Source organism: Vibrio sp. 970 (assembly GCF_033339075.1).
This window is the reverse complement of sequence record NZ_JAWOTW010000012.1, coordinates 1-57,671: the sequence shown is the minus strand read 5'-3', so window position 1 is coordinate 57,671 and position 57,671 is coordinate 1. Positions and strand designations below refer to the sequence as shown.

The following is a 57,671-nucleotide window of genomic DNA, read 5'->3' as shown; positions in this document are numbered from 1 at the left end:
GCCATTTCGGTGTAGCAGGTCGTTGAGCCGTAAAAGAGTCCGATTTTCATTATATTCGTCGTTATTTGTGTTGCTGTTGTGGAAGATTCTAACCATAAATTGAGGAAGATTGCAGCGAATATCCTATGTGGGATGATTTTTTATGGTATTGGATTGGCAGGTGCTTTAATCTAAATACTGTAAATATAAACAGATAAGGAAGCATTCATGACGGCACAACAGCCTGTCAATCAACAAGATTTTTCGCTTGTTGAGCAATTCTTAGATGCGATGTGGATGGAGCGTGGCCTATCAGAGAACACGTTGGCTTCCTACCGAAACGATTTAATGAAGTTGCTCGTGTGGATGGAAAAACATCGATACCGTCTTGATTTTATCAGTTTGTCTGGCTTGCAAGAATATCAAAGCCACCTTGTAGATTTAGATTACAAACAGACGTCTCGTGCGCGTATGTTGTCGGCGATTCGCCGTTTATTCCAATACCTGCATCGTGAGAAGGTGCGCGCTGATGACCCGAGTGCGCTCTTGGTTAGTCCTAAACTGCCACAACGTTTACCCAAAGATATTAGTGAAGAGCAAGTGGACGCGTTGCTCGAGGCGCCAGACCCGAACGACCCTATAGAATTGCGCGATAAAGCGATGCTAGAGCTACTCTACGCGACAGGGTTGCGTGTGACAGAGCTCGTCAGTTTGACCATGGAAAATGTTAGCTTGCGCCAAGGGGTGGTGCGCGTGACTGGTAAAGGTGGTAAAGAACGCCTAGTTCCTATGGGGGAAAACGCGGTCGATTGGATCGAGACGTTCATTCAACAAGGGCGTCCTGCGTTACTTGGTGATACATCATCTGATATTGTTTTTCCTAGTAAACGCGCAAGACAAATGACTCGTCAGACGTTTTGGCACCGTATTAAGTACTATGCTTTGATAGCAGGGATTGATACTGATCAGCTGTCGCCGCACGTACTGCGTCATGCCTTTGCCACGCATTTATTGAACTATGGCGCAGATCTCAGGGTCGTACAGATGCTTTTAGGACATAGTGACTTATCGACCACGCAAATTTATACTCACGTGGCGACTGAACGATTGAAGCAGATCCACAGTCAACACCACCCAAGAGCATAACAATGGTTAGATTCATCCATGTCCTCTTGGAAAAACGATTTTACATTAAGGTGAATTTCATGAGCGTATTACGCCGACTAACTCTGCTGACTTTACCATTTTTTGTTACCGCTTGTGGTGCAGAAGAAAGTCAGGCTCAAACGGAGACTCCTGCGCAACAAGTGGCGCCAGCTGCACAAAGCGGCTTTGATGAAGCAGCATTAAAAACTAAGTTCTCAAAGCTTGGTTTATCTATCGTTGATATTCAACCATCAGACGTCGCTGGCTTATTGGAAATTCAAACCAATGGCGGGATCCTGTTTGCTTCAAATGATGGTAGCCATTTTATCGCCGGTACGCTTTATGCCATTAATGATGATGGCAGTTACAAAGATGTCATAGCAGAGCGTCAAGCGCCGCTTAACGCCGAGAAAATTGCGCAGTTCTCCGATAGCATGATCGAATACAAAGCCGACGATGAAAAGTACGTTGTGACCGTATTCACCGATATCACATGTGGTTACTGTGTGCGTCTGCATAGCCAAATGCAAGGCTATAATGATCTAGGTATTACAGTGCGTTACATGGCTTACCCTCGCCAAGGTGCAACTGGCCCTGTGGCAGAACAAATGGCAACGATTTGGTGTGCTGAAGATCCGGCGTCGGCAATGCACAACGCGAAAGTGAATCGTACATTTGATAACCCTGCGAAAGACCTGAAACAGTGTAAAGAAACCATCCAGGCGCATTACAATCTAGGTCGCCAATTGGGTATTTCTGGTACGCCAGCAATCTTCTTACCGAATGGCGAAATGGTTGGTGGCTACCTACCACCTGCAGAGCTATTGAAACGTTTAAAGCAACTATAATCCATTAGGAGCAGAGTCGGCAAAGTTGTCGGCTCTTTTAAGCATGATAGAAATTCAACGACGTCCTGAACCTGATCTTTCCCTTCTTCCTGATTCCATTCCTCCGATTCTTAAACGTATCTACATCAACCGTGGGATAACGGATCTTTCACAATTAGAAACGTCGGCCCGTGGGTTGCATTCATATCAAAAACTCGGGGGGATTGAGCAAGCTGTCGATCTTTTGTTTCAGGGGATAAAAGAACAAAAACGCATCATCGTTGTCGGTGATTTTGACGCTGATGGCGCGACAAGCTCAGCATTATCAGTACTCGCGCTGCGCATGCTTGGTAGTCACAATGTGGATTACCTAGTGCCAAATCGTTTTGAAGACGGTTATGGGTTAAGCCCAGAAGTCGTTGACCAAGCCTTAGAGCTTGGCGCTGAGATGATCATGACGGTGGATAACGGCGTCTCATCAATCGAAGGCGTGCGTTACGCAAAAGAAAATGGCATTACCGTGCTTGTTACCGATCACCACTTGCCAGGACAAGTGTTGCCTGATGTGGATGCAATGGTGAACCCAAACCTTGAGAGCTGTAGCTTTCCATCTAAAGCGCTTGCGGGTGTAGGGGTCGCGTTTTATCTCATGATGGCACTATGCGTTCATATGCGAAAACACAATTGGTTTGCAGAACAGGGGATGCAAGAGCCCAAGTTGATGGAACTGATTGACCTTGTTGCACTGGGTACCGTCGCCGACGTCGTTCCATTGGATGAAAACAACCGCATTCTTGTACACCAAGGCTTGCAACGTATTCGTGCGGGCAAAGCGCGTCCCGGCATCCAGGCATTAATTGAGGTCGCGAAGCGCGATGCGCGTCGTTTAGTTGCGTCCGATTTTGGCTTTGCTTTAGGTCCACGTATTAACGCTGCAGGTCGTCTTGATGACATGTCTTTCGGTGTTGAACTATTGATGTGTAACAACATCCACGCTGCTCGTCGCATGGCAAGTGAATTGGATGGCTTGAACCAAACTCGTAAAGAGATTGAAGAAGGCATGAAGCAAGAAGCGATGGCTTTCTGTGAGCGCCTTCAGTTTGGTGAAGGCAATGAGCTTCCTTATGGCCTAGCCTTGTTCCAACGTGATTGGCATCAAGGTGTGATTGGTATTTTGGCTTCGCGTATTAAAGAGAAGTTTCACCGTCCAGTCATTGCATTTGCTGATGGCGGAGAAGGGACGATTAAAGGCTCGTGTCGTTCTATTCCGGGGCTACACATGCGCGATGCGTTGGATTTCATCGACACGCAAAACCCGGGTTTGATCATCAAGTTTGGTGGACACGCCATGGCAGCAGGCTTAACGATTAAAGAGCAGGATTTTGAGCGTTTCAGTCGTTTGTTTGATGAAGTGGTAAAAAAGGAACTCGATGAAGCGGCGCTAAAAGGCGTGATCATGTCCGATGGCGAACTTAAGCCGGAAGAGTTCTCTATGCATGTTGCTGAACAGCTGCGATCGGGTGGCCCTTTTGGACAAGCTTTCCCAGAGCCAATCTTTGATGGTGAGTTTAAAGTACTGCATCAAAAGCTGGTGGGTGAGAAGCATCTTAAATTGATGTTAGAGCCGCTTTATAAAGGTCACCCTACCAATGTGATGATCGACGGTATCGCATTCAATGTTGATCTACGTCGATGGCCAGATGCATCGGTTAAAACAGTACGTCTCGCGTATAAGCTGGATGTGAATGAATTTCGTGGTAATCAATCATTGCAATTGATGATCGACCATATCGAAGCTAAGTAATACCTAGATTAACCTTTCTTATAGAGTACGGTTATCCCTAAGTGGGTGTAAAATTTTATGACCGTGCTCTCTCTCACCGCAATCTGATTTCTCATCCGAAATTTTCCTGTATCTCGGTCACATTTTTCAGTAGAATTTCTCGGTTAAATTCTATTCTAAAATGTTGAGTAAACATGTTTGAAATCAATCCAATTAAAAACCGTCTGCAGGACGTGTCTCAGCGCACAAATGTCCTGAGGGGGTATCTTTGACTATGACGCGAAGAAAGAGCGTCTAGAAGAAGTCAACGCAGAACTTGAACAACCAGATGTATGGAACGAACCTGAGCGTGCGCAAGCACTGGGTAAAGAGCGTGCATCACTAGAAGCGGTTGTTGAAACCATTGATCAACTAGAGCAAGGTGTGGAAGATGTAGAAGGTCTTCTTGAGCTGGCTGTAGAAGAAGAAGATCAAGAAACATTTGACGAAATTGAACCAGAACTCGCTGAGTTGGAAGAGAAGCTAGAAAAGCTTGAATTCCGTCGTATGTTCTCTGGCGACCACGATAGCTCTGATTGTTACATCGATTTGCAAGCTGGCTCTGGTGGTACAGAAGCACAAGACTGGACTAACATGCTGCTGCGTATGTACCTACGTTGGGCAGAAGCGAAGGGCTTCAAAGCTGAAGTGATTGAAGTCTCTGAAGGTGAAGTCGCGGGTCTTAAGTCGGCAACAGTTCGCATCTCTGGTGAATATGCGTACGGTTGGTTACGCACTGAAACGGGCGTTCATCGTCTTGTTCGTAAATCTCCGTTCGATTCAGGCGGTCGTCGCCATACGTCATTTGCTTCTGCGTTCATCTATCCAGAGATTGATGAAAACATCGACATCGACATTAATCCTTCCGACCTACGCATTGACGTTTACCGTGCGTCAGGCGCAGGTGGTCAGCACGTAAACACCACAGAATCTGCGGTACGTATTACGCACGTACCTACGAACACAGTGGTTCAGTGTCAGAATGACCGTTCTCAACATAAGAACAAAGATCAGGCAATGAAACAGCTTCGAGCGAAGCTATTTGAGCTTGAATTGCAAAAGCAAAATGCGGAAAAACAAGCTAATGAAGACGCTAAGTCTGACATTGGCTGGGGTAGCCAGATCCGTTCTTACGTATTGGATGACTCACGTATTAAGGACCTCCGTACGGGCATTGAAAACCGTAATACTCAAGCGGTTCTTGATGGCGATCTGGACAAATTTATTGAAGCTAGCCTGAAATCAGGTCTATAAAGCTTTTCACCGACAAAAACAGGATACATCGAAAATGACTGATGCTGTTCAAAACGAAACTGTACTAGAAGAAAATAAGCTGATTGCTGAACGCCGCGCTAAACTGGATGCAATCCGAAAGAGCTGCAAAGCGAACGGCCATCCAAACGACTTCCGTCGTGACGCACTAGCGGGCGACCTTCAGAAAGAGTTCGGTGAAAAGACGAAGGAAGAGCTAGAAGAGCTTAACCACGTAGTAGCAATCGCTGGCCGTATCATGGCTAAACGTGGTCCATTCTTGGTAATTCAAGAAACTTCTGGCCGTATCCAAGCTTATGCTGACAAAGCGGTTCAAAAAGTACTTAAAGAAAAATACCAAGGTCTAGATATCGGTGACATCATCGGTGTTAAAGGTGCACTTCATAAGTCTGGTAAGGGTGACCTATACGTGAACATGGAAGAGTACGAGTTGCTAACCAAAGCACTACGTCCACTTCCAGAAAAGTTCCACGGTCTAACTGACCAAGAGATGCGTTACCGCCAACGTTACGTTGACCTGATCGTTAACGAAGACTCTCGTCAAGCGTTCGTAGTACGTTCTAAAGTAATGTCTGCAATCCGCAACTTCATGATCTCTAAGCAGTTCATGGAAGTTGAAACGCCAATGATGCACGTTATCCCTGGCGGTGCGAGTGCGCGTCCATTCATCACGCACCACAACGCACTAGACATGCCAATGTACCTACGTATCGCGCCAGAGCTATACCTGAAGCGTCTAGTTGTTGGTGGTTTTGATCGCGTATTCGAAATCAACCGTAACTTCCGTAACGAAGGCCTTTCTCCACGCCACAACCCAGAATTCACAATGATGGAATTCTACATGGCGTACGCAGACTACAAAGATCTGATGGACCTAACTGAAGAACTACTAAGCTCAGTGGCGCAAGAAGTTCTAGGTTCAACGTCAATGCCTTACGGTGATGAAACGGTTGAGTTTGGTGGTACTTACACTCGTATGAGCATGTTCGAAGCAATCAAGCACTACAACCCAGACCACGCGCAAATCCAAGCGCTAACAGAAGAAGACCTACAAAACCGTGATCTAATGGTTTCTATCGCGAAATCTGTTCATGTTGAAGTAGAACCTTTCTGGACATGTGGTCAGCTTCTTGAAGAGATCTTTGGTGAAACAGCAGAACCTAAGCTAATGCAGCCTACGTTCATCACTGGTTACCCAGCAGATATTTCTCCGTTGGCTCGTCGTAGCGATGATAACCCGTTCTTTACAGACCGCTTTGAGTTCTTTATCGGTGGCCGTGAAGTAGCGAACGGTTTCTCAGAGCTTAACGATGCTGAAGACCAAGATGCACGCTTTAAAGCACAGGTTGAAGCGAAAGAGTCTGGTGACGACGAAGCAATGTTCTACGATGCAGACTACATCACTGCTCTAGAGCACGGCCTACCGCCAACAGCAGGCCAAGGTATCGGTATCGACCGTTTGGTTATGCTACTGACTAACACGCACACTATCCGTGACGTGATCCTATTCCCTGCAATGCGCCCGCAAGCGTAATTCGATAGGATGAGTAAAAAACCACCTTCGGGTGGTTTTTTTTTGCCTTTTAGTTAAGTTAATTCAAGTTGTTGCATTTGCTTTTTAATGGGATATGCAAATAAACATTCGCCAAATCTCAATCTATTGCATAGTCTTAATACTGAGACAGACGTGAGGGGGCGGAGTCTCGATAATGTTACCCGCTCGCAAAGATAAGTTTGTGGCACAAAATTTCTATTAACAATGAAAAAGGGTTAGAGAATGGCTGGGCAGTTTAAGATGGATTCCATCCCGGGATCGCTTGTGGTAGTTGGCGGTACTTATGAGCCTTGGTTATCGGTACTGGAGCAAGTGGGCTGGAAGTGTCACCAAGTAGGTGATTTACGCAAAGCTAATACGCTGTTAGAAGATATTGGTCCATGTATCGGTATTGTTGATCTCAGCCATGACGAGTTCAGCTTGAATGGCTTGGCGAACTTAGTCAGCTCTCACAAACACGTACGTTGGTTAGCGTTTATTCGTGAATCTCAGCTTGGCACTGACACCATATGCCAGTTCATTGTTAACTTTTGTATCGATTTTTTCACAGCGCCGATCCCAGATGCACAGTTATTAAGCACAATAGGTCACCAGCTTGGCATGCTTAAGTTGGAGAAAAAAGTTTGGCCTAGTTTTGGTAGCAGTTTAGATATGGGTTTGATCGGTGAATCTATCCCGATGAAACGTTTACGCGATCAAGTGAAGCGCATTGGTCCAACGGACGTCAGCATTCTGATTTCTGGGGAAAGTGGGACTGGTAAAGAGGCGGTTGCTAGGGCCATCCATAAAGTCTCTTCACGCTCTCATAAACCGTTTATGGCAATTAACTGTCGCGCACTCAATGAACAACGTTTCCAAGCTGAAGTATTTGGTATTAACGCCGATGAAGATATGGAAGCATGCCTGCTTGAACAAGCAGATGGCGGCACCGTGTTGTTTAACGACATTCTTACCATTTCAAAAGAGCAGCAAATGAATCTGCTGAGATTCTTGCAAGAAGGCACCATTGATACTAAAGATGGCGTAAAAGCGGTTAACGTGCGTATTCTTGCTGCTAACTCGTCGGATGTTGAAAAAGCTTTGATTGACGGTGACTTCAATGAAGAGCTTTACCATTACATCAACGTTCTGCGCATCAATGTCCCTAGCTTGAAAGAACGTGCGAGTGACATCGCATTGCTGGCTCGTTTCTACTTACAAGAGTTCTCAAAAGAGTACAACTCGCAAGCAAAAAGCTTTTCTGAGGATGCATTCAAGGCACTGACACGTTATTTCTGGCCTGGAAATGTGCGTGAGCTGATGAACCAAGTGAAGCGAGCGGTATTAATGTCCGACAGCGTAATGATTGAAGAGCATCACTTAGATTTACCTCAACGTAATGACTCAAAGCGCAGCTTGAAATCAATCCGAGAGAAGAGTGAACGTGATGCGTTGCTGGTTGTTTTGGAATCTCATTCTGGTCAAGTTTCAAATGCGGCGAAAGAGCTCGGAGTTTCGCGTGCAACCATGTATCGACTACTTAATAAACATAACTTGATTTCCGAACAAGCCATGTAGTTGGCCTTTCCCTGTGTTAAATAGGCGAATAAATACAATAAAAGAGAGTGGCCACAGAGCCGCTCTTTTTATTTTTGTTTGGTTTGATTTATAAAATCCGCAAATTTATATATTCCTCAGGTGAATATGTTATACATAAAAGTATATGAAACTAAATTGCGGTGTATTGATTTGTTTTTAATCAAAAAGGCAAAAAATGTTTGATATATATTCATCAAAGCTTACAATTTAACCGTAACTCAATGAGTTATACCTTTCATAAACGGATTAATTTTTAGCTAGGAGGCGCAAGATGAAACATTACGTTGTTAACACCACTGCTTGCGCTGATCGTATGCCTATCGCTCCGATAACCCTTAAATCGGATGATACCAATACCACTGGCTCACAAGATAAAAATTAATCCGTAACCTATCATATTTATTACTAGGCTGCGGGAAAGTAGCGGCTTAGTATCAACAGAATATTTCTGTTCATTTTACGCACTATTTTTCCCAGTCGAATACATCGATAATCGGAGAAAATATTATGCGTCACTCTATTTACTTACAATTGGCCACTTTGCTATTGAAAGCAGACCTTAAACGCGAAGAAAAGCAATGGCAGCGTACCATACGCCGAACTGCTCATGATATTCCATGGACGAATGTTCATCTATTGAGGGATATTGGTTTAGATCGCGATGGTCGTTCTACACGTGCCAATGTTCCGGATGCAGTAAAAGTTGAACGTCGAGTTCGTCACCTTCGTCGAGTCTTAACGTCGCGAATAATGACGTAATCGTTAGCGTGTTGGGCTGACTGAGTTGCTAACGAGTCATTCAACACGCTTAACTTTTTATATGAAGTATGACTTCATTGGATAAACAGCTGATCTTGAAGATCAGCTGTTTTCGTTTGAAGGTGGTACTGTTAAGGGCAAGGATTCGAGTAAGTTGTACCTATTGCTTGAATTTCAGTAAGTAGTTCGTCGCTAAGTTGCAAATCAATACTGTCGATATTGGCTTTTAATTGGTCTAGGTTTGTTGCTCCGATAATGTTAGAAGCAACAAATGGACGCTGATTGACAAACGCGAGCGCCATTTGTGCAGGGTTTAGACCATGCTCTTGAGCTAAATTGACGTAAGCTTCGGTCGCTTTAACACCTTGCGGAGTGAAGTAGCGCGCAAAACGCTCCCACTTAGTGCATCGAGCGCCTTCAGGTTTTGCCCCGTTTAGGTATTTACCACTCAGGCAGCCAAATGCCAAAGGAGAGTAGGCAAGTAACTGAACGCCTTCGTAATGGCTGATTTCAGACAAGCCAACTTCGAAGCTGCGGTTCAATAAGTTATATGGGTTTTGAATGGAGACAATTCTTGGCAAATCGTGTTTTTCTGCCAAACGCAATAGCGACATCACACCCCACGGCGTCTCGTTGGATACGCCGATATAGCGCACTTTACCTGCATTCACTAATTCAGTAAGCGCTTCCAACGTTTCAATTAACGTGACTTCTTCTTGTTTGTCAGGGTATGGGTAGTTGAGTTGACCAAAGCAGTTGGTTTGACGCTGCGGCCAATGTAGTTGGTACAAATCGACATAATCGGTTTGTAGACGATTAAGGCTGTCATCAATTGCTGTATGGATGTGGCGACGATTAAGGCTCATGTTGTCTCTGATGTGAGGAACATTGCGAGGGCCTGCCACTTTTGTTGCCAGTACTACTTTCTCTCTTTTGCCGCTTTTTGCTAACCAATTACCGATGTATTGCTCGGTGAGCCCTTGTGTTTCCGAGTTTGGCGGTACAGGGTACATCTCTGCGGTATCGATGAAGTTCACCCCATGATCGAGGGCAAAGTCGAGCTGTTCAAAGGCGTCCTTTTCTGTGTTTTGCTCGCCAAACGTCATAGTGCCGAGGCAGATTTTACTGATCTCAAGTGATGAGTGCGGTAGTTTTGTGTATTGCATATCACGTCCTTGAAGAGTTACCGACTAAATAAGTGACTCCAATATAGGGGATTTGTAGCCGCAATCGCAAATGATTTACGTATAAAGGAAGAGCAAACTCGAAAGCTACAGTTAGCCTAACTACACTTAAATGATCGTGTGAAGGAGGTATGTTATGCAGAAGCATCAATTGGACATGTGGCTACATGGTCCACATAAAGATACTTATAAAACTCCCAAAGTATTTGTGATTGGGTGTTCTGATGTCTCTGACTATCTTTTAGCTGTGGAGTACAAGCATCAACTTGAGCCGATTAAAGACGGTGAAGACCCGATACATTTTGGCTCTCTAGACTTAGTAAAAGAAGAACTATTGAGGCTAGGGGTCGATAAAGCGTATTTAAGGCTGCGCAATGCGTATGACGAATGTGGCACTGAAGAGGCAGCCTCATACTGCGATATTGAGTTATCGCTCGTGACGCACTAAATAGCTGATATAGTTTTATTCTGGTTGAGTGTTAATGTAGTGCTTGAGTAAGATCTGTTCAGTAAACTGTGTTCTAAGGTAAAAGCCTCGGGGCAGAGTTTTCATCGGCTTACCATTTGAGTTATATGCTTCGGTGAGCGCTTTTGCATTTGCGGCTTTAGGGCGAAGATGCAGCGCTTCTCCGTGTCTGGCGGAAATTTGATCAAATCTTCCCAAGACGATCATCTCCATTAACTCTTCCCAGTCATTTCGCAAAATCCGTTCTTCTTCTTCATCTGGTGACCAAATGAGTGGACTGCCCACACGTCTTTCAGGGAGTGGGATTTCTCGTTCTCCTTCTACGGGTACCCAAAGGACACGAGATAGCTTGTTTCGAACATGACTTGTTTCCCATGTAAGACCATGAACACCAGTGAGGGGCGCCACAGAAACAAAGGTTGTTTCTAAAGGTTTGCCAGAGTAACTGATCGGAATACTTTTCAACTCGATCCCTAGTTTTGCGAAATCTTGTTGAGGTTTACTGCCAGCTGGAGCGCCCAAGTGCCATTCGAGTAATTGACCCACCCAACCTTTATCACGTTTTAAGTTTTCAGGAACAATCATATTCGCCTCGGCGGCCAACTCAGCAAAACAGAGTCCTGCCATATCATGCGCTCGTTCCAATAGCTCTGCTTCTGTTTGTGGTTCTGGTTTCATAGTTACAAGGTGGTATTACAAAAAATATAGTTTATCAAACTCCGACCAAATCTACTGTTTAAGATTTCACCGAGGCGGTGTAAGAACGATCAATTCATAACTTATCCACAGGTGGAGGAGGTATTGATAAGATCCTGGCGGGGTCTGTATGAATAAACAGGGGTTAAAATGCATTTTTGGGGTTGATTTTGTTGTAATCATCTAAACGAATAGCAGGTGAGTGTGGATAAATAGCCTGTTGGTGGATCTTTGACCGATCTGAGTTTGGTGAAAAGATCATCAAGAAACTGAAGATCGAATTATCGTTGTTTTTAAAAATAAATACTTTTTTATCAATGTTTTATGTTTATTTTTTTGTTTCTTCATCTGTTTTGCTTTTGATGGGATTGAACTGAATTACTCATTTGAATTGAATTCTTCACAAAGTTATTCACAGAAAAGGTGAATAAATGTGGGCAATGTCTCACTCTTGTGTTGATAAGGTATGGTTTGATTAAAAGATATCCAAAAATGGTGAAAAGGTAATAAATCTTGCTCATATCACATCAGTAAGTTTGCTAGTAATGGGGATATGTGGAAAAATCACGGTAATAAAAAATTTATTCATAGAGGTTAGCCAGTGATAGATGGCGATGGTTACCGACTTAATGTTGGTATTGTGATATGTAATAACCATGGTCAGGTCTTCTGGGCTAAACGATACGGGCAACACTCATGGCAATTTCCACAAGGTGGGATTGACGAAGGTGAAACCCCTGAACAAGCCATGTTCAGGGAGTTATACGAAGAAGTCGGTTTAACGAAAAAAGACGTTAAGATCATTGCAACAAGTCGTCATTGGTTAAGATATAAGCTACCAAAGCGATTGGTGCGTTGGGACTCCAAGCCTGTTTGTATCGGCCAAAAACAGAAATGGTTTCTGCTGAGATTAGAATGCGATGAGTCTCGCATTAATATGCAACGCGGAAAATCCCCTGAATTTGATGGTTGGCGCTGGGTAAGTTACTGGTATCCAGTTAGGCAAGTTGTTTCTTTCAAGCGAGATGTTTATCGACGAGCGATGAAAGAATTTGCATCCTTAGCCATGCCTTTTCGAGAGAGAAAAGCGAAAGGGAAAAGAAAAAAGCAACGTAGAGGATAATCATGCTCAGTCAGCTAAGGGAAATAGTTGAGAAAGTCTCCAGGGTCGATGATGTGCATCTGGCACTCGATATATTGGTGAAAGAGACTTGTGCTGCCCTTAGTACTGAGTGCTGTACTATCTATCTTGCTAATGAAGAAATGCAGCGCCTTGAGTTAATGGCAACTCAAGGCCTTATTTTTGAAGGTGATAGTATTCATATCAACTTCAATGAAGGCTTGGTTGGGTTGGTAAAACGAAGCGCTGAACCCCTTAACCTTGCCGAAGCCTCAAAACACCCCGAGTTCAAATTCTTTCCTCAACTCGGCGAACAGATTTACCACTCTTTTTTAGCTACTCCAATCATTCATCGTAAACAAGTTTTAGGTGTGTTGGTGATCCAACAAAAAACACCGCGCTTGTTTAGTGAAATGGAAGAATCGTTTCTTGTTACCTTATCCGCTCAGTTAGCGGTGCTCATTGCACATGCGCAGAATCTTGGGCACTGGCAGTTAGCATCTAAACCCACGGTATTAAAAGGTTTGCCTGCGTCTACTGGTGTAGCGATTGGAGAGTTTTGGTTCGACAATACCCAGCCGAGTTTATCGGATGTTTTCCCTTCGTCCACGTTAGATAAGGAACGCGAGCACGAGACATTACTGGTGGCCATAGAGCGAGCGTTAAATGACTTTCGCCGTATGCGGAAAAAGCTGGACAGTGAAATCAACAAAGATGCGCTGGCGATCTTCGATCTGTTTACTCACTTACTGAATGATCCGATGCTTCGCGGTGATTTGAAGAAGCAGATTGAAAAAGGAGATAGGGCAGACTGGGCGTTACGCCAAGTTGTAGAGTCATACTCGAATCGATTTGCCAGAATGTCGGATGTATACATGCGTGAAAGAGCGCAAGATATCCGAGAGTTAGGGCAAAGGCTGCTCTATTTTCTGCACAACAGCGAGCAAGAAAATTCTGCAATTGATCGTCCCATTATTTTGGTGGCGAATGAACTCACTGCCACCTTGCTCGCTTCTGTACCTAAAGAGTTCTTGTTAGCCGTCGTATCATTAGAGGGAGGCGCAAACTCTCACGCTGCCATTTTATCTCGAGCTCTTGGGGTCCCTGCAGTCATGGGCGCCAACATTAATCCGGATGTGGTGAATGGCAAACTCGGGATAGTCGACGGCTATACGGGTGAGATCTTCTTAGAGCCAAACCGCCAGTTGTTGCGAGAGTATCGCAGCTTAGTAAGCGAAGAGTCTGAATTGTTTGCCATGGTAAACAAGGACCTCGCACTCCCTGCGGTTACGCAAGATAATCACCATATCGAAATTATGCTGAATGCGGGACTCAGTGCAGACAGTAATATTGCCATCAACACAGGTGTTGATGGTGTTGGGTTGTACCGAACTGAGATTGCATTTTTACTTCAGCATCACTTTCCTTCGGAAGATGAGCAGTATCATCAATACCAAGCAATACTTAACAGCTATCCGAATCAACGAGTAGTGATGCGTACTTTGGATATTGGTGGTGACAAACCTTTGCCGTATTTGCCCATCGAAGAAGATAATCCGTTTCTAGGCTGGCGTGGCATTCGTTTTACATTGGATCATCCAGACATTTTCTTGATCCAGCTGCGTGCAATGTTAAGAGCGAGTGCAGAAAGCGGAAACTTAAGTATCTTATTGCCAATGGTGTCAGGGGTAAAAGAGCTAGACGATGCCATTAGCTTGATTAATCAAGCTCACAGCGAAGCCGTTTTGCTTGATGATAGAATTCAATTCCCACAAATTGGGGTCATGATTGAAGTACCATCGATGGTGTATCTGTTGCCAACGATTGCTCACCGTGTTGATTTTGTTTCTGTCGGGACAAACGATTTAACTCAGTATTTATTAGCGGTAGATAGGAACAATTCGCGCGTAGCGGATGTCTATGAATCTATGCATCCTGCGGTACTGTTAGCGCTTAAGCAAATCCATGAGGTGTGTGATAAATATCAGGTGCCCGTGTGTATTTGTGGTGAGCTAGCGGGTGATCCATTTGGCGCTCTTCTCTTACTTGGGTTAGGGTATACCAGTTTGAGTATGAACACCTCCAACGTGGCTAAGGTGAAATATTTGATTCGTCATAGTCAACAAGAAGAATTAGAAAAATTAGCGGAGCAAGCAATGACAAAGTCCTATGGGGAGGACATTCATCAAATGATGCATGACTTCTTCATTCAACAGGGCTTTGCGGGCTTTATCCGTGCAGGTAAAAAGTAGGAAATCGTGACCGTCTCTTTATTTTTGTTATTGTTGGCGCTAGGCGCTTTTGTGGGTGTGATGGCGGGGTTACTCGGTATCGGTGGTGGTTTGATTGTTGTTCCTGCCTTGTTGTATTTGCTTCCTCTTGCTGGGATCTCTCCAGAAATGAGTATGCACATGGCCTTAGCCACTTCGTTAGCGAGTATTATTGTCACGTCTGGCTCATCGGCGATGAATCACCTTAAGCTCGGCAATGTCGATATGTTTGTCGTAAAATGGTTGATGCCTGGTGTGGTCATTGGTGGCTTTGTTGGTGCCAATATTGCTGAGTGGATCCCTACACACTATTTGCCGAAAGTGTTTGGTGTCATTGTTCTTTGCCTGTCAGTACAAATGTTTCGTTCCATTAAAGTTACGAGCAGTAAACCTATGCCGAGCAGCCCTGTGACTGTAGTTTACGGCACGGGAATTGGTGTCGTATCAAGCCTTGCTGGTATTGGTGGTGGCTCACTGTCGGTACCATTTTTAAATAAACATGGGATAGAGATGCGTAAAGCGGTGGGCTCATCCTCCGTTTGTGGTTGCGTGATTGCTATTTCTGGTATGATCGGCTTCATCTTACATGGCTATAAAGTGGAAGGCTTACCTTCATACAGTATTGGCTATGTTTATCTTCCCGCTTTATTAGCGATTGCTATGGCCTCGATGCTCACAACAAAAGTGGGTGCGAAGCTCGCAACTAGCCTTCCAACTGCGGTATTAAAAAAGATATTCGCGGTGTTCTTAATGTTTGTTGCAGCGACCATGCTGCTCTAAGTTTGTACCCAAGTCATTCTCGCTGAACCAAGCATCTAGAGGTTACTTGGGTATATTTATTTTGTTGTGATAAGAAGAGAATGATTTATGTCTCAGGGATATATTGAATTTCCCAATATTGATCCGGTTTTAATCTCTATTGGTCCTGTTTCGGTTCGTTGGTACGGTTTGATGTACCTTGTGGGCTTTATGTTTGCTCTATGGTTAGCGAACCGACGTGCAGATAAGCCTGGAAGTGGTTGGACACGAGAGCAGGTTTCTGATTTGTTGTTCGCAGGCTTCCTTGGCGTGGTGATTGGTGGCCGTGTAGGCTACGTGCTTTTCTACAATTTTGAGCTCTTCCTGGCTGACCCTTTGTATCTATTTAAAGTGTGGACCGGTGGTATGTCTTTCCACGGGGGCTTACTGGGTGTGATTACCGCGATGTTCTGGTATGCACACAAAAACGGGCGAACTTTCTTCGGTGTTGCTGACTTTATCGCGCCGCTTGTGCCATTTGGTTTGGGTATGGGGCGTTTAGGTAACTTCATGAACAGCGAGTTGTGGGGCCGAGTAACGGATGTGCCTTGGGCGATCGTTTTCCCAAATGGCGGTCCACTGCCACGTCATCCATCGCAACTTTATGAAATGGCGCTTGAAGGTATCGTCCTTTTCTTCATTTTGAATTGGTTCATCAAGAAACCTCGTCCTCTAGGTTCTGTTTCAGGACTCTTTCTTGCGGGTTACGGAACCTTCCGTTTCCTAGTAGAATACGTGCGCGAACCAGACGCTCATTTGGGTTTATTCGGTGGCTTTATTTCCATGGGACAGATTTTATCCCTGCCAATGGTGGTTATCGGTGTCCTCATGATGGTTTGGGCATACAAACGTGGTCATTACAAAGACGAATTACCACAAAAGACGAAGTAAGGTATTGGTGTGAAACAGTATTTAGATTTGTGTCAACGCATCGTTGACCAAGGTGTTTGGGTTGAAAATGAGCGTACAGGCAAGCGCTGCCTGACCGTAATCAACGCGGATTTAACCTACGATGTTGCGAACAATCAATTTCCGTTGGTCACCACACGTAAAAGTTTTTGGAAAGCGGCCGTTGCAGAACTATTAGGGTATATTCGTGGTTACGATAATGCGGAAGATTTTCGTAAGCTGGGCACGAAAACCTGGGATGCCAATGCCAACCTAAATGATGCCTGGTTGAATAACCCATACCGTAAAGGTGAAGACGACATGGGCCGTGTCTATGGGGTTCAAGGGCGCGCCTGGGCGAAACCTGATGGTGGTCATGTTGACCAGCTACGTAAGATAGTGGATGACTTAACGCGTGGTGTTGATGACCGCGGTGAAATCTTGAACTTCTACAATCCGGGTGAGTTCCACATGGGGTGCTTGCGTCCTTGTATGTACAGTCACCATTTTTCATTGCTGGATGATACGCTTTACCTGAATAGTACTCAGCGTTCGTGTGATGTACCGCTTGGCTTAAACTTCAATATGGTTCAAGTTTACGTGTTCTTGGTGATTATGGCGCAAATTACGGGCAAGAAACCTGGTCAGGCATTTCATAAGATTGTGAATGCTCACATTTATGAAGATCAGCTTGAACTGATGCGCGATGTTCAGTTGAAACGTGAGCCATTAAAAGCGCCGACGTTCCATATCAACCCAGAGATTAAATCTCTAGAAGATTTGGAAACATGGGTCACACTGGATGACTTTTGGGTTGAAGGGTACGAGCATCACGATCCTATTCGTTACCCATTCTCAGTGTAACGAGTATCGTTCTTCAAGATATAGAAAAAGCTCCGAATGGAGCTTTTTTCTTTTTTGTACTTAGAAGGTATTATTTTAGTGCACTGACAATATAACGGTGAATTGGGTTGGTCTGCATCGGTGTGGACAGTGCCGGGCTAATAAACTTAGGTTGAGTGAATATTTCTTTACTCACTAATGAACGGATAAGCTCAAAGTACTTCAGCTCTGTTTTCCCGCACAACAATAGTGAAAAGTCATCGCCCAATCTATCATAGGCATTGAGCACCTCTCGGAATCCTCTAAGATACAAGTAATCCTTCGTTAAACCTCCACCTCGATAGACTCGGGCAGTCGTTGTAAATGCTTGAAGATCAGAAGCTTTATACTGTTCTTTTAATAGCATGAACGTATGGCGGAAATCGCGATCCTTGATCATCGACTCTACTGCCAGAACTCGTAAGGCTAAGGTTCTTAGGCGCTTGATACTGAAATGTCCTGACAGATACTCACATAATATAGCCAGCCCTTCTTGAGTGTTGGTATTGGCAGGACAACCTAAGCTCAGGACTTTTAGCGGTTGTTGACGACCGTTAAGCGTAGTTAGGAGATGTACTCCCATTTCATGATGTGCAAGAGCCTCCAGCTCATCAGTGGTGATGTACGCCGCGTGGTTAATTTTGACTCTAGATCCTGAAACTAGTGCGTTTGCTAACATCCCGTCCAACACCTGTATTTCACATTCATACCCATTGCGTTGAGCAAAATTTTGCATGAAACGTGCTATTGCACGGCTATCGTGCTGAGGTTCTTTTTCTTCTTCTGTAGGAAGGTGCAATATGAAATGGGCGTTGGCAATATCTTTGGCGCTCGGTTCCCCATAATAGCGTAAGGAGTTATAAAGAAACTCTTGCGTACCTATGGTATTCACTTGATCCAGTTTATCTGCATAAGACTGAATTACATCCGCGTACAGCCTCTGCAGTTGGGTGTCTTGAATGTTTTCTAGAGGTAGCTCATATAGACGTCGCTTTGCGCTGTGGGTATCTACGTTAGTAATTGAATATTGAAAATTAGGCTCTTGAGAATATTTGTTTTTAATGAAACGTTCTCTTTCTTGAGCATAATTAAGAGGATTCACGCTACTGAGGATATCAATATCAGCAACCAGTTGGGTTAGGTTTTCGTCTATTGCGAGTAGCTGATCAGAAATAGCGTCATTAAGCTGCGTCATGTTGTCGACTCCAAATGAGATAGCTCAGCATAAGCATGCTGATGTGGCTCAAATTATCACCGGACAATCGATTTGAACAGTTTAATTATCATAAAAAAGGCTCCACGATGTGGAGCCTAAACAATAAGCGATGGTATGTCGTTGTTGTTACGTTGTTAGGGCTAGAATTGCACCTGGTAGAATAACGAATACTGACATTAGGTAACCACCAACAACTGCTTTATTCTTAATAGCCATTTCAGAAATCATCTCAGCGCCTTTAACCGGAATCTCACGTAGGAATGGAATTCCAAAGATAAACAGCGTCGCCATGATGTTAAATACTAAGTGGACTAGAGCGATTTGTAGTGCGAATACTGCGAACTCTCCAGATACCGCTGTCGCTGCTAGTAGTGCCGTAATACAAGTACCAATGTTAGCACCCAGAGTGAAAGGGTAGATATCTCGTACTTTCAACACGCCAGTACCAACCAACGGAACCATTAAACTTGTCGTGGTTGAGGAAGATTGTACTAGAACGGTCACGATTGAGCCTGATACGATGCCGTGAATAGGACCACGACCGATGGCGTTTTTCAAAATTTCACGTGCGCGACCAACCATTAGGCTCTTCATCAATTTACCCATCACTGTGATTGCAACGAAGATAGTCGCAATACCCAAAGCAATAAGCATGACGCCGCCAACAGTATCACCGAAGGTAGAAAGTGGCTCTTTAATTGCGCCTACGACTGGCTTTGTAATTGGTTTAATAAAGTTGAAGCCTTTAATGCTCATATCACCAGTAGCAAGCAGTGGAGAAACAAGCCAGTGAGAAACTTTCTCTAAAATGCCGAACATCATTTCCAACGGAAGGAAAATAGCGACAGCAAGCAAGTTGAAGAAGTCGTGAATGGTTGCACTTGCAAATGCACGTTTGAACTCTTCTTTACAGCGCACGTGGCCAAGAGATACAAGCGTATTGGTCACTGTGGTACCAATGTTAGCACCCATCACCATAGGGATAGCGGTTTCTACAGGTAAGCCACCTGCAACCAAGCCTACAATAATAGACGTTACAGTACTTGAAGACTGAATTAAGGCTGTTGCCACCAAGCCGATCATTAGACCTGCAACTGGGTGTGCGGCAAATTCAAATAGCACCTTAGCTTGATCGCCAGTTGCCCATTTAAAGCCACTACCAACCATAGATACTGCTAGAAGAAGCAGATATAACATGAATGCCAAGTTAGCCCAGCGTAACCAACGAGCTGTGCTCGAAATTGGTGCCACTGTTGAAGTAGCTTGGTTCATCATAATTTTCTCCGTTGACCTTTCAGTTCATCTTTCGGTCTGTAGTTGAATCTGCGGGCGATGTTAGAGAATAAATATTTCAGTAATATTACAGATTTCTTGCTGTGAGAGATTTTTATTGTTCTTTTTGATAATGGCGTAAAAGAAGAAGAAAATTAATTTTTAACTTGTTGATTTTAGTGGTTAAATTTTGGTTTCGTTTTGTTTGGTTTTTGCGTTTTTTTTGTAGAGAAAATGCGCCTCAGTTCAACTTTTATGACAGTATTGACTTTATACTTTCGGTAAAACTTATGCTTTTGTAAGGTATTGTATGGTTTTGTCGAGTTTATTGTTTGTCTCTGTCACATTTGGTATAAAAAGTATCACTTTCTTTTCGGGACTCGATCATGTCACATCTAAACTACAACCATCTCTATTATTTCTGGATGGTGTGCAAACAGGGCTCTGTAACTAAGGCGGCTGACGCGCTCTTCCTGACACCGCAAACCGTGACAGGACAGATTAAAGCGCTTGAAGAGCGCATGAAAGGAAAGTTAACCAAGCGCAATGGTCGTACAGTTGAGCCCACTGAGTTAGGTCAGCTTGTGTTTAAGTACGCCGACCGGATGTTCGGTTTGAGCTATGAGATGTTAGATATCGTCAATTACAGCCAGCACTCGAACATTCTATTTGAAGTTGGTGTAGCCGATGCATTATCTAAACGCTTGGTCAGTAAAGTACTGATGACGACCGTCCCGGAAGATAACAGTATTCATTTACGCTGTTATGAATCGACCCACGAACTGCTACTTGAACGCCTTTCTCAGCACAAGCTAGATATGATCCTTTCGGATTGTCCCGTTGATTCTACTCAAAGTCCTGGCCTTTATAGCAAAAAGTTGGGTGAAAGTAGCATGAGCTTTTTTGCTTCTTCTGAAATTGAAAATGTGCGATTCCCTGAGATCTTGGAACAAAAAAAACTTCTGATTCCCGCGAGCCGAACGGCTATGGGGCGTAAAGTTATTCAATGGTTTGATCGTCAAGGCCTTCAACCCAATGTGCTAGGGGAGTTTGATGATGTTGCGTTGATGAAAGCTTTTGCTCGGTACCACGATGATGTGATTTTCTTGGCACCGACCGTATACATGTCGGAGATTGAAGACGACCGAAATTTACAGCTAATTGGCCATGTCGATGGGCTAAAAGAAGAGTACTACGTGATTTTTGCGGAACGAATGATCCAACACCCCGCGGTAAAAAATGTTTGTGATGCTGATTTCAGTCAAATGTTTGAGTAAACCCGTATCGTTGCGTAAATAAATAGATTACTATCAATAAAAATATAATTCTAAATAATATCTAAGTAAGCAAGATACTTGTTTTAGTGAGCAAAACTATTAATTATTGATGGCGCACCAATTAAAATCCTTGGTGGATAATATTGGTGTATCACTAACAACTAAATTAGAGGTTCTAATAATGAAGACTCTGGAAGTGTATCTTGATTTTCTTAGATATATAAATCAGTGCAACACAACAAGCTGGCCAGGGTTGGAATAAGTAAGTTGTAGCTAGAGGTCCAACACATGAATCTACAAGAAATGGAGCAGAACTCCGCAAAAGCCGTCGTGTTGCTCAAAGCGATGGCAAACGAGAGACGCCTACAAATCCTTTGTATGCTGCATAACCAAGAGCTGTCCGTGGGAGAGCTGTGTGCAAAGTTAGAGCTAAGCCAGTCGGCATTATCTCAGCATCTTGCTTGGCTTCGCCGTGATGAGTTAGTCACGACAAGGAAAGAAGCACAGACGGTGTACTACACATTAAAGAGTGATGAAGTGAAAGCGTTAATAAAAACACTGCATAGTCTTTATTGTGCTGAGAGTGCTCAACATTAATTAAATAGTCCTAATATACTGCTCATCTTAGAGTGTGAATCTAACTTGTTGGAATATTTGAGAGTGGCGTTAAACTTTTGATGATAGGGTACTACTCATCGACCAATTTGCTTTGTTCTCAAGTGTTTTATTAGTGCTTTCTAGTTTGAGCGTTATATGGGTAATGAATAAGCTGATGTCTTTAAATGGGACATTCAGAAAAAGAAAAGCTGGCATTGCCAGCTTTTTTTATTAAGAAAACTTTGTAGATATAAAAAAACCGACACAAGGTCGGTTTTTTCTTCACTGTAAAATCAGGACTCTATTAAAGAGCTTTGATTTGTGCAGCGAAACGAGACTTATGGCGAGCTGCTTTATTCTTGTGAATAAGGCCTTTAGTTGCCATGCGGTCTAGGATAGGTGTAACTACAGCGAATGCAGCAGTTGCAGCTTCTTTGTCGCCTGCTTCGATAGCAGCAACAGTTTTCTTCATGTAAGTACGCATCATTGAGCGACGGCTAGCATTGTGCTGACGACGTTTCTCAGCTTGGATAGCGCGCTTCTTAGCAGATTTACTATTTGCCAAGGGTCTAACTCCCAAAAACTTAGTTCTGTGACAATTTAAGGGCGAGGAATATCCCTCATTTGCGCTTAAATGTCAAATGATTTGTGCAAAAACCGATCTAAGCCAAAACAAATTTTGGTAAGAGAGGTTATCGCGGTTAAGATGGCGGGGATTCTAACAGCATTTTTATACCAATGCTAATAATTATCCGCGAAAGGCACACTTATTCCTTACAACCCGCGGATAGATTTTTGACGTCTATTTACAGCACCTGTCAGAGAAACAGTATAGGGTTAGCTGTCTTATGGTGATATTCCGAGGTTACAGTGAGTAAACGACTACTCAAGTCTGGCATGATCGTCAGTGCTATGACATTTATTTCCCGCGTTCTTGGCCTAGTTCGTGATGTTGTAGTGGCAAATTTAATGGGGGCAGGAGCAAGCGCAGACGTCTTTTTCTTCGCCAATAAAATTCCTAATTTTTTACGACGTTTGTTTGCTGAAGGTGCTTTTTCCCAAGCGTTTGTACCTGTTTTAACGGAAAGCCATGCTCAAGGCGACATGAATAAAACTCGGGAGCTCATTGCTCGTGCGGCGGGTACATTAGGGGTGATAGTCTCAATTGTTACCATCTTAGGTGTTCTAGGTTCCGGAGTGGTGACTGCACTGTTTGGTTTTGGTTGGTTCCTAGACTGGATGCATGGTGGTCCCGCGGCTGAGAAGTTCGAACTTGCTAGCGTGATGCTCAAGATTACCTTTCCTTATTTATGGTTCATCACTTTTGTTGCCCTATCGGGAGCCATTCTCAATACACTAGGTAAGTTTGCGGTTTCTTCGTTTACTCCTGTCTTCCTCAATGTGATGATCATTTTGGCAGCATGGTTTATCTCGCCGCAGATGCCACAGCCAGAGATTGGTCTTGCCATCGGTGTTTTCCTTGGTGGTTTGGTTCAGTTCTTATTTCAAATCCCTTTCCTTATTAAAGCGGGGGTTATGGTTAAGCCGAAATGGGGCTGGCGCGATCCGGGCGTGGTGAAGATCCGAACCTTAATGATTCCTGCTTTGTTCGGTGTGTCGGTAAGCCAAATCAACTTGTTGTTTGATACTTTTATTGCCAGCTTTCTGCAAACCGGTTCGATCAGTTGGTTGTACTATTCAGATCGCTTGTTGGAATTCCCGTTAGGTCTGTTTGGTATTGCTATTGCAACGGTGATTTTACCAGCATTATCACGCAAACATGTTGACGCACAAAATGAAGGATTCGCACAAACCATGGACTGGGGGGTGCGCATGGTGATCTTACTTGGCCTTCCTGCAATGCTTGGTTTGATGGTACTGGCAAAACCTATGTTGATGGTGTTATTCATGCGAGGTGAGTTTTCGCCACAAGACGTACATCAAGCATCATTGTCACTCTTTGCTTACGCTTCAGGCTTGTTGAACTTTATGCTGATTAAAGTGCTCGCTCCGGGTTATTACTCGCGTCAAGACACTAAAACGCCAGTGAAATACGGCATCATTGCGATGGTGACCAACATGGTATTTAATGCAATTTTTGCGTACTTCTATGGCTACGTTGGCTTGGCTATCGCGACGGCACTATCGGCATTTGTGAATATGGCACTGCTGTATCGTGGCCTGCACATCGCAGAGGTATACCAAATCACTAAGCGAACCGTCTTCTTTATTATACGTTTAGCTATTGCTGGCGCGGCGATGGTGGCGGCAATCTTATGGCAACTGGAAGATATGTCAGTATGGCTGGGCTGGAGCTTTGCTCACCGAAGCGCGGTGCTAGGGATGTTGATCGGTTTAGGAGCCGTAGTTTACCTAGTGGTTCTATTTTTAACTGGTGCGCGTTTAAAAGACCTAAAAGCTGGGACAGACTGAGGGTGATTAGTATATAATCCGTCAGTTTCACACAGTGTAAAGTAAAACAGAGGCAGAAAGCAGTATCCAATGGAACTGATTAGAGGCATTCACAATATCAACCCGCGACATCATGGTTGTGTGCTGACTATTGGCAATTTCGATGGTGTCCATAAAGGCCATCAACAAGTATTGCAGCAAGTGTCTGAGCAAGCGGACAGGCTATCCTTGCCTTCTGTTGTGATGACCTTTGAACCTCAGCCGATGGAGCTGTTTGCCAAAGACAAGGCACCTGCAAGGTTGACGCGATTACGCGATAAGTTCGTGCAATTGAGTAAGCTCGATATTGACCGCTTACTGTGTGTCAATTTCAATCGCCATTTTGCAAGTTTAACCGCGGAAGAGTTTATCCGTGACTTGTTGGTCGAGCGTTTGGGTGTTAAGTTTCTTGTCGTTGGTGATGATTTCTGCTTTGGCAAAGGCCGTACAGGTAACTTTGCAATGCTGCAGGAAGCAGGGGAAAAATACGGCTTTGATGTCGTAAGTACCCAGAGCTTTTGTTTACAACAATTACGTGTCAGCAGTACGGCTATCCGTCAAGCGCTGGCGCGTGACGATTTGCATTCCGCGCAACAGATGCTGGGAAGAAACTACAGCATCAGCGGTCGTGTTTCTCACGGAAGAAAGCTAGGTCGAACCATTGGGTTCCCTACTGCAAATATTCCTTTGAAACGCTGTGTTTCTCCGGTTTCCGGAGTCTATGTTGTTCAAGCGCTTGGCTTAGGAAATAAGCCAGTTGGTGGTGTTGCTAATATTGGTCAAAGACCAACCGTCAATGGTGTTCGCCAACAGTTAGAAGTGCACTTATTCGACTTTCATGCCAATTTATATGGCAAGCAACTAGAAGTGGAACTTTTGCATAAACTTCGAGATGAGCAAAAGTTTGAGTCGTTTGAAGCACTTAAACAACAAATCGAATTGGATGCTGAAGCAGCAAGGGTGTGGCTGCGTCAGCTTAAGCGTTGAGCGGTTTATTCCACCGTTCAACATAATGTCTAATTTTCGCCCAATATAACGGAATTAAGAATCGATGAGTGAGTATAAAGATACCCTGAACTTACCTGAAACAGGGTTTCCAATGCGCGGCAACCTGGCCAATCGTGAGCCAGAAATGCTTAAGCGTTGGTACAAAGAAGATCTTTACGGTGAAATCCGTAAAGCTAAGAAAGGCAAAAAGTCATTCGTATTGCACGATGGCCCTCCTTACGCAAATGGTGACATTCATATTGGTCACGCACTAAACAAGATTCTTAAAGACATTATTATTAAATCCAAAACACTTTCAGGTTTTGACGCACCTTACATCCCAGGCTGGGACTGCCACGGTCTACCAATCGAATTAATGGTAGAGAAGAAAGTAGGTAAGCCAGGCCAAAAAGTGACAGCAGCGGAATTCCGCGAGAAATGTCGTGAATACGCAGCAGGTCAGGTTGAAGGTCAGAAAGAGAGCTTCAAACGCCTTGGTATCATGGGTGAGTGGGACAAGCCATACCGCACTATGGATTTCGCAACTGAAGCGAACATTATTCGTGCTCTTGGTAAGATCGCAAGCAATGGTCACCTGCTAAAAGGTTTCAAACCTGTTCACTGGTGTACAGACTGTGGTTCTGCTCTTGCTGAAGCGGAAGTAGAATACAAAGATAAAGTATCGCCATCTATCGACGTTCGTTTTAAAGCGGCTGACGAAGCGGCACTGCTATCTAAATTTGAACTGACAGAAGGTCATGAAGGTCACGGTGACGTATCTATCGTTATCTGGACAACAACACCTTGGACACTGCCTGCAAACCGCGCAGTATGTCTACGTGATGATCTAGAGTACGTGCTTATCCAAACAGAAGGCGACAACGCTGAGCGTATCATCGTTGCTGCTGAGCTAGCGAAAGACGTAATGGACCGTGCGGGTATCGAGCACTTCCACAACCTTGGCTTTGCTAAAGGTGCGGACCTAGAGCTTTCTCAATTCCAACACCCATTCTACGATTTCACTGTACCGGCGATCCTTGGTGATCACGTTACGACTGATTCAGGTACTGGTGTTGTTCACACTGCTCCTGGTCACGGTCAAGAAGACTTCGCGGTTGGTAACAAGTACAACCTAGAAGTAGCAAACCCAGTTGGCTCAAACGGTGTTTACCTACCAGATACAGAGCTATTTGCTGGTCAGCACGTATTTAAAGCGAACGATGCAGTAGTAGAAGTACTAAAAGAAAAAGGTGCACTACTACACCACCACGCTTACGAGCACAGCTACCCACACTGTTGGCGTCATAAGACCCCAATCATCTTCCGTGCTACACCTCAATGGTTCGTTTCTATGGACCAAGCTGGCCTACGTGCTAAAGCATTAGAGTCAATCAAGAATGTAGAGTGGATGCCTGAGTGGGGTCAAAGCCGCATCGAAGGTATGATCGAAGGTCGCCCTGAGTGGTGTATCTCTCGTCAACGTACTTGGGGTGTGCCAATTGCTCTGTTTGTTCATAAAGAAACAGCAGAACTTCATCCAAACACGCTAGAGCTGATCGAGAAAGTCGCTAAGCTGGTTGAAGAGAAAGGCATCCAAGCATGGTGGGATGTAGATGCCGCTGAACTACTAGGTGCTGACGCTGACCAATACGAAAAAGTGCTAGATACGCTAGACGTATGGTTCGATTCAGGTGTCACTCACTTCTCTGTTGTTGATGCTCGTGAAGAGTACAACGGCAACAGTGCAGACCTATACCTAGAAGGTTCTGACCAACACCGCGGTTGGTTCCAATCTTCTTTAATTTCATCTATTGCGATGAAAGACGAAGCACCTTACAAACAAGTACTGACACACGGTTTCGTGGTTGACGGTCAGGGTCGTAAGATGTCTAAATCTATCGGTAACGTGGTTGCGCCAAAAGACGTAACCAACAAGCTAGGTGCTGACATTCTTCGTCTATGGGTTGCTTCTACAGACTACACTGGTGAAGTTGCGGTTTCTGATGAAATCCTAAAACGCAGCGCAGATGCGTACCGTCGTATCCGTAACACAGCGCGTTTCTTCCTAGCTAACTTGAGCGGCTTCAACCCTGAAACAGACATCGTTCCTGTTGAAGAGATGGTTGCGCTAGATCGCTGGGCGGTTGGTCGTGCACTAGCAGCACAAGAAGAGATTGTTAAAGCATACGAAGAGTACAACACACACGGTGTAACTCAGCGTCTAATGCAATTCTGTTCAATCGAAATGGGCTCTTTCTACTTAGACGTAATTAAAGACCGTCAGTACACAGCAAAACGTGGCGGCAACGCTCAACGTAGCTGTCAGACTGCACTTTACTACATCGTAGAAGCGCTAGTTCGTTGGATGGCGCCAATCATGTCGTTCACTGCAGATGAAATCTGGAACGAAATGCCAGGTCAACGCGACAAGTTCGTATTCACTGGTGAGTGGTTCGACGGTCTATTCGGTCTTGCTGAAGGTGAAGAGCTGAACAACGAATTCTGGTCTGAGATCCAAGCGGTTCGTGGTGCGGTAAACAAACTTCTAGAAGATGCGCGTAAAGAGAAAACCATTGGTGGTGCACTACAAGCTGAAGTGACTCTATTTGCTGATGACGCACTAGCGGCGAAGATCAACAAACTTGAAGATGAACTGCGCTTTGTTCTACTAACCTCTGCGGCGAAAGTTAAGCCTCTAGGTGAGAAGACGGATGCAGCACAAGCGACGGATATCGAAGGCTTGTTTGTAGAAGTAGCAGCAGCTGAAGGCGAGAAGTGTGACCGTTGTTGGCACCACACGCCAGACGTAGGCACAATTGAAGGTCACGAGAAGATCTGTGGTCGTTGTGTGTCTAACGTAGACGGCGAAGGTGAAGTACGTAAATTCGCGTAATTGCCTAGAACGACTGAACTTTTTTTAAAATTAACAGCCCCAGTATTTACTGGGGCTGTTTGTAGGTAAAGTAATGAGTGAAAAAACACTGACGTTAAAGCAATCTGGAGTTCGCTGGCTGTGGTTAGCAATTCTGGTATTTATTGCAGATATTGGCATCAAATTGGTGGTGATGGACAACATGGGCTACGGATGGGCAAACCGAATTGAGGTGTTGCCATTCTTCAACCTACTTTACGTTCATAACTACGGTGCCGCTTTCAGCTTCTTGAGCGATCAAGCTGGTTGGCAGCGTTGGTTATTTACAGGTATCGCGTTTGTTGTGACGGGTCTTTTGACCTACTGGATGAGCAAGCTTCCAGCAAAAGAAAAATGGAACAACATTGCTTATGCACTGATTATTGGTGGTGCAGTGGGCAACGTGTTTGACCGCGTCGTTCATGGCTTTGTTGTTGATTACCTAGACTTCTTCTGGGGTAACTACCACTGGCCAGCATTCAACCTTGCTGACATGGCGATCTGTATTGGTGCGGCAATGATTATTCTGGATGGCTTCCGTAAAAAAGACGCTAACAAGTAACCTTTTGCGATATATCGAATAACCCTAAGCGTCGTCCGTTGATTCGAGCGACGCTTTTTATTATGTTGGAGCGCCAATCAGCATATCAATGTATAAAAAGACCAAGCTGACAGCGTAATAACCCAAGAACAAGGAAGCATTAACGTGACAACAATAACCAATGAATCGGTAGTAACCCTTCACTTTACGATTAAAATGAAAGACGGATCGGTTGCAGATAGTACTCATAACATGGGTAAACCAGCGAAGTTTGTTATGGGTGATGGCAGCTTGAGTGAAAACTTTGAGCAATGCTTGATCGGCCTCGAAACAGGCGCACAAAAAGCGATTGAGCTAAAGGCAGAAGACGCGTTTGGTATGCCAAACCCTGATCATATTCACTATATGGATCGCACTAAATTTGTAGGTGATGCAGAAGTGGAAGTTGGTACAATCATGGCCTTCAGTGGCCCTGATGGCATGGAAATCCCGGGCATTATTACAGAGATTGCAGGCGATTCAGTCACTGTGGACTTCAACCATCCTCTAGCGGGACAAGACGTGACTTTCGAAGTTGAAATTTTGTCAGTAGAATAGCGAACCCAATAAAGATAATTTCCATGAGCAATGAAATGAAAATCCTGTTAGCTAACCCACGTGGTTTCTGTGCTGGTGTTGACCGCGCGATTAGCATCGTAGAGCGTGCGCTAGAGATGTATCAGCCACCTATCTATGTTCGACATGAAGTGGTGCATAACCGTTTTGTGGTTGAAGGTCTAAAACAGCGTGGTGCTATCTTCGTTGAAGAGCTGCATGAAGTGCCAGACAACAACATTGTGATTTTTTCTGCTCATGGTGTATCGCAGGCGGTTCGTCAGGAAGCCAAGCAGCGTGATTTGACCGTATTTGACGCAACGTGTCCTTTAGTAACCAAAGTGCATATGGAAGTGGCGCGTGCGAGCCGTCGTAATATGGAAGTGGTTCTGATTGGTCACGCAGGTCACCCTGAAGTCGAAGGTACGATGGGGCAATACGCCAGTGAAACCGGTGGTATGTACTTGGTTGAAACTCCAGCCGATGTTGAGAAACTGAAGGCGATTGTGAAAGATCCATCCGATCTTCATTACGTAAGCCAAACGACGCTTTCTGTCGATGAAACTGCCGATGTTATCGAAGAGCTACGCCGCGTGTTCCCAGATATCCAAGGTCCACGTAAAGACGATATCTGTTATGCGACACAAAACCGCCAAGATGCCGTACGTGAATTAGCTGGTGACGTAGATGTGATGGTTGTGGTGGGTTCTAAAAACTCATCAAACTCTACACGTCTTAAAGAGCTAGCTGAAAAGCTAGGGACACCTGGCTACTTAACCGACTGTCCGGAAGATATCAAACCTGAGTGGTTCGAAGGCAAAACAAAGGTCGGCGTGACTGCGGGAGCATCTGCTCCGGAAGAGCTCGTTAATCAGATTCTAGAGCGAATCAAAGAACTCGTCGGTGCCGAAGCGGTTGATGAAGTACTTGGCCGTGAAGAGAATATGTTCTTTGAAGTACCTAAAGAACTGCAAATCAAGCAAGTGGATTAGTCTCCATTTATCGAATATTCAAAAGGCGACCTGTGGGTCGCCTTTTTTACATCTCTCTTAACTCATTTAGGTAATCACGAATTTGGTCTTTTCCTAAACCATCGATAATCATATCAGACATCTTCGTGATTCTTCGCTCAAGCGATTGAGCAACCTTTTCGCAATGTGCGTACATGTCTTCATCAGAACCATCGGTCGGAAAAGCATCAACTTGCCAGTTTACTCGAACACCACCTGCAAGCCACTGAGGAGCGGTTTCTTGATGTAAAGAATCACAGAGAATAATAACGATGTCGGGAAGAAACTGAGTTCGCTCCTCCCATGAATGCGTGTGGATATGCGGAATGGGGAGTTGGTGGTCATCTAAATATTTTTGCACCACTGGGTGCACCTTGCCTGTGGGATGTGAGCCTCCACTGGTGACACTAAAATCTGCTGGCAGGATATTGGTTGCGATTGACTCCGCGAGGACGCTTCGTCCAGCGTTGTGCTTACATATGAATAAAACTTTATACATCATCGCCTCGTCTTTTCAGAGCGTCCTATTTATACGCTAGCGGAAACTTAGCGATGATGTGTGAAGTTTTTGTGTTAGTGGCTAATGCCGAGCATCTCTTTGAGCACCTTTAAGTAGCGGCGGCTTACTGGTATCTCAAAGCCTGTTTTGGTGATGATTTCCGCTAACCCATTTTCCAGTAACTTGATTTCGCTAATCGCTTTAATACTGACTAAGTATTGACGATGGCAGCGGACTAGAGGGGTTTTCTCTTCCAACGTTTTTAATGTCAGTTGGGTGCTCGCGGTTTGGCTGGTGGAGCGTACATGCACGCCGCTGATATCACTGTAAGCACATTCCACCGTGTCGGTGGCCATGATAACGATGCGGTTGTGTCCGATGCACGGTATCTGATCCAACGTGTCAGGTGTAATAGCAGACAGTTGTTGCGTTAGGGCGGATTGGCTAATGACTTTGTTTAGTCGTTTGACCGTTTTAGTTAACCTGCATGGGTCGACAGGTTTGAGCAAGTAATCAAAGGCATTGTCTTCAAATGCTTGAATCGCATACTGATCATAAGCCGTGACAAAAACCACATAAGGCATGGTTTCTGGATCAAGCATCCCAAGTAGTTCAATCCCCGTGACTTGAGGCATTTGGATATCGAGAAACACCACATCAGGCTTAAGTTCATTGATTTTTTTTAGGCCAAGGATTGCGTTTGAGGCATCGCCCACGACCTCAACTTGGCCTGTTTCATCCAGTAACTCTGCTAGCTCTTCACGAGCAAACTGTTCATCATCAATGACGAGTGCGGTTAACATCCAACATTACCTTTATTGCTTCAGCGTGCTTTTATGATTTTGGGGGAATGATAAAGCTCATTTTAGTAAATTGATGTGGCTCGCACGTAATTTTTAGCGCTGCATCACGTCCAAATTGATTAGTGAGACGTTTGTCGACAATTTCTAAACCTAGCCCTGAGTGGTTTTCTTTTGGCGGTTCAAAACTGCCTGCGTTGTCTTCGACGGTAATCAAGTGACCTTGTGGGTGTGCTTCGCTGTATATATGAACTTTACCACCTTCAAGCATGTTTGAAATGCCATGCTTAATGGCATTCTCAACCAAAGGCTGGAGTGTAAAGCTTGGTAATTTGATGTCCAGCAATTCAGGTTGAATATCGATTTCAACCTCTAAGCGGTCCGTAAAACGCGCTTTTTCGATGCTCAAGTACGAGTTCACATGTGCAAGCTCTTCCTTTAGCGTCACGGTATTAATGTTCTGCTTTAAATTGCTGCGGAAGAAGTGCGATAAATTTTGGATTAGCTCGCGCGCTTTGTCAGGGTCACGACGAGTAATCGCACTAATAGTATTGAGTGCATTAAACAAAAAGTGTGGATTCACCTGAGCGTGAAGCAATTTTATTTCTGCTTGGGCGAGTAAGGCTTGTTGTTGTTGGTAATCGCCATAAAGGATTTGGCTAGATAGAAGCTGGGCTATTCCTTCCGCCATCGACATGTTGGCCGTCGAGAACAATTTACGCTTCGGTTCATACAGCTTTATGGTACCAATGACCTCTTTCCCTGCACGCAGTGGGATGATCAGCGCAGATCCGAGCTTGCAATCTTTTGCAATGGAGCATTGGTATGGACGCTCCGCACCATCAAGATAAATGATGTCGTTTTTCTCCATGGAGTCTAATGTGCTTTGCGATGAAATCGGCGTGTTTGGTTTATGGTGATCATCGCCAATGCCCACAAACGCTAAGATTTTTTCTTGGTCAGTAATCGCGACAGCGCCCACTTTGGTTTCTTCGTAAATAATACGCGCGATTTTCTCTGCGTTTTCGGTGTTGAAGCCGTTGCTTAGAATTCCCACTGAGCGATCAGCAATGGTGAGCGCTCGACGCGAAAACGTCGCAGAAAACTTTTCAAAGATTGCTTTTCTGTCTTGCAGGATACTCATGAACAACGCCGCACCAAATGAATTCGCGATGATCATAGGCGCTGCAATAGCGGACACCAGTTCATAGGCTTGATCAAAAGGTTTCGCGACGGCGAGCAGCAAAATCATTTGCACCACTTCTGCAACAAACGTGACGCTGAATACGACGCTTGGATTAAACAGCAATGCGCCTTTATTTCGCTTGATAAGGTAAACGTGGAGCAAGCCACCAATTACGCCCTCGGCGGTGGTTGAAATTGCACAGGCTAGGTCAGTAAAGCCACCAAGAGAGTATCGATGAATGCCACCAGTAAATCCGACGGCGAAACCTACAACAGGTCCACCAAACAGCCCGCCCATAACTGCGCCGATCGCACGAGTATTGGCAATAGCATCGTTGATGTGCAGACCGAAATAGGTGCCGAGAATACAAAAGCCAGAGAAGAGTACGTAACAAATTAGGCGGTGGCTTAAGCGCGAAGAAATACTCAGCAAAGGTAAGATGATTGGCGTTTTACTTAGCATGTAAGCCAAAACTAAGTACACACACATCTGTTGTAAAAGGGAGATGACCAGTTCCATAGTGAACCTAACCTAGAATCAATGTTGTTATTGTATACCTAAGTAACCTCAAGATGCTTGGCTCAGATAGATAAGAACAGCTAAGTAAATGATGCTGCGCTGTGCTTTCTGAACCTTAAAGTGACTTGGGTATAAAACAAAAAGAGCCTGCAATTGGCAGGCTCCTATCTTAGTCACTCAGATGTGACGAGTATTACGCTGTTTCTGATACGGCTTGTGGTTTCTCTTCGTCAGCCAGTTCAGTTTCACCTTTACCCTTAGAGGTTTTGATAACGTAACCTGTCACAGCTAGGGCAAACACAATACCTACGATAGTTGATAGTTGCATTGGCAGACCAAAACCTAGCGAGCTGTTGTTTAAGATGAACGTGACACATACCGTGGTCATGAAGATAGCTGGGATAGTGGTAATCCAGTGCAGCTTGTTGTGACGCAGTAGGTAAGCGGACGCAGTCCAAAGCATCATTACCGCTGTTGTTTGGTTTGCAAAACCGAAGTAGCGCCAGATAATGCCGAAGTCTACTTGAGTTAAGATACCGCCGATAACGAACAGTGGAAGTGCCATCAGTAGACGGTTACGTAGCGTTTTTTGTTCCATGTTGAAGTATTCAGCAAGGATCAAGCGGCTTGAACGGAACGCTGTATCGCCAGACGTAATTGGTAGGATAACCACACCCAGGAACGCAAGGATACCACCGAACACACCTAGCAGACCAAATGATGCGCTGTATACCACGTTACCAGGGCCACCGTTTTTCACAGCTTCTGATAGAGCGTCTAGAGAGCCGAAGAAAGACAGAGCGATAGCACACCAAATTAGCGCGATAACACCTTCACCAATCATTGCACCGTAGAATACGAAGCGACCGTTTTTCTCATTTTCCATACAACGCGCCATCAGTGGAGACTGAGTTGCGTGGAAGCCAGAGATAGCGCCACATGCGATAGTGATGAACAATGCAGGCCATAACGGCATGTCATTTGGGTTGAGGTTAGAGAACATGTCCGAAACTTGGAAGTCACCCATTACTGTGTGTTCGCTAGAGAAAGCAACGGCTGTCATTAGGCCAACAGACATAAAGATAAGTAGGGCGCCAAACAGTGGGTAGAAACGACCAATGATTTTATCGACAGGAACAATCGTCGCAATGATGTAGTAAGCAAAGATAGCAATAACCATTGTAGTCATGCTTACGCTCAAGCTTGTTTGATCATTGATGAGGTTAGTAATCATGCCAGCAGGGGCTGAAACGAACACTACGCCAACTAGAAGCAATAGGACAATGGCAAAAATATTCATAAAGTGTTTTGCGCCATTACCTAAGTAGCGACCTGTAATGGTAGGTACAGATGCACCGCCGTTACGCACTGAAAGCATGCCTGAGAAGTAATCGTGTACTGCACCAGCAAAAATACAACCGACTACAATCCAAAGCATCGCCGCAGGACCGTATAGTGCCCCCATGATCGGGCCAAAAATTGGACCCACACCTGCGATGTTAAGTAGTTGAACTAGGTAAACTTTCTTTGTTGACATTGGAACGAAGTCAACACCGTCCGATTTGGTGTGAGCTGGCGTTTGGCGTTTTTCATTGATGCCGAAAATCTTCTCGACGAAAGCGCCGTAGATGAAGTATCCGCCGATTAGGGCTGCGACACAGGTTAGAAACCACATCATAGCAATTGTCCTTGGTCTTAGTTGGGTAGGGTAATTTTTTAATCTCAGGATGCATGTTATGCGTCACTTGTGTTAAATGCATTCGGTTAGTAGATGAGTGGTCGAATAGAGCACTGAGTGGTCGATATGCTGCTTGAGCGGTTTTTAAAAATGGCGAAAGGTTGATGACAGTCTTGAGCGGCTGATTTGAGTCATCAGTGGTTAAATCTGCAAGCTCAGCGGCAAGCGCCAATAATTAGTGGTAAGCTTATTTTTGAAAACAATTACTTAAGGAAGAACCATGAAAAAGGTAACGGTAGGTCTGGCACTGGCTTTACTTGCAGGATGCACAGCAACGACAGCAGATCTTGCCAAGTCGGGAGATTGGCATCAGATCGGATATCAAGATGGCATAACCGGACACACATCGCGCACGATGAGCGAGCTTCGTGAGTTGGGTAGTGTTAAGCAAAGTGACTACGACCAAGGTTATTTAGAAGGTTTACGTGAGTACTGTAATCCTGCTTTTGCGTATCAAATGGGGGTATCTGGTCAGTATTACGAAGGGGTTTGTGAAGGTACTGAGCAAGCGCAAAAATTCCGCATGGAATGGCAACGTGGTTGGAATGAATACTCAAATTAATAGTCAATAAAGCCGTTGTTACACTGTCTGCATCACATAAATGTGGCAAAATCCTCCTTATTAAACTATGTTCATATTGCTTGATAGTGAGCACAGAAAAAAAGGAATCACATTATGTCAACGCAAATGGCTGGTGGCTGGAGTCCATTTCATGAACTCACAGCAGAGAATAAAGAAGTATTTGCTAAAGGTATCGAGGGGTTTGTCGGTGTCAAATACTCCCCTTTGGTTGTGGCTACTCAAGTCGTAGCCGGACAAAACTATGCGTTTTTCTGTAATGCAGAAGTTGTCTACCCTGGAGCACAACCATACCCAGCAATGGTTCATATGTTCAGTGACCTTGAAGGTAAAGTCGGTATTACTCACATTGAACGATTGAACTACTAAATTAAGCCATAAAAGGCGCCTGACTTTTAAATAAGTGAGGCGCTTTATTGATTAAGATTGATTAGTTTGCGCGATCACGACTTTTCTTAAATATCCTTGCTTGGCGTTCAGTTGCTCAGTCGCGCTTTCTCTATCCAGCCCGGTTAAAATCATCAAAATCGCTAACTTGGCGTCGTAGTCCGTTTCTTTGAGCGCCGTTTTAGCCTCTTGGTTAGTACAATCTGTTGCTTGCATAACAATACGAGCCGCTCTTGCAACTAGCTTTGCATTCGTCGCTTTCACATCTACCATTAAGTTCTGATAACTTTTGCCTAGGCGAATCATGCTTGCGGTAGTGAGCATGTTCAGTACGAGTTTTTGTGCCGTCCCTGATTTTAAGCGAGTGGATCCCGTTAACGCTTCAGGTCCTACAACGGGGCTAATCGCAATATCAGCAATATCAGCAATCGGAGAGTCAGGGTTACAAGATAGTGCTACAGTGGTGGCACCAAGCTCGTTCGCATACTCTAAGCCACCAATCACGTAAGGTGTTCGTCCACTTGCCGCAATACCAACGACGACATCGCGTTGTGTTAGTGTATTCTCTTTAAGATCTTGCTCACCCAATGCTGGATCGTCCTCCGCCCCTTCTTTTGCACGGAACATTGCCTCTTTTCCACCGGCAATAATACCAACGACCATCTCTGGATCTGTGCCAAAAGTTGGTGGGCATTCTGAAGCGTCCAAAACGCCAAGTCGACCACTGGTACCCGCACCGATGTAAAACAACCGACCTCCGACCTTAAATGCTTCCGTGATCTTATCAACGGCTTCAGCGATCTCAGGCAATACTTTTTCAACGGCAAGAGGAACGAGTTTGTCCTGTTGGTTGATGCGTTGAACAATATCGAGAGAAGGCAGCAAGTCGATGTCCATGGTGTCTGGATTTCGCCCTTCAGATACCAGATGGGATAAAGCTGCGATAAGTGCATCGTTCGTCATAATGAATTAAGCCTTTTTGTTTAGGATCTATTGCCCTTAATTTTTTGAATAGAGTACACCCAGTGAAGCGAGACGACTTGCCCCCGTAACTTCCGGTAAGTTGCTAGGGAGGCCGTGAATATGGCGCTGCGCAAGCCAAGCAAACGCCATTGCTTCCATGTAGTCGCCATCAACGCCTTTTTCTGCCGTTGTCGCAACGCTCCATTGTGGCAATAACTTAGCTAGTCGCTGCATCAAAAGTGGGTTTCTTGCTCCACCGCCACAGACCAATAGTTGAGGTGTGATGCCATGAGAAAACTTGTCGACTTCGTTGGCAATGGTAATTGCAGAATACTCGCAAAGTGTACGTTGTACGTCTTCGATTGGTAAATTGTGATGGGCCAGTTGTTGATGCAGCCAGTCAATATTGAACAGTTCTCGTCCGGTACTTTTAGGGGCTGGCATGGCGAGGTAAGCTTCTTTGAGTAATTGAGTCAACAAAGTAGCGTTTACCGTTCCTTTAAGTGCAAACTGTGCATCTTCGTCGAAGCTTTGCCCAGTATGCAGCGCACACCATGCGTCCATCAACATATTGCCCGGGCCTGTGTCATAGCCAATGACTGGTTGTTCTGGATGCAGTACCGAGATATTGGCAATGCCTCCAATGTTAAGTACCACAGTTGTGGAATCCTGCATCGCAAAAATGCTTTTATGGAAAGCAGGGACGAGTGGGGCACCTTGTCCACCTAGCGCCATGTCTTTACGACGAAAATCCGCTACCGTATCAATGCCTGTTTTGACCGCGATAATGTTTGCATCGCCCAATTGAGTGGTAAACGGCAAGTTTCCGGTAGGCTGATGGAATACTGTTTGACCGTGATTACCAATCGCACGAATTTGCTCTACGACGTAACCAGACTTATTGAGCAGCTGTAACACAGCATCTGCAAATAGGTGGCCGAGCTGGTGGTCAAGTTCACCTATGGCTTTTAAATTTGTTGCTTGACCGGTACAAACAGATAACAGCATGTCTTTTAGTGCTGCGGGCATTGGGTAGTCGTCATGCGCAATCAGGCGAACGTGCTCATCGCTTATTTCAACTAGAGCGGTATCAACACCATCCATACTCGTTCCAGACATCACACCAATGTACAGTTCGTTAAATTTCATAGCCGATCTCGTCAATTCTTCATTCACTTATTGTAAAGCAAATCTGAAGCGAATAACCTCATCGAATACGAGATATTCAGCCGATTTTGAGGAGAAAACATGGGACCGTTATGGGTTGACGTTGCGGGGTATGAACTGACCGCTGAAGACAAAGAAATCTTGGAGCATCCTACGGTTGGTGGCTTAATTCTATTTGCTCGCAACTATCATGATAGCAAACAGCTTCAAGCACTTACTCAATCCATCCGAAAGGCGGCTAAGCGCCCGTTTTTGATCGGTGTGGATCAAGAGGGCGGCCGAGTGCAGCGCTTTCGCGAAGGTTTCTCATTAATTCCTGCTGCTGATGAGTACGCTAAACATCAAAATGGTGAAGAGCTTGCTCGTATGGGCGGTTGGTTAATGGCAGCAGAGCTGATTGCCCATGATATTGATTTAAGCTTTGCCCCGGTACTTGACCAAGGCCATCAATGTAAAGCGATCGGTAACCGTGCATTCGGTGAAGATGCCGATACCATTCTTCGCTATAGCACTGCATATATGCAGGGAATGAAGAGTGTTGGCATGGCAACGACAGGCAAGCACTTCCCTGGACATGGTGGCGTGATTGCAGACTCACATCTAGAAACACCATACGACGAGCGCAGTGATATTTTTGAACAAGATATGGCGATCTTCAAAGCGCAAATTGATGCCGGTATTTTAGATGCCATGATGCCTGCTCACGTGATTTTCCCACACTATGATGCTCAACCAGCCAGCGGTTCTGAATACTGGTTAAAACAGGTCCTGCGTCAGCAATTGGGTTTTAAAGGTTTGGTTTTTTCGGATGACTTGACCATGGAAGGCGCTGCGATCATGGGCAGCCCTGCCGAGCGAGGTGCTCAAGCATTGAGAGCTGGCTGCGATATGTTGTTAATGTGTAATAAACGAGAAGCGCACGTTGAGGTATTAGACAACTTACCGGTTTCAACCGTGCCACTCGCGGATGGATTACTGAAAAAACAGTCATTTTCTCCAAGCGAACTTAAGCTATCTCAAGAGTGGAAAGCGGCGAGTGAAGCGATGAAACGCTTGACTAGCTAAACCTCTTGTAAAAGATTCAAAACAGCGATGAGAAGCCAAAGTTAATTATGCTTTGGCTTTTTATTTGACTGTAAATTTTAATTTACACTAAATGTTTTTTATTCTGTACGCTTGTTTTTCTTTTTTAGCCTGTTATCTTGTCGTTAAAGCTTAGTTGTCTCACCAAAGGTTTGGTTGGGTGTAAAAATAAATATACAGGTTAGAGTTATGCAGAAAAGTGAGTTGAGCAATATTAATATTATCGAAGAACAGGTTCTTATTACCCCGGAGGAACTAAAAACCAAGCTTCCTTTGAGTGAAAAAGCACGTCGCTTTATTCAAGAGTCTCGTCAAACTATCGCTAATATTATTCACAAGAAGGATCACCGCCTGCTTGTTGTATGCGGTCCATGTTCTATCCACGACGTGGAAGCGGCGAAGGATTACGCAAAGCGACTTAAAGCACTCTCTGAACAACTAAGTGACCAACTGTATATTGTTATGCGTGTTTACTTTGAGAAGCCGCGCACCACGGTCGGCTGGAAAGGCCTGATCAATGACCCACACCTAGACGGCAGTTTCGATATTGAACACGGTCTGCATGTTGGACGCGAACTTCTGGTGGAGTTGGTAGAAATGGAAATCCCGCTCGCGACTGAGGCTCTAGACCCAATTAGCCCACAATACCTGGCGGATACTTTTAGCTGGGCTGCAATCGGCGCACGTACGACGGAGTCACAAACTCACCGTGAAATGGCAAGCGGCCTGTCTATGCCAATCGGTTTTAAGAATGGCACCGATGGCAGTTTGGCAACCGCAATTAACGCGATGCAAGCTGCGTCCTCTAGCCACCGTTTTATGGGAATTAACCGTGAGGGACAAGTCGCACTGTTAACCACCCAGGGCAATGCTAATGGACATGTGATCTTACGTGGCGGCAAGCAAACTAACTACGATTCGGTATCCGTCACTGAGTGTGAGCAAGAGATGGCGAAATCTGGTCTTGATGCTTCATTAATGGTGGATTGCAGTCACGCCAACTCACGTAAAGATTACCGTCGCCAGCCATTAGTCGCGGAGGATGTGATTCATCAAATCCGTGAAGGCAATAAATCTATTATCGGTCTTATGATTGAGAGCCATATCAATGAAGGAAATCAATCTTCTGACTTAGCTCTTGAAGAGATGAAATACGGTGTATCTATCACTGACGCATGTATCAATTGGGATTCAACTGAGGCACTATTACGTCATGCACATGAAGAGCTAGTGCCTTTCTTAGAAAATCGTCTAAAGGCTAATTAATACAGGATTTAAGGAACATCAATGGCAGTTGAACTTAACGCATTACGCGATCAGATTGATGCAGTCGACAAGCAAATGTTGGAGCTATTGGCTCAGCGTTTAGCGCTCGTAGAGAAAGTTGGGGAAGTAAAAAGCGAACATGGTTTGCCAATTTATGCTCCAGACCGCGAAGCGGCGATGTTAGCTTCTCGTCGCGCTGAAGCTGAAAAAATGGGAATTCCTCCACAGCTTATTGAAGATATTCTGCGTCGAACAATGCGTGAGTCTTATGCCAGCGAGAAAGATTCCGGTTTTAAGTGTTTGAACCCTGATTTACGCTCAGTTGTTATTATTGGTGGTAATGGTCAATTGGGTGGCCTGTTTGGGCGTATGTTCAAATTGTCGGGCTACCAGGTCAAAGTTCTCGGTAGTAAAGACTGGGATCATGCGGATGAGATTCTAGACAACGCGGGTTTAGTCGTGGTCACGGTGCCGATTCATCTAACGGAAGGGGTGATCGAAAAACTGGGGAACTTGCCGCAAGACTGTATTCTGTGTGACCTGACTTCTATCAAATCGAAGCCTCTGCAAGCAATGTTGAATGTGCATCAAGGTCCTGTGGTTGGTTTGCACCCAATGTTTGGCCCAGATGTTCCGAGCCTTGCCAAGCAGGTTATTGTGTACTGTGATGGCCGTGGTCACGAGCATTACCAATGGCTATTGCAACAGTTTGGGATTTGGGGCGCAAGCTTGTGCCAAATCGATGCACAAGAGCACGATCATGGCATGACGTTGATTCAGGCGTTGCGCCACTTCACGTCGTTTGCTTACGGTATGCACCTAAGCAAAGAGAACCCGAACATCGATCAGTTGTTGAAGTTAAGCTCGCCAATCTACCGCCTTGAATTGGCGATGGTGGGACGACTGTTTGGTCAGGATCCGAACTTGTACGGTGATATCATTTTCTCTTCTCAAGAGAATATCGATATGATCAAGCGATTCCATCAGCGTTTAGGTGATGCGGTAGCGATTCTGGATAGCAGAGACAAAGCGCGATTCATCGAAAGCTTTAAGCAGGTGAGTGATTGGTTTGGTACTTATTCTCAACAATTTATGAATGAGAGCCAAAACTTACTCAAACAGGCGAATGATAATATTCATCGCGGCTAATCACGGGTCATTTAGCCGTGCAGAGTCCGAAACAAAAAGAGCAGCGTAAGCTGCTCTTTTTCGTGTTGATGGACAAATCAGTTCGTCGCAGTATTACTCGTATCTTCACTTGATACTGTGTTGATACTGGTATCGCGATAGGGTGAATTGGTTAAATTGACTTGTAGGCGTACAACGTTATCAATCAATTGAACCAAAGGTCCCCATTTCACTTTTTTCTCTTTTTCAAAGACGTCATTGAAGTTTTCTGGTGTCCACTCCATTAAGTATTGAGGGTTGAGTGCTCGTCCGAGGAAGCGTACTTCATAGTGCAAGTGTGGCCCTGTGGAGTTGCCAGAGTTACCGCATTGAGCAATGATGTCGCCTTTACTAACAAACTGACCGCTTTTCACTTTGAAGCGTTGTAGATGAGCAAAGGAGCTCATAAAGCCAAATGAGTGACGAATGGTGACATAGTTACCATAACCACGATTGCTCGGGCGAACGGTTTCCACCACACCGTCAGCCGGTGCCAGGATCTCTTCTCCTCTTTTACAAGTCAGATCGATACCAGTATGAACATGCCTCTTACCTGAAATCGGATTAATACGACTGCCGTAAGAAGAAGAAATTCGTTGGTATGTGACTGGGCTGTCATTTGGTATCAAACGGAACATCGTCGCTCGAACAGCAGAATCGATAGCGGCTGCGTCAATTCGCTCCTCTAACCCCATGCTGTTCTCATCGATCATCAACTCTTCGTCTGCGAGACCTAAAACCGATTCAACGTCGAATACCCGTTTGCCCAATAGCTGAATTTGATTGTTTTTGTCCGTCAAAGACTGGGAAAGCGAATGATTGGTATCAAGCTGTTCTTCGTAAAGAGCCGTCACTTCGGCCTTTTCACTTTCCAGTTTGGCGATGATTTGTGTTAGTTCGTCTTTATTGTGCATCTGCTGCTGATTAAGGTACCACGCGCCACCAACGACGGCGGGTAATGCCAATACTGAAGCAAATACTGCTAGGACCGAACTGCGGCCCAAATAGAACTGCTGATCGCCGTCTTTCGTCGGGATCTGCATGATGATTTTTTTAGACATAGTTATTGTTACTTAAATAGGCGTTCATTTATTTTTCTCCTAAAAACCAGAGAGGTGCTCTAACTCTCGATTCAGAAGGTCGTTATTGCCTACATTCAATTCTATAAATCGTTTTAGTTGGCTAATGCTTTCGATGTCTACCTTAGCGATCTTCAACCTAATCTCACACTTAGAGACATTCACAATTTGCGCTTTTAACGTAATCACTTGTTCGGATTGATCAAATGAAAAAGTCACATGGACTGGAAGGGTTGGATCCAAAGCCTCAGTCTCTTCCACTTTCATGAGTAAACCATGCAAGGAAAGATCTTGAATCCTAGCTTCAATTGCCAAGTCACGTTGTTCTATCTTAGCTGGAGCTTGATGGAGAATACGTGAAAAGCGTCGTCTCTCTGTCATATGAATATTCTCGTCAGGTCGTCAAACAGAATTGAATAGTATATCAATACGAACAAAAAGTGTTCGATTGTTGTTTGAAAAGTGTCGAGGTCGCTACAGAGTGACGTAAGTGCAATGTCATGTTCTTAACGAACGAGACGGGCTAATGAGCTCTTTTTATAACAAAGAAAACAAAGGCCGCTATGATAGCGGCCTTTGTACAAATTACAATCAAACTTTGTGGGTTGCGATTACTTCGCAATACGCTTGTATTTGATACGGTGTGGTTCTGCGGCTTCAGGACCCAATGTTTTCTTCAACCAATCCATGTACTCTGTGTAGTTACCTTCGTAGAAGTTAACTTGGCCTTCGTCACGGTAGTCAATGATGTGGGTCGCGATACGGTCAAGGAACCAACGGTCGTGCGAGATAACCATTGCACAACCAGGGAACTCTAGTAATGCTTCTTCTAGAGCACGCAGTGTTTCAACGTCAAGGTCGTTGGTTGGTTCGTCGAGTAGCAACACGTTGCCGCCCGCTTTAAGAAGCTTCGCAAGGTGGACACGGTTACGCTCACCACCCGATAGTTCACCAATAATCTTTTGTTGGTCACTGCCTTTAAAGTTAAAGCGTGAACAGTATGCACGAGCTGGGATTTCGAAGTTGTTGATCTTAATGATATCAGCACCTTCAGAGATCTCTTGGAATACGGTTTTAGAATCGTCCATGCTGTCACGGAACTGATCGACAGATGCTAGTTTTACTGTATCGCCCATCTCAATTGTGCCCGAGTCTGGTTGTTCAGTACCACTTAACATCTTGAATAGCGTCGATTTACCTGCGCCGTTAGCACCGATGATACCAACAATTGCACCTTTAGGGATGCTGAATGACAGGTCATCAATTAGAACTCGACCGTCAAATGACTTGGTCAGGTTCTTCACTTCAATAACCTTATCACCTAGACGCTCACCTGGTGGGATAAATAGTTCATTGGTTTCATTACGTTTTTGATGATCAGAGCTTTGCAGTTCTTCAAAGCGAGCCATACGTGCTTTTGACTTCGCTTGACGACCTTTAGGGTTTTTACGTACCCACTCAAGCTCTTTCTCGATAGTCTTTTGGCGAGCACTCTCTTGGGAGGCTTCTTGTTGTAGACGAGCGTCTTTTTGCTCCAGCCATGAGGTGTAGTTGCCTTCCCATGGGATACCTTCACCACGGTCCAGTTCTAAGATCCAGCCCGCAGCGTTATCTAGGAAGTAACGGTCGTGGGTGATGGCTACTACGGTACCTGTGTAATCCACTAAGAAGCGCTCTAGCCAAGCCACTGATTCTGCATCTAGGTGGTTGGTAGGTTCATCAAGCAGTAGCATGTCTGGCTTAGAAAGTAGCAAGCGACAAATAGCCACACGGCGGCGTTCACCACCTGATAGGTGCGCAATTTTTTGGTCCCATTCAGGTAAACGAAGTGCGTTTGCCGCACGCTCAAGCGCATTTTCTAGGTTGTGGCCATCTTTCGCTTGGATAAGGGCTTCTAGCTCGCCTTGCTCTTTTGCAAGTGCGTCGAAGTCTGCATCTGGTTCAGCGTATGCTGCGTAGACTGCGTCCAAACGTTTCAGAGCGTCAGCAACGTCAGCAACCGCTTCTTCAACAACTTCACGAACGGTTTTTGATTCGTCTAATACTGGTTCCTGAGGTAGGTAACCTACGTTTAGACCAGGTTGTGGACGCGCTTCACCGTCGATATCCGTGTCGATACCTGCCATGATACGTAGCAGTGTGGATTTACCTGCACCGTTCAGACCTAAAACACCGATTTTCGCACCAGGGAAGAAGCTCAGAGAGATGTCTTTAAGAATTTGACGCTTAGGTGGCACAATTTTGCTCACCCGCGACATGGTATATACGTATTCAGCCATTGCCGATCGTTCCTAAATTAACTGTCATTCAAACCCATCATTTTATACCAAGTGCTTTGTTTTTGTTACCGCATTGCAAGAATTTCCCTAACGAATGGATTTCTTATTTTGAGCTGACCGGAAACTTACACGGTTAGGGTATACACTTTTGTTATTCGTTAAGAATGACGAAGTGTTTTCTATGCGAGTTAGAAACGCTTTGTCTCCATCGTCTTAAAAGTTTGACGAGTACAATTTTTAATACACTAAGTTGCTTTACATGGACATCTGCATTCTGTGTAAATAGATGCATGTGTGAAAATTGCCTTAACATCACATGAACTCTAACAAAACTAGGCTTTAGGGCAGTATATGTCTGGGGAAAATGACACAAATGAGATTCAACGTATCTGAATTGGCTAAAAACGTATGCTGCGCCGCCGCGTTGTGTGCTATGAGTTTGAGTGCTAATGCCGCGCTGAGTTTGGAAAAGCAGCGCGAAGTATATGAGCAAGCTCAAGATTTATTAGATAAAAATGACATCGACGGATACCTTTCGATTCGTCCTAAAATTTCTGACTATCCACTAACGCCTTATGTGGATTACCGCACTTTTATTAGACAGTTACCGGAAAAGTCACCACAACAGGTGAACGAGTTTATTTCTGAGCACGAGTCTTTTCCATTTTCTCGTCGAGTTCGCGCTCCATACCTCAATCATCTTTATAAGCAAAAAGATTGGAAAACCATTACTGAGTTTCAAAAAGTCATTCCTAGTGGTGAGCGTTACCAATGTATTTTCTACGTCGCTCAATTAAAGCAAGGCAAGAAAGTCGCGGCGTTTAAAGGGGCTGAACATATGTGGTTACGTGGCATCAGCATTGCTGATGAGTGTGACCCATTATTTGAAGCATGGGACAAGGCGGGTGAGCGTACCGATGAACTGATTCTACAGCGTATGTTACTGGCGTTTGATGCTCGTAATGGCGGTTTGATGAGTTACTTGCTCAAACTGCCTAAATCCGCGCAGGCAAAGCAACAAGCCAAAGAAATGAAAGCGTTGTTTGATAATCCTTCAAGTGTTGCGGAATTCGCGAAGAAAAAACCTGCGAATGATTTTAATCGAGCGCAAAGTGAATATGCGTTAGAAAAGTTGGCTCGCATGAACACTAGCCAAGCACAAGGTGCGTACGATGCCGTCATTAAAGGACAGAAGTTTTCTCCAGAAAAAGCGCAAGAACTTGCCGACTATATTGCATTTCGATTGACTCGTACGGAGTCTGAGTCATTAGCTAAATGGCGCGATGATAAAACGAAAACCAGTCAGTACTTACCGTTGATTGAAACGCGCATCCGCTTAGCGATTCAAAATGCAGATTGGAAAGGCGTACAAGAGTGGATTGCTGTTCTAAATAAAGAAGAACAAGCCACGCTACGCTGGCAATATTGGCTTGGAAGAAGTGAAATAGCGTTAGGTGATGACATCGCGGGGAAACAGCGTTTAGCAACTCTGCTTGGGCAACGAAACTTCTACAGTGTGGCTGCCGCCAATGCAATCGGGCAATCAATCAAATACCCAACGCATACGGTTAAGTTGGACAAGAAAGTTGTTCAACCCTATCAAGACTCGCTAGCTCGTATCGAAGAGTTGATCGCGACGGATAAAATCGCAGCAGCGAAGAGTGAATGGGCACACTTACTGCGCCGCGTAGGGAAAGATGAAAAGGTGATGTTGGCGGCTTATGCATCATTTAAACGTTGGCATAACCTAACGGTGACCGCGAGTATCCAAGCGCAGATGTGGGATAATATCGAACTTAGGTTCCCAATAGCACACCGCTGGTGGTTTAATTTTTATGCGAAAAAGCACAACATTGATCCCGTCACGATGATGTCTCTCGCTCGACAGGAAAGTGCGTTAGATGTTGAAGCCCGCTCTCCAGTTGGCGCTCGTGGTCTTATGCAGATCATGCCTGCAACGGCGAAGTACACGGCACGTAAATATAAGTTGAGTTATCAAGGTACGCAGGATCTCTACAATGTAGGAAAAAATATCGAAATTGGTAGCCATTATTTGCAAGGTTTATTAGAGGATTACGATAATAATCGTATTTTTGCTCTTGCTGCTTATAATGCAGGTCCTAACAGAGTAAAAACGTGGCGAGAGCGTACCCAAGGAAAAGTGGATGCTTATGCCTTTATTGAGGCAATTCCATTTAAAGAGACGCGCGGTTATGTACAAAACATCTTGATGTTTGAAACATACTATCGTGATCTTTTGGGTATCGATGGCGCGTTCTTGAATCAACATGAGATCAATACCAAGTATTGAGTGAGGTAACTTGATGTCGCACGAACCCGAGTATAAAGACTGGCAACAGATTATTGAGCTAATTCGAACAAGTATGGGCACCCAGCAAGATGACATGCTGTTAACTATGCTGATGTCACGTGATGAGAGAGAGTCATTAATATCACGCGTTAATATAATTAACGAACTTCTTAAAGGAGAATTATCTCAACGTCAGATCAGTCAGATGCTTGGTGTGGGCATTGCCACCATTACTCGTGGCTCTAACGAACTAAAGTCGAAATCTGATGAAGAAAAAGACAAGTTGAAAGTCTTGTTAGAACAAGTTGCGGTATCTAAGTAGACAGTATATCCAATTTGCTTTTAGGCCTTGGTGTTACAAGTGACTAAGATAACGTATTACAAAGGGCGGAAATATCCGCCCTTTTGCGTATCTAGAGACTAGGCTGAGTGTTATAAATTTGAAGGAAAATGCTCAGGGTTTGTGAATGGAATTAAAGCCAGAATCAAGGCTTGGTGATAGACCGAGCTTCGAGTTAGCTGGTTTTGGGTTAGCAGGCTAATAGCGCCACCTTTCTGTTTGATATTATCAGTACCAAACACTTCGTCCATTACATCTCCCAACTCATTCGCATCCTTGAGTTTTTCCAAGACTTTTGGCGGCAACATTAAGCTTGCAGAACGAGATTCACCGCGGTGAGTCTCTGACTCAACCACCATCCAAGCAAACGTCACGTTTGCTTCAATTCCCGCTTCGAGACCGACATAGTAATCCGCGTTTGGCATCTCTACTTTTGCGTTTTTAACGCGGTTTAGCGCACCACGATGAGTTTCTTCATTCGTCATGGGCTGATCTGCGACCTCACTCGGTACACTGATGCCAACGAAGTTGAACTCTTGATGCGGAAATGCATTACGAAATGCACTTTGAACTGCATTAATTTTGGCTGGGTTTAGCGATGCGATTACGACTTTTTGGGTTGCCATGATCTTTTTACTCACTGGTGTCTATTAACTCAATTTTACTTGCGTAGGCTTTACGTTCTCACTCGGGTAACAGCCTAATACTTTCAAGTGTTTAGTGATTTTTGTTAGCTCTTCAAGTGCCTGTTGCATTTCTGTCGAAGCAAGATGTGATGTCAAGTCTACGTAGAACATCTCTTCCCACGGGTTCCCCATAATTGGGCGTGATTCTAGCTTGGTCATATTGATGCCGTAACGTTGCAGCACTAATAGTGTTTCAACCAATGAACCTGCCTCTTGGGAGGTCGACATGATCAATGTGGTTTTTGCTGGAATCTGAGTAGAAACTTCAACCGGTTTACGAGCAACCACGATAAAGCGAGTATGGTTTTCGGTTTGGTTTGCGATGTTGCCTTGAATTGCTTGCAAGCCATATAGCTTACCGCTTGATGCATTACCAATTGCAGCCACATCATCACGATCCATCTCTTGGACTTTCTGCATTGCATCTGCTGTGCTCGCGCAGGACTCCAGCTTTACCCCTTTCATACGGCTTAAAAACTCACTGCACTGTTGGTGTGGCTGAGGGTGAGAATACAGCGTTTTAATATCTTCCAGACGAATGTCTTTTTTCGCAACCAAGCAGTGTTCGATTGGTTGAGTCAGCTCTCCAACGATGTAAAGCGTCGTGTGTTGTAGTAAGTCATACACTTCATTAATAGAGCCTGAGCTGGTGTTTTCGATTGGCAGAACGCCATAATCAGCATGGCCAGATTCAACCGTTTGAGTCACTTCTTTAAAGTGCTCGCAGTTGAGCTCGATAAGCTCTGTATTTTTACGACTGAAGTATTCGCGACTTGCCAAGTGCGAATAAGAGCCTTTGGCTCCTAAAAAAGCGACGCGAGCAAGTGGCTTACGGCTTTGCTGTGGGTTAACGAGATTTTGCAGATAACTTTGTTGAAGCAGAACTGAGTCTTCAATGATGGTATGGAAAAGTTTAGTGATGTACTGCGCGTCAAGTTCGTATTTATCTTGGCCATTAGAAATCAGCTTGACCAATAATTGCTGTTCACGGACGGCGTCGCGAACAGGCTTTGAGGTTTGTACTTTGCTTTTGGCTACTTCAATGCTGAGTTTACGGCGCTCAGACAACAAGCTGAGAAGTTGGTCATCCAACTCATTCAAGCGTAAACGAATTTCTTCGAGGGAAATAGGTTGGTCAGTCATCAATTCTTTCCTTATAAAAAAGCCTCCCGATTTGGGAGGCTTTCTGTTTGTTTTTGACTTTTCTTTCACAAACGAGTTCGCCCCTCCAACTATGGGAGGAAAAAGAAGTCAAAAATAAACAGTGAGGTTAAATGCATAAATAGTGCTTAATTTATGAGTGTTTAAACACAATAAGCAAGGCTGGGGAGAGCGTCAAGCAAAAAAATAGCGCCTTTCGGCGCTATTTCCTCAATCTGTTCAGTTTACTCTTCTTCTTCCACTAGCTCAGGCTTACTTGCACGTCGAGCTTCAGGTTTGTGGGTCAGCTTGTTCAATTGTCGTTCTAGTTTTTGCTCCACTTCGTTGATAGCTGCGTAAAGATCTTCGTGAGTTGCTGAGGCAATGAGCTGGCCTTTAGGAACTTTGATAACCGCTTCGAATTTCTTCTGTTTGTTTGGTTCCTCACTGAAAGTTGCTTGGCAACCAATTAGGTCTACTTGCCATTTCTCCAGTTTTTTAAATTTGCTCTCAATATGAGCTCGGATTGCAGAGGTGATTTCGATGTTTTTGCCAGTGATATTCATTGTCATAAGTGTTTTTCCTCTGTTGCATCCCTCATGGGTTGAGTTCAGATTACCGCTTTAAGCATAAAAAAATGTGATTCAGATCATTATTTTGCTCGGGTTTTTTATGATGAAAAATGAATGTGATCTCACTCAAGAACTTCTGAGATTTATCGTGAAATTGCTTGTTATCGGTTAGTAAATCCGTAGATTGAATAGAGTACTCAGCTGAAAACGGCCTCGTTTTTAGGGAAGTTTTACGGCCTAATATTTGAGGTGGTTAAAATTTAACTACACGTAAGGTGTGATGACGATCACTGAGTCTTTCCAATGAATCCATTTAAAAAGCCGCTTACTGTACAAGCGGCTTTTTACTGTCTGGCATTTGGCTGACTTTTCGTAGCGGTATCATGAAAATGGGGTCTTTTGGGGCTAGTGAAACCCTTTCTAGACTTTTGACTTGGTCCAAACTTTCTAGTTGTTTGTATATTATGTAGTAGCGATTAATGCTTGTGACGTACCCAACCGTTGAGCTTAAACTTTTCCGCATAACGACTTCCACGTTATTAAACCAAACATTAGGATCGTAACCTTGTTGGGCTGCACGCTTACGAATACGCTCTACATTGCCGGGGCCCGCATTGTAAGCCGCCAATGTAAAGTAGAGTTTATTTTGTGCAGTAATATCAGGGTCACTGAAGTACTGCTTACGCAAAAAAGCTAAGTATTTCACTCCAGCATGAATGTTGTTTTCTAATTGTCGAACATTTTTGATATTGATATTCGGATCTTGAGCGGTGCTAGGTAGGACTTGCATTATGCCAACGGCACCTCGACTTCCAACTAGGTCGTTATTAAATCCTGATTCCTTGTAAGCGATTGCAGCGATCAGTAAATAGTCGATATCGTATTTCTCACCATAGCGTGAAAATAGCGCCGCGAGTTTTTCTAGTTGAGCAATTTTCTTAGGGTTAAGAGCTCTGTTCAACCATCCCGTATTATCGATGTATTTACCGTAAATAACGTTACCGAGTAGTGTCCCAGAGCGAGACTTCTGGATGAACTTATTCACGACGGCTTTTAATTTGGGACTATTTTCTCGCATTGCCCAAGCAATTTTGCCATTTTTGCGGATAGGGATTTTTTTGTGAACCCGAATATCATCCATCACTTTCAGCCAAAGCTTGGCTTTATGGCTATCGAGAACAATGGCTTTGACGTAACCATTGTTGAGCATTCCGACCAGCTCATAATCTTGAAGTGTTTCTTCAATAAAGTGCACGATAACAGGCGGTAAGCCTTTTTTGTTTAGTTTCTTATTTAGTGTCTGAATGCTTTCAAAGTAGCTAGAACTGGCGCGCACCCAAACCTCTTTGCCGCTCAATTGTTCGATTTTCGTCATCGTTGGTGTGCTTTTGTTTGTCACTACCCACTCTTGAATACCAGTGAGGATGGGTGAACTGAACTCCACTTTCTGTTTGCGCGTGTCGGTAATAGTCAGGTTGGCGACAACTAAGTCACCTGAACCGTTTTCTAAGGCTGGCAGTAGCTGGTCGCGGGCAACAGGAATAATTTGTACGTTAAGCTTTGGTTTGAGTTTACGAAGGTCTTTTTCGAAATGCGCCAGCAATTCCGCGCCTATGCCTTTTGGTGTGCCGCCCTCAATGTAGTAAAAGCCTAAATCAGCAGAAACTAAGACGCGCAGTACATTCTTCTCCTTGATGACATCGAGGTCCCCAGTATAAGGAGGCTGTTTGAGCGGCGAGATTTGCAGTGCGCAAACGGAAGCAGACAATAGGAGCAGCATAACTGCGCAAAGCTTAGATATCGTCACGTTCACATCCTTTTTATAAAGGGGGGAGGAGAACTTTAAGCATATGTGGAGCTAGGAAGATCATCAAGAAAGGGCTGAATACACTATTGAGAGTAATAAAAAACCGCCACGGTAAAAACGGTGGCGGTTCAGTTTAAAGCAAGTTCAATTACTTCACAGGGTTGAGCTCGATAAGCTTTTCAGTTCTTGCTACGGCGTCTTCCAAACCAAGTTGCTTGTAGGCCTCTAGCTGGATAGTCAGTGACTTACGTGCAGCTTCTGTGTCTGGATACGCTTTTTGTAGCTCTTGGCTGCGATTAATAGCAGCGACCCAAGCTTCACGGCGAAGGTAGAAGTCAGCAGTCGCTAAATCATAGTTCGCTAGACGGTTTTTCAGCGCAACCATACGTTTTTGTGAATCTTCTGCATATGGGCTATTCGGGTAGCGTTGAAGTAGTTTTTTGAAGTCATCAAACGCTTTTTTTACCGGTTCAGGATCGCGATCGCTTCGATCTACGCTGAATAAATCATGCATAAAGTTACGATCTTGCGCCATGTGGCTTAGACCTCGCATGTACAGCACCCAATCCATCTTTTCATGGGTTGGGTTTAAACGCATAAAGCGAGAAATGGTTGCCAAGCCCAAAGCAAGGTCGTCGTTTTTGTAGTACGCATAGATTAGGTCAAGCTGCACCTGTTCTGAGTAGGCACCGAATGGGTAACGTGAGTCTAATGCTTCCAGTTTCTCAATTGCAGAAAGCCAATTACCACTTTGAAGAGAAATCTGTGCGTCTGCATACAGTTCCGAAGGCGGCACATCAGGAACGATTTCTTCTTTGCTTGCACATCCAAACAGAAGGGATACCGCTAAAAGGCCTGTTAAAGTCTGACGTTTCATATCAGGAGTCTGTTCCTTGAATCTAAATATTTCTTAAGCTGCCGTTACTTTCTTTCCAGTAACAGATACAATGACGTAATAGTCTATTTTTTCACAGTCGTGAGCATTAGTCTCACAGTTTTTAAAAAAGTTCGATATGGCTCAGCAGATTGTATTAACAAATACCGTAAAAGATAGCCAGTTAGGTCAACGTTTAGACCAAGCTATCGCCGAATTATTCGCGGACTTCTCTCGCTCGCGCCTAAAAGAGTGGCTGCTTGATGGGAAAGTTCAAGTTGATGGTGAAGTTGTCACTAAACCTCGTACCAAAGTAATGGGTGGCGAGGAAATTACATTGCAAGCCGAGTTAGAAGATGAAGAACGCTGGGAAGCGCAAGATATCCCGCTAGATATCGTCTATGAAGATGAAGATATTATCGTTATCAACAAACCTCGTGACTTTGTGGTTCATCCGGGCGCTGGTACGCCTGATGGCACTGTACTTAATGCGTTGTTGCATCATTACCCTGATATTGCAGAAGTACCTCGTGCAGGTATCGTGCACCGTTTGGATAAAGACACCACGGGTTTGATGGTGGTGGCGAAAACCGTTCCTGCACAAACTCGTCTGGTTCGCGCACTGCAAAAACGTAATATTACTCGTGAGTACGAAGCGATCGCTATTGGTCGTATGACTGCGGGCGGTAAAGTGGATCAACCGATTGGTCGTCACTCTACTAAGCGCACGCTTATGGCGGTAGCACCAATGGGCAAACCAGCAGTAACGCACTACCGTGTTGCTGAACGCTTCCGCGAACACACGCGTATTCGCTTGCGTCTAGAAACGGGTCGTACGCACCAGATTCGTGTGCACATGTCTTACCTTCAGCATCCGTTGCTCGGTGATATTGCATATGGTGGACGTGCTCGCATCCCGACAGGTGCGTCTGAAGAGCTAACGGCAATGATCCGGGGTTTCGATCGCCAAGCATTGCACGCAGTAATGCTGCGCTTTGAGCACCCAATTACGGGCGAAGTTCTTGAGTTTCATGCTCCAGTGCCTGATGACATGGTTGTGATGACTGAAGCGCTTCGTCAAGATACAGAAGAGCACGGCTTACCGGAAGAATTCTAATATGAAGACGATCATTCCGAATTGGCCAGCTCCTAAAAATGTCAAAGCTTTCGCCTCAACACGCATAGGCGGATTTTCGACAGGCCCTTACCAAGGGCTAAATTTAGGTACTCACGTTGGGGATGATTTGTCTTTAGTAGAGAAGAACCGAGCTTGGTTGGCGCAACAGGCAAGCATGCCAAATGCGCCAATCTGGTTAAACCAAACGCATTCAACCGTTGTGGCTCAAGCAAATGAACCAACAACACAGGTGCTTGATGCGGATGGTGTATTTACTTCTTCAAGCCATGTTATTTGTTCAGCGATGACCGCCGATTGTTTACCTGTATTATTGACTAATACACAAGGTACGCAAGTAGCCGCTGTTCACGCAGGTTGGCGCGGCTTAGCAAATGGCATTGTCGAAAATGCGTTAGCGTTGTTTTCTGGTGAAGTGATAGCGTGGCTTGGCCCCGCCATTGGCCCCCAAGCCTTCGAAGTGGGTGAAGATGTTCTGCAAGCTTTTGTTGATTTTGATTCACAGGCGAATCAAGCATTTGCTCCACGCGATATCGACGGTAAATGGTTTGCTGACATGTCGGTGCTGGCAACGCAACGTCTAAACCGGGCTGGTGTGACACAAGTGTTTGATTCTGGACTTTGTACTTACCAAGATAAAGCCTCTTTTTACTCTTATCGCCGTGATGGTAAGACTGGTCGACAAGCAACCTTTATTTGGATCGAAGACTAGCTATAAGCACCAAAGTGCTAAGATGCATACTACTATTTTTGCAAAGCTATCTTTATTCATTCACTCCCTTGAAATTCCCCTCCTGAGTATCCATCTTTCTAACTGTCAAAAGAATTTCCTTTAGTTGAGGTTAGGAAGGTAGATATGCGTCTTGATCGATTCACAAGTAAGTTTCAAATCGCTATCTCTGATGCTCAATCACTAGCGTTAGGGCGCGATCATCAATATATCGAGCCAGTTCACCTCATGGTGGCTTTGCTTGATCAAAATGGCAGTCCAATTCGTCCATTGCTTACTATGCTGGATGTGGACGTAACGCATTTACGCTCTAAATTGAGTGAAATGTTAGATCGATTACCAAAAGTCAGTGGCATCGGTGGGGATGTTCAGCTCTCTAGCTCGATGGGCACATTGTTTAACCTGTGTGACAAAGTGGCGCAAAAGCGTCAAGACTCCTATATCTCGTCTGAAGTCTTCCTGCTTGCCGCTTTAGAAGATCGCGGACCATTGGGGCAATTGCTCAAAGAGATCGGCTTAACAGAGCAAAAAGTCAGCCAGGCAATCGAAAAGATCAGAGGTGGTCAAAAGGTCAATGATCCGAATGCAGAAGAGCTTCGTCAAGCATTGGAAAAGTTCACCATAGACCTTACCGAACGTGCAGAGCAAGGTAAATTGGATCCGGTTATCGGCCGTGATGATGAAATCCGTCGTACTATCCAGGTATTGCAGCGTCGTACTAAAAACAACCCTGTGATTATCGGTGAACCAGGCGTAGGTAAGACAGCAATTGTTGAAGGCTTAGCGCAGCGCATAGTTAACAATGAAGTACCTGAAGGTCTGCGTGGTCGCCGTGTGCTATCACTGGATATGGGCGCACTGGTTGCTGGCGCGAAATACCGTGGGGAATTTGAAGAGCGTTTAAAATCAGTATTGAATGAACTTGCTAAAGAAGAAGGCAACGTCATCCTCTTCATTGATGAACTACACACTATGGTCGGTGCTGGTAAAGGTGAAGGCTCAATGGATGCGGGCAACATGCTAAAACCGGCATTAGCTCGTGGTGAGCTGCACTGTGTTGGCGCAACAACATTGGATGAATATCGTCAGTACATCGAAAAAGATGCAGCATTAGAACGTCGTTTCCAAAAAGTGCTGGTGGATGAGCCGACCGTTGAGGATACCGTGGCGATTTTACGTGGCTTGAAGGAGCGTTATGAGCTTCATCATCACGTCGAAATTACTGACCCAGCGATTGTTGCTGCGGCGAGCTTGTCACATCGCTATGTCTCCGACCGTCAGTTGCCGGATAAAGCGATCGACTTAATCGACGAAGCGGCTTCAAGCATTCGTTTACAAATTGACTCTAAGCCAGAGTCCTTGGATAAGCTTGAGCGTAAAATTATCCAACTCAAAATTGAGCAACAAGCACTAAGTAACGAGCACGATGAAGCGAGTGAAAAGCGTTTGAAAGCGCTTAATGAAGAACTCAATGAAAAAGAACGTGAGTACGCTGAACTAGAAGAGGTTTGGAATACAGAAAAAGCAGCTCTTTCTGGTACTCAACATATTAAGTCTGAGCTTGAACAAGCTCGTATGGACATGGAGTTTGCTCGCCGAGCTGGTGATCTAAACCGCATGTCGGAGCTTCAATATGGTCGTATTCCTGAACTTGAGAAGCAGTTAGATCTTGCAACCCAAGCTGAAATGCAGGAAATGACGCTATTGCGTAATAAAGTAACCGACAACGAGATTGCAGAAGTACTTTCTAAGCAAACCGGTATTCCGGTATCCAAGATGCTAGAAGCGGAAAAAGAGAAACTACTTCGCATGGAAGACGTGCTGCATAATCGTGTGGTAGGTCAAAGCGAAGCGGTCTCTGTTGTATCGAATGCCATTCGTCGTAGTCGAGCTGGGCTTTCTGATCCAAACCGACCAATTGGCTCCTTCTTATTCTTAGGTCCAACTGGTGTGGGTAAAACAGAGCTTTGTAAGACACTTGCGAGCTTTATGTTCGACAGCGAAGATGCGATGGTCCGTATCGACATGTCTGAGTTCATGGAGAAACACTCAGTGGCAAGATTGGTGGGTGCGCCTCCAGGCTATGTCGGATATGAAGAGGGTGGTTACTTAACGGAAGCGGTTCGTCGCAAGCCGTATTCGGTAATTTTGTTAGATGAAGTAGAGAAAGCGCATCCGGATGTATTTAACATTCTGCTGCAAGTTCTCGATGATGGGCGTTTAACGGATGGTCAAGGTCGTACTGTTGACTTCCGTAATACGGTTGTGATCATGACATCTAACTTGGGTTCATCTCGTATCCAAGAGAATTTCGCAACTTTAGACTATCAAGGTATCAAGAGTGAAGTGATGGATGTGGTTAGCAAACACTTCCGCCCAGAGTTCTTGAACCGTGTTGACGAAATCGTGGTGTTCCATCCACTTGGTCAAGAGCACATTAAGTCCATTGCTTCTATTCAATTGGAACGTTTGGCGAAACGACTAGAGGAGAAAGGCTATCAACTAGAAGTTTCCGACAAAGCACTCGACTTGATCGCTCAAGTTGGTTTCGATCCTGTGTATGGTGCGCGTCCTTTAAAACGTGCAATTCAGCAGAATGTCGAGAACCCGTTAGCCAAATCAATTCTTTCTGGTGAAATCGTTCCAGACAAGACGGTGCAGCTAATTGTTACTAATGACCAAATTTGTGCTCATCAATAATTGTATGGATACAGTAAAATTGAGATAAAAATCACACTAAAGGGGCCGTTTGGCCCCTTTTCTATAGTTTTTTAGAGTCTTTTGTCTGTTTTCTATACGAATAAACTGAAAAGGTGAGTTTTTTTAAAAAATGCACTTGTGTTCTTTAATGAACTCCCTATAATGCGCCTCCGTTGTCACGGGAAAGCAAGTGAAGCGGAACCTAAACAACTACGGTTAGTGAGTTAAAATTAACTCGCAGATAAATAACTTAAAAAAGTGTTTGACACGATAAGTTATCTAGCTAAAATAGCCGTCCACTTTGAAGAGAACTTCGAAGTGTGCTCTTTAAAAATATAGACCTATCAATCTGTGTGGGCACTCGTTGATGATAATCCAATTAGAAGCTTAGGCTTCAAATTAGGTTTCAATGATACGAAGTGACCATTGAATCGAAAGATTCAGCACAGTCAATTCAAACATTACTTCTGCTATTTATTAGCGAAAGGAATGTTCAGTATTCATTGAGCCGAACAAAATCTTAAATTGAAGAGTTTGATCATGGCTCAGATTGAACGCTGGCGGC

Annotated in this window: 51 protein-coding genes and 1 other annotated feature (1 of these 52 running past the window's edge); of the genes, 31 read left to right on the top strand and 20 right to left on the bottom strand. The window is 44.6% G+C overall.

Annotated features, from left to right (window positions below):
• Positions 1-50 carry the 5' end (the start) of a flavodoxin FldB gene (gene fldB / locus R7Q11_RS17295; protein WP_005381790.1) on the bottom strand. The gene continues 469 nt to the left of window position 1, outside the view, so the window shows 50 of its 519 coding nt (coding positions 1-50); its start codon is at positions 48-50; the stop codon falls past the left edge of the window.
• Between the two features lie 157 nt (positions 51-207).
• Between fldB and xerD the strand changes: the two genes are divergently transcribed.
• The 7 genes from xerD (at position 208) to R7Q11_RS17260 (ending at position 8,938) form a co-directional block, all read left to right on the top strand.
• Positions 208-1,125: a site-specific tyrosine recombinase XerD gene (gene xerD, locus R7Q11_RS17290; RefSeq protein ID WP_005381788.1), complete on the top strand. Its 918-nt coding sequence runs from the start codon at positions 208-210 to the stop codon at positions 1,123-1,125.
• Between the two features lie 59 nt (positions 1,126-1,184).
• Positions 1,185-1,973 carry a bifunctional protein-disulfide isomerase/oxidoreductase DsbC gene (gene dsbC / locus R7Q11_RS17285; protein WP_005381786.1) on the top strand — a complete coding sequence of 263 codons (789 nt, stop codon included), beginning with the start codon at positions 1,185-1,187 and terminating at the stop codon, positions 1,971-1,973.
• 43 nt (positions 1,974-2,016) lie between these two features.
• Positions 2,017-3,756, top strand: a complete 1,740-nt coding sequence (gene recJ, locus R7Q11_RS17280; protein WP_017635068.1) for a single-stranded-DNA-specific exonuclease RecJ — start codon at positions 2,017-2,019, stop codon at positions 3,754-3,756.
• Positions 3,757-3,929: 173 nt separating this feature from the next.
• Positions 3,930-5,028, top strand: a protein-coding gene (gene prfB / locus R7Q11_RS17275) for a peptide chain release factor 2 (protein WP_100068604.1) whose coding sequence is annotated in 2 segments (ribosomal slippage) — positions 3,930-4,004 and positions 4,006-5,028 — 1,098 coding nt in all. Because the reading frame shifts where the segments join, the coding sequence is not laid out codon by codon here.
• Positions 5,029-5,062: 34 nt separating this feature from the next.
• Positions 5,063-6,580 carry a lysine--tRNA ligase gene (lysS, locus tag R7Q11_RS17270; RefSeq protein WP_005382861.1) on the top strand — a complete coding sequence of 506 codons (1,518 nt, stop codon included), beginning with the start codon at positions 5,063-5,065 and terminating at the stop codon, positions 6,578-6,580.
• A 243-nt stretch (positions 6,581-6,823) separates the two neighbouring features.
• The gene (gene vpsR, locus R7Q11_RS17265; protein ID WP_017635067.1) at positions 6,824-8,158 is read left to right on the top strand and encodes a cyclic-di-GMP-binding transcriptional regulator VpsR; all 1,335 of its coding nucleotides are present in this window, start codon (positions 6,824-6,826) and stop codon (positions 8,156-8,158) included.
• 528 nt (positions 8,159-8,686) lie between these two features.
• Positions 8,687-8,938: a hypothetical protein gene (locus tag R7Q11_RS17260; protein WP_005381776.1), complete on the top strand. Its 252-nt coding sequence runs from the start codon at positions 8,687-8,689 to the stop codon at positions 8,936-8,938.
• 131 nt (positions 8,939-9,069) lie between these two features.
• Here the strand turns inward: R7Q11_RS17260 and R7Q11_RS17255 are convergent, their stop codons facing one another.
• Positions 9,070-10,104 (bottom strand): NADP(H)-dependent aldo-keto reductase, encoded by a 1,035-nt coding sequence (locus tag R7Q11_RS17255; RefSeq protein ID WP_005381774.1) that lies wholly within the window; start codon positions 10,102-10,104, stop codon positions 9,070-9,072.
• A 154-nt stretch (positions 10,105-10,258) separates the two neighbouring features.
• On the opposite strand from R7Q11_RS17255, the gene R7Q11_RS17250 reads away from it, so the two are divergent.
• On the top strand, positions 10,259-10,570 hold the full coding sequence (locus R7Q11_RS17250) for a DUF6482 family protein (RefSeq protein ID WP_005381772.1): 312 nt from the start codon (positions 10,259-10,261) through the stop codon (positions 10,568-10,570).
• Between the two features lie 15 nt (positions 10,571-10,585).
• Here R7Q11_RS17250 and mutH read toward each other — a convergent pair whose 3' ends face one another.
• Positions 10,586-11,266, bottom strand: a complete 681-nt coding sequence (mutH, locus tag R7Q11_RS17245) for a DNA mismatch repair endonuclease MutH (RefSeq protein ID WP_005385968.1) — start codon at positions 11,264-11,266, stop codon at positions 10,586-10,588.
• A 619-nt stretch (positions 11,267-11,885) separates the two neighbouring features.
• On the opposite strand from mutH, the gene rppH reads away from it, so the two are divergent.
• The 5 genes from rppH to R7Q11_RS17220 all read left to right on the top strand — a co-directional run bounded on the left by rppH (position 11,886) and on the right by R7Q11_RS17220 (position 17,224).
• The gene (rppH, locus tag R7Q11_RS17240; protein WP_005381953.1) at positions 11,886-12,407 is read left to right on the top strand and encodes an RNA pyrophosphohydrolase; all 522 of its coding nucleotides are present in this window, start codon (positions 11,886-11,888) and stop codon (positions 12,405-12,407) included.
• 2 nt (positions 12,408-12,409) lie between these two features.
• A complete protein-coding gene (gene ptsP / locus R7Q11_RS17235; RefSeq protein ID WP_005385966.1) occupies positions 12,410-14,656 on the top strand; it encodes a phosphoenolpyruvate--protein phosphotransferase in 2,247 nt (748 codons plus the stop codon).
• Positions 14,657-14,662: 6 nt separating this feature from the next.
• Positions 14,663-15,454, top strand: a complete 792-nt coding sequence (locus tag R7Q11_RS17230; RefSeq protein WP_005381949.1) for a sulfite exporter TauE/SafE family protein — start codon at positions 14,663-14,665, stop codon at positions 15,452-15,454.
• 87 nt (positions 15,455-15,541) lie between these two features.
• Positions 15,542-16,363: a prolipoprotein diacylglyceryl transferase gene (lgt, locus tag R7Q11_RS17225; protein WP_005381948.1), complete on the top strand. Its 822-nt coding sequence runs from the start codon at positions 15,542-15,544 to the stop codon at positions 16,361-16,363.
• 9 nt (positions 16,364-16,372) lie between these two features.
• Positions 16,373-17,224: a thymidylate synthase gene (locus tag R7Q11_RS17220; protein WP_025768429.1), complete on the top strand. Its 852-nt coding sequence runs from the start codon at positions 16,373-16,375 to the stop codon at positions 17,222-17,224.
• A 70-nt stretch (positions 17,225-17,294) separates the two neighbouring features.
• Here the strand turns inward: R7Q11_RS17220 and R7Q11_RS17215 are convergent, their stop codons facing one another.
• Together R7Q11_RS17215 and R7Q11_RS17210 are read right to left on the bottom strand one after the other, a co-directional pair.
• Positions 17,295-18,437 carry a flavohemoglobin expression-modulating QEGLA motif protein gene (locus R7Q11_RS17215; protein ID WP_025768430.1) on the bottom strand — a complete coding sequence of 381 codons (1,143 nt, stop codon included), beginning with the start codon at positions 18,435-18,437 and terminating at the stop codon, positions 17,295-17,297.
• A gap of 147 nt (positions 18,438-18,584) precedes the next feature.
• Positions 18,585-19,730: a Na/Pi symporter gene (locus R7Q11_RS17210; protein WP_025768431.1), complete on the bottom strand. Its 1,146-nt coding sequence runs from the start codon at positions 19,728-19,730 to the stop codon at positions 18,585-18,587.
• A 386-nt stretch (positions 19,731-20,116) separates the two neighbouring features.
• On the opposite strand from R7Q11_RS17210, the gene nhaR reads away from it, so the two are divergent.
• Both nhaR and R7Q11_RS17200 read left to right on the top strand, forming a co-directional pair.
• On the top strand, positions 20,117-21,007 hold the full coding sequence (gene nhaR / locus R7Q11_RS17205) for a transcriptional activator NhaR (RefSeq protein WP_005381942.1): 891 nt from the start codon (positions 20,117-20,119) through the stop codon (positions 21,005-21,007).
• Positions 21,008-21,295: 288 nt separating this feature from the next.
• The gene (locus tag R7Q11_RS17200) at positions 21,296-21,604 is read left to right on the top strand and encodes an ArsR/SmtB family transcription factor (protein ID WP_005381940.1); all 309 of its coding nucleotides are present in this window, start codon (positions 21,296-21,298) and stop codon (positions 21,602-21,604) included.
• A gap of 304 nt (positions 21,605-21,908) precedes the next feature.
• On the opposite strand, the gene rpsT is transcribed toward R7Q11_RS17200, so the two are convergent.
• Positions 21,909-22,169, bottom strand: a complete 261-nt coding sequence (rpsT, locus tag R7Q11_RS17195) for a 30S ribosomal protein S20 (RefSeq protein ID WP_005381938.1) — start codon at positions 22,167-22,169, stop codon at positions 21,909-21,911.
• Positions 22,170-22,474: 305 nt separating this feature from the next.
• Between rpsT and murJ the strand changes: the two genes are divergently transcribed.
• The 6 genes from murJ to ispH all read left to right on the top strand — a co-directional run bounded on the left by murJ (position 22,475) and on the right by ispH (position 30,080).
• Positions 22,475-24,037, top strand: coding sequence for a murein biosynthesis integral membrane protein MurJ (gene murJ, locus R7Q11_RS17190; RefSeq protein ID WP_025998736.1), 1,563 nt, complete (start codon positions 22,475-22,477; stop codon positions 24,035-24,037).
• Between the two features lie 69 nt (positions 24,038-24,106).
• Positions 24,107-25,042 carry a bifunctional riboflavin kinase/FAD synthetase gene (gene ribF / locus R7Q11_RS17185; RefSeq protein ID WP_005381933.1) on the top strand — a complete coding sequence of 312 codons (936 nt, stop codon included), beginning with the start codon at positions 24,107-24,109 and terminating at the stop codon, positions 25,040-25,042.
• Between the two features lie 64 nt (positions 25,043-25,106).
• Positions 25,107-27,935: an isoleucine--tRNA ligase gene (gene ileS / locus R7Q11_RS17180; RefSeq protein WP_017821497.1), complete on the top strand. Its 2,829-nt coding sequence runs from the start codon at positions 25,107-25,109 to the stop codon at positions 27,933-27,935.
• A 73-nt stretch (positions 27,936-28,008) separates the two neighbouring features.
• Positions 28,009-28,515, top strand: a complete 507-nt coding sequence (lspA, locus tag R7Q11_RS17175; protein WP_225466618.1) for a signal peptidase II — start codon at positions 28,009-28,011, stop codon at positions 28,513-28,515.
• A 144-nt stretch (positions 28,516-28,659) separates the two neighbouring features.
• Positions 28,660-29,091, top strand: a complete 432-nt coding sequence (gene fkpB, locus R7Q11_RS17170) for an FKBP-type peptidyl-prolyl cis-trans isomerase (protein WP_005381922.1) — start codon at positions 28,660-28,662, stop codon at positions 29,089-29,091.
• Positions 29,092-29,114: 23 nt separating this feature from the next.
• On the top strand, positions 29,115-30,080 hold the full coding sequence (gene ispH / locus R7Q11_RS17165; RefSeq protein ID WP_005381920.1) for a 4-hydroxy-3-methylbut-2-enyl diphosphate reductase: 966 nt from the start codon (positions 29,115-29,117) through the stop codon (positions 30,078-30,080).
• Positions 30,081-30,126: 46 nt separating this feature from the next.
• Here the strand turns inward: ispH and R7Q11_RS17160 are convergent, their stop codons facing one another.
• From R7Q11_RS17160 to R7Q11_RS17145, 4 genes are all read right to left on the bottom strand, one after another.
• Complete coding sequence (locus R7Q11_RS17160) at positions 30,127-30,600, bottom strand: low molecular weight phosphatase family protein (RefSeq protein WP_017636163.1); 474 nt, start codon at positions 30,598-30,600, stop codon at positions 30,127-30,129.
• A 71-nt stretch (positions 30,601-30,671) separates the two neighbouring features.
• Positions 30,672-31,400, bottom strand: coding sequence for a two-component system response regulator BtsR (gene btsR / locus R7Q11_RS17155; RefSeq protein ID WP_005381917.1), 729 nt, complete (start codon positions 31,398-31,400; stop codon positions 30,672-30,674).
• 31 nt (positions 31,401-31,431) lie between these two features.
• Complete coding sequence (locus tag R7Q11_RS17150) at positions 31,432-33,102, bottom strand: sensor histidine kinase (protein WP_005381915.1); 1,671 nt, start codon at positions 33,100-33,102, stop codon at positions 31,432-31,434.
• Positions 33,103-33,295: 193 nt separating this feature from the next.
• Positions 33,296-34,780, bottom strand: coding sequence for a carbon starvation protein A (locus R7Q11_RS17145; protein WP_005381914.1), 1,485 nt, complete (start codon positions 34,778-34,780; stop codon positions 33,296-33,298).
• 280 nt (positions 34,781-35,060) lie between these two features.
• Here R7Q11_RS17145 and R7Q11_RS17140 point away from each other — a divergent pair, with 280 nt between their 5' ends.
• Both R7Q11_RS17140 and R7Q11_RS17135 read left to right on the top strand, forming a co-directional pair.
• Positions 35,061-35,402, top strand: a complete 342-nt coding sequence (locus tag R7Q11_RS17140; protein WP_206953697.1) for a DUF2799 domain-containing protein — start codon at positions 35,061-35,063, stop codon at positions 35,400-35,402.
• 114 nt (positions 35,403-35,516) lie between these two features.
• Positions 35,517-35,789: a hypothetical protein gene (locus R7Q11_RS17135; RefSeq protein ID WP_005381911.1), complete on the top strand. Its 273-nt coding sequence runs from the start codon at positions 35,517-35,519 to the stop codon at positions 35,787-35,789.
• 51 nt (positions 35,790-35,840) lie between these two features.
• Here the strand turns inward: R7Q11_RS17135 and murQ are convergent, their stop codons facing one another.
• Both murQ and R7Q11_RS17125 read right to left on the bottom strand, forming a co-directional pair.
• Complete coding sequence (murQ, locus tag R7Q11_RS17130) at positions 35,841-36,770, bottom strand: N-acetylmuramic acid 6-phosphate etherase (RefSeq protein WP_017636161.1); 930 nt, start codon at positions 36,768-36,770, stop codon at positions 35,841-35,843.
• Positions 36,771-36,806: 36 nt separating this feature from the next.
• Complete coding sequence (locus R7Q11_RS17125) at positions 36,807-37,919, bottom strand: anhydro-N-acetylmuramic acid kinase (RefSeq protein ID WP_017821495.1); 1,113 nt, start codon at positions 37,917-37,919, stop codon at positions 36,807-36,809.
• A gap of 99 nt (positions 37,920-38,018) precedes the next feature.
• On the opposite strand from R7Q11_RS17125, the gene nagZ reads away from it, so the two are divergent.
• The 3 genes from nagZ to tyrA all read left to right on the top strand — a co-directional run bounded on the left by nagZ (position 38,019) and on the right by tyrA (position 41,435).
• On the top strand, positions 38,019-39,002 hold the full coding sequence (nagZ, locus tag R7Q11_RS17120) for a beta-N-acetylhexosaminidase (protein WP_017821494.1): 984 nt from the start codon (positions 38,019-38,021) through the stop codon (positions 39,000-39,002).
• A 207-nt stretch (positions 39,003-39,209) separates the two neighbouring features.
• Positions 39,210-40,286, top strand: coding sequence for a 3-deoxy-7-phosphoheptulonate synthase (locus tag R7Q11_RS17115; RefSeq protein WP_225466617.1), 1,077 nt, complete (start codon positions 39,210-39,212; stop codon positions 40,284-40,286).
• Positions 40,287-40,307: 21 nt separating this feature from the next.
• Positions 40,308-41,435, top strand: a complete 1,128-nt coding sequence (tyrA, locus tag R7Q11_RS17110; RefSeq protein ID WP_005381901.1) for a bifunctional chorismate mutase/prephenate dehydrogenase — start codon at positions 40,308-40,310, stop codon at positions 41,433-41,435.
• 77 nt (positions 41,436-41,512) lie between these two features.
• On the opposite strand, the gene R7Q11_RS17105 is transcribed toward tyrA, so the two are convergent.
• The 3 genes from R7Q11_RS17105 to ettA form a co-directional block, all read right to left on the bottom strand.
• Entirely contained in the window at positions 41,513-42,514 is a 1,002-nt protein-coding gene (locus R7Q11_RS17105) for a M23 family metallopeptidase (RefSeq protein WP_005381900.1), read from the bottom strand.
• A 39-nt stretch (positions 42,515-42,553) separates the two neighbouring features.
• Positions 42,554-42,913 carry a PilZ domain-containing protein gene (locus R7Q11_RS17100; protein WP_031781006.1) on the bottom strand — a complete coding sequence of 120 codons (360 nt, stop codon included), beginning with the start codon at positions 42,911-42,913 and terminating at the stop codon, positions 42,554-42,556.
• Between the two features lie 230 nt (positions 42,914-43,143).
• Positions 43,144-44,811, bottom strand: coding sequence for an energy-dependent translational throttle protein EttA (gene ettA / locus R7Q11_RS17095; protein WP_005381894.1), 1,668 nt, complete (start codon positions 44,809-44,811; stop codon positions 43,144-43,146).
• A gap of 364 nt (positions 44,812-45,175) precedes the next feature.
• On the opposite strand from ettA, the gene sltY reads away from it, so the two are divergent.
• Together sltY and trpR are read left to right on the top strand one after the other, a co-directional pair.
• The gene (gene sltY, locus R7Q11_RS17090; protein WP_005385932.1) at positions 45,176-47,122 is read left to right on the top strand and encodes a murein transglycosylase; all 1,947 of its coding nucleotides are present in this window, start codon (positions 45,176-45,178) and stop codon (positions 47,120-47,122) included.
• A 13-nt stretch (positions 47,123-47,135) separates the two neighbouring features.
• The gene (trpR, locus tag R7Q11_RS17085) at positions 47,136-47,444 is read left to right on the top strand and encodes a trp operon repressor (RefSeq protein WP_005381892.1); all 309 of its coding nucleotides are present in this window, start codon (positions 47,136-47,138) and stop codon (positions 47,442-47,444) included.
• A gap of 110 nt (positions 47,445-47,554) precedes the next feature.
• Here the strand turns inward: trpR and yjjX are convergent, their stop codons facing one another.
• The 5 genes from yjjX to bamD form a co-directional block, all read right to left on the bottom strand.
• Positions 47,555-48,088 (bottom strand): inosine/xanthosine triphosphatase, encoded by a 534-nt coding sequence (yjjX, locus tag R7Q11_RS17080; RefSeq protein ID WP_005381891.1) that lies wholly within the window; start codon positions 48,086-48,088, stop codon positions 47,555-47,557.
• A gap of 24 nt (positions 48,089-48,112) precedes the next feature.
• The gene (pheA, locus tag R7Q11_RS17075; RefSeq protein ID WP_017636154.1) at positions 48,113-49,291 is read right to left on the bottom strand and encodes a prephenate dehydratase; all 1,179 of its coding nucleotides are present in this window, start codon (positions 49,289-49,291) and stop codon (positions 48,113-48,115) included.
• A gap of 12 nt (positions 49,292-49,303) precedes the next feature.
• Positions 49,304-49,425 (bottom strand) — a sequence feature (Phe leader region).
• Positions 49,426-49,533: 108 nt separating this feature from the next.
• Positions 49,534-49,860, bottom strand: coding sequence for a ribosome hibernation-promoting factor, HPF/YfiA family (gene hpf, locus R7Q11_RS17070; RefSeq protein WP_005381889.1), 327 nt, complete (start codon positions 49,858-49,860; stop codon positions 49,534-49,536).
• 325 nt (positions 49,861-50,185) lie between these two features.
• Entirely contained in the window at positions 50,186-51,667 is a 1,482-nt protein-coding gene (locus R7Q11_RS17065) for a lytic transglycosylase F (RefSeq protein WP_318094424.1), read from the bottom strand.
• Positions 51,668-51,815: 148 nt separating this feature from the next.
• The gene (gene bamD, locus R7Q11_RS17060; RefSeq protein WP_005381876.1) at positions 51,816-52,544 is read right to left on the bottom strand and encodes an outer membrane protein assembly factor BamD; all 729 of its coding nucleotides are present in this window, start codon (positions 52,542-52,544) and stop codon (positions 51,816-51,818) included.
• A 136-nt stretch (positions 52,545-52,680) separates the two neighbouring features.
• On the opposite strand from bamD, the gene rluD reads away from it, so the two are divergent.
• From rluD to clpB, 3 genes are all read left to right on the top strand, one after another.
• Positions 52,681-53,658 (top strand): 23S rRNA pseudouridine(1911/1915/1917) synthase RluD, encoded by a 978-nt coding sequence (rluD, locus tag R7Q11_RS17055; protein ID WP_005381875.1) that lies wholly within the window; start codon positions 52,681-52,683, stop codon positions 53,656-53,658.
• 1 nt (position 53,659) lies between these two features.
• Positions 53,660-54,388, top strand: coding sequence for a peptidoglycan editing factor PgeF (gene pgeF, locus R7Q11_RS17050; protein ID WP_042521874.1), 729 nt, complete (start codon positions 53,660-53,662; stop codon positions 54,386-54,388).
• Positions 54,389-54,532: 144 nt separating this feature from the next.
• Positions 54,533-57,106, top strand: a complete 2,574-nt coding sequence (gene clpB / locus R7Q11_RS17045) for an ATP-dependent chaperone ClpB (protein WP_005381873.1) — start codon at positions 54,533-54,535, stop codon at positions 57,104-57,106.
• The last annotated feature ends 565 nt before the right edge of the window (positions 57,107-57,671 follow it).

Bases quoted from the DNA above. Each gene is read 5' to 3' on its own strand.
- xerD (WP_005381788.1), top strand. From the start codon at position 208: ATGACGGCACAACAGCCTGTCAATCAACAAGATTTTTCGCTTGTTGAG.
- dsbC (WP_005381786.1), top strand. From the start codon at position 1,185: ATGAGCGTATTACGCCGACTAACTCTGCTGACTTTACCATTTTTTGTT.
- recJ (WP_017635068.1), top strand. From the start codon at position 2,017: ATGATAGAAATTCAACGACGTCCTGAACCTGATCTTTCCCTTCTTCCT.
- lysS (WP_005382861.1), top strand. From the start codon at position 5,063: ATGACTGATGCTGTTCAAAACGAAACTGTACTAGAAGAAAATAAGCTG.
- vpsR (WP_017635067.1), top strand. From the start codon at position 6,824: ATGGCTGGGCAGTTTAAGATGGATTCCATCCCGGGATCGCTTGTGGTA.
- R7Q11_RS17260 (WP_005381776.1), top strand. From the start codon at position 8,687: ATGCGTCACTCTATTTACTTACAATTGGCCACTTTGCTATTGAAAGCA.
- R7Q11_RS17255 (WP_005381774.1), bottom strand. From the start codon at position 10,104: ATGCAATACACAAAACTACCGCACTCATCACTTGAGATCAGTAAAATC.
- R7Q11_RS17250 (WP_005381772.1), top strand. From the start codon at position 10,259: ATGCAGAAGCATCAATTGGACATGTGGCTACATGGTCCACATAAAGAT.
- mutH (WP_005385968.1), bottom strand. From the start codon at position 11,266: ATGAAACCAGAACCACAAACAGAAGCAGAGCTATTGGAACGAGCGCAT.
- ptsP (WP_005385966.1), top strand. From the start codon at position 12,410: ATGCTCAGTCAGCTAAGGGAAATAGTTGAGAAAGTCTCCAGGGTCGAT.
- lgt (WP_005381948.1), top strand. From the start codon at position 15,542: ATGTCTCAGGGATATATTGAATTTCCCAATATTGATCCGGTTTTAATC.
- R7Q11_RS17215 (WP_025768430.1), bottom strand. From the start codon at position 18,437: ATGACGCAGCTTAATGACGCTATTTCTGATCAGCTACTCGCAATAGAC.
- R7Q11_RS17210 (WP_025768431.1), bottom strand. From the start codon at position 19,730: ATGAACCAAGCTACTTCAACAGTGGCACCAATTTCGAGCACAGCTCGT.
- nhaR (WP_005381942.1), top strand. From the start codon at position 20,117: ATGTCACATCTAAACTACAACCATCTCTATTATTTCTGGATGGTGTGC.
- R7Q11_RS17200 (WP_005381940.1), top strand. From the start codon at position 21,296: ATGAATCTACAAGAAATGGAGCAGAACTCCGCAAAAGCCGTCGTGTTG.
- ribF (WP_005381933.1), top strand. From the start codon at position 24,107: ATGGAACTGATTAGAGGCATTCACAATATCAACCCGCGACATCATGGT.
- ileS (WP_017821497.1), top strand. From the start codon at position 25,107: ATGAGTGAGTATAAAGATACCCTGAACTTACCTGAAACAGGGTTTCCA.
- lspA (WP_225466618.1), top strand. From the start codon at position 28,009: ATGAGTGAAAAAACACTGACGTTAAAGCAATCTGGAGTTCGCTGGCTG.
- ispH (WP_005381920.1), top strand. From the start codon at position 29,115: ATGAGCAATGAAATGAAAATCCTGTTAGCTAACCCACGTGGTTTCTGT.
- R7Q11_RS17160 (WP_017636163.1), bottom strand. From the start codon at position 30,600: ATGATGTATAAAGTTTTATTCATATGTAAGCACAACGCTGGACGAAGC.
- btsR (WP_005381917.1), bottom strand. From the start codon at position 31,400: ATGTTAACCGCACTCGTCATTGATGATGAACAGTTTGCTCGTGAAGAG.
- R7Q11_RS17150 (WP_005381915.1), bottom strand. From the start codon at position 33,102: ATGGAACTGGTCATCTCCCTTTTACAACAGATGTGTGTGTACTTAGTT.
- R7Q11_RS17145 (WP_005381914.1), bottom strand. From the start codon at position 34,780: ATGATGTGGTTTCTAACCTGTGTCGCAGCCCTAATCGGCGGATACTTC.
- R7Q11_RS17140 (WP_206953697.1), top strand. From the start codon at position 35,061: ATGAAAAAGGTAACGGTAGGTCTGGCACTGGCTTTACTTGCAGGATGC.
- R7Q11_RS17135 (WP_005381911.1), top strand. From the start codon at position 35,517: ATGTCAACGCAAATGGCTGGTGGCTGGAGTCCATTTCATGAACTCACA.
- murQ (WP_017636161.1), bottom strand. From the start codon at position 36,770: ATGACGAACGATGCACTTATCGCAGCTTTATCCCATCTGGTATCTGAA.
- R7Q11_RS17125 (WP_017821495.1), bottom strand. From the start codon at position 37,919: ATGAAATTTAACGAACTGTACATTGGTGTGATGTCTGGAACGAGTATG.
- nagZ (WP_017821494.1), top strand. From the start codon at position 38,019: ATGGGACCGTTATGGGTTGACGTTGCGGGGTATGAACTGACCGCTGAA.
- R7Q11_RS17115 (WP_225466617.1), top strand. From the start codon at position 39,210: ATGCAGAAAAGTGAGTTGAGCAATATTAATATTATCGAAGAACAGGTT.
- tyrA (WP_005381901.1), top strand. From the start codon at position 40,308: ATGGCAGTTGAACTTAACGCATTACGCGATCAGATTGATGCAGTCGAC.
- R7Q11_RS17105 (WP_005381900.1), bottom strand. From the start codon at position 42,514: ATGTCTAAAAAAATCATCATGCAGATCCCGACGAAAGACGGCGATCAG.
- R7Q11_RS17100 (WP_031781006.1), bottom strand. From the start codon at position 42,913: ATGACAGAGAGACGACGCTTTTCACGTATTCTCCATCAAGCTCCAGCT.
- ettA (WP_005381894.1), bottom strand. From the start codon at position 44,811: ATGGCTGAATACGTATATACCATGTCGCGGGTGAGCAAAATTGTGCCA.
- sltY (WP_005385932.1), top strand. From the start codon at position 45,176: ATGACACAAATGAGATTCAACGTATCTGAATTGGCTAAAAACGTATGC.
- trpR (WP_005381892.1), top strand. From the start codon at position 47,136: ATGTCGCACGAACCCGAGTATAAAGACTGGCAACAGATTATTGAGCTA.
- yjjX (WP_005381891.1), bottom strand. From the start codon at position 48,088: ATGGCAACCCAAAAAGTCGTAATCGCATCGCTAAACCCAGCCAAAATT.
- pheA (WP_017636154.1), bottom strand. From the start codon at position 49,291: ATGACTGACCAACCTATTTCCCTCGAAGAAATTCGTTTACGCTTGAAT.
- hpf (WP_005381889.1), bottom strand. From the start codon at position 49,860: ATGACAATGAATATCACTGGCAAAAACATCGAAATCACCTCTGCAATC.
- bamD (WP_005381876.1), bottom strand. From the start codon at position 52,544: ATGAAACGTCAGACTTTAACAGGCCTTTTAGCGGTATCCCTTCTGTTT.
- rluD (WP_005381875.1), top strand. From the start codon at position 52,681: ATGGCTCAGCAGATTGTATTAACAAATACCGTAAAAGATAGCCAGTTA.
- pgeF (WP_042521874.1), top strand. From the start codon at position 53,660: ATGAAGACGATCATTCCGAATTGGCCAGCTCCTAAAAATGTCAAAGCT.
- clpB (WP_005381873.1), top strand. From the start codon at position 54,533: ATGCGTCTTGATCGATTCACAAGTAAGTTTCAAATCGCTATCTCTGAT.